Raw genomic sequence first — 53,252 nt, forward strand, 5'->3', positions numbered from 1 at the left:
TAAATTCCATCTATTCCTTTGGCTTCTTTCACACGGTCTTCCCAATATTTGAAAACCTTATCGCTATTGGTTTTGTAATTAAATCTTCCAAAAACTTTTTCATTCCATTCGTCAACATTATTGCGCAACATCGGTTCGGCATGTGAAGTCCCCAACACAATATTATATAAAGTTGCCATTTTTGCATTACCCAGGTAATGGAAAAAAGCTTTGGTACTGGAATGCATGGCTGGCCAAATGGTATTGGCTTTCAATCGCAACAACAATTCAAAAATTTTGGCATAGGTTTTTGGACCAATGTCTTTTGTTTCCGGCTCAAATGTTTTCGCCGCCCAAGGCTGCAATCCCCAATCTTCATCGTTTAAAAAGATTCCTCTATACTTCACGGAAGGTTCTTTGGACTGGAAATCATTTTGATTCAGTACCAATTCTTTTTGCTCTTTAGCAGGCACATCAGCCCACCAATACCACGGAGATACTCCTATTTTTTTGGATAATTCAAAAACCCCATAAGCCGTTCCTCTTGGATTTGTACCGGCAATAACAAAAGCTTTGTTAATCTTTTTGTTGGGATTAAGAATCGTTTTATAGAGATAACTTTCCCATTGATTTGAAAAGTTTCCTTTTATCAACTTTTTATCAATAAATGGATTCATCAGCTTAGAAGAGATACTTCCTATAACAATTACATTCCCTTCAGCATCCTTACTATTGGTAATCACCTTAGGTTTATAATGGGTTACTTTGTAAATATCCTCTGCTAATAAATGAGCAGCAATAGAATCAAGTGGAGAACCTTCTTTATCATATAAAATTACCGCCTGAAATTTAGCTGTATAGATTTCAAACGAAGGATCAATATTCTTAATTTTGATGATACTATTCGTTGCCTGAATGCTATTTACAAACAAAATCAGACAAAAAAACTTTATAAAATTTTTCATACTTACATTTTTCATTAATTAATGTCTTATTTCGATAATAAATCAAAATTTTCCAAATATAAAAGGAAAGATTAGCTACAGCATCATGCTCTATCCTGTAATAAATTTCTAATTTGCTTATAAAAAAAGAGTCCAACAATCGAACTCTTTTATCTTTTGATTTTTTTTTTTTGAATATGTTGAAAATAAATAATCCCCAGAAATTATCTTCTTCTGTCTCTAATTTTGAATGGAATACCTAATTCCTGTTTCAAGTCCTGCCAATTCAGCCAGTCCTTTTAACCTTCCAATTAATGGATAACCAGGATTTCCTGCTCTGTTAAAATCGTCTAACATTTTATGCCCGTGATCCGGACGAATAGGCAAATTATAATCGGTTCTTCCTTCTGATTTTCGTCTGATTTGCTCTTCGACAATAGCTTTCATTACGCCCGGTAAATCGACTGTTGGGTCTAAATGTTCGGTTTCATAAAAATCGCCGTTGTCTAAAATTTTAGTACTTCTTAGATGAAGAAAATGTACACGATCGACATATTTTTGGAAAATTTCGGCCAAATTATTGTCCTTACGGGCTCCTAATGAACCAGTACAAAACGTAATTCCGTTATTCAGAGACGGGCATGCATTAGACAGCCATTCAAAATCATCCCCACTGCTTACTATTCGAGGCAATCCCAGTAATGGAAACGGTGGATCATCAGGATGAACTGCTAATCGTACTCCATATTCTTCGGCAACAGGAATAACTTCATTTAAGAAATAAGCGAAGTTTTCTCTTAATTTATCTTTATCAATTCCGTCATATTCAGCTAATAATTTTAAAAAGATATTAATTGGCTCTTTTTCATCTTCTCCCACAGCTCCGTCAATAAAAGACTGGGTGGCAACAATGATATTATAAGCAAGAGCTCTGGCATCTTCAGCCGTTAAAGTTTTAAAAATAGTCTCGGCTTTTTTGATTTGCTCATCAGTGTAATCTTTGTCCGCGTTGGGTCTTTTTAGGATAAACATGTCGAATGCCGCAAACAAGTCGACTTCAAAATACATCGCCACCGTGCCGTTTTCAAGCGTATAATTCAAATTGGTTCTGGCCCAATCCAATACCGGCATGAAGTTGTAACAGATGGTTGTAACGCCACATTTTCCTAAATTTTTGACGCTTTCCTTATAATTGGCAATAATTCTGTCACGACTGGCTTTCCCTTTCTTAATATCTTCATGAACCGGCAAACTTTCCACAACATCCCAGGTAAGACCGTATGATTCTATAAGATTTTTAGTCTTTAAAATCTCATCTACTGACCAAATTTCGCCATTAGGAATATGATGTAGAGCAGTAACAATTCCGGTTGCACCAGTTTGTCTGATCTGTTCAAGACTAATTGGATCCTTTGCTCCAAACCATCTTAATGTCTTTTTTAATTCCATTTTATATTTTTAAACATATGTAATAAACCATAACTAATTAAAGAGTTTTATCTATAACTTTTTACATTAAATCCAACATCGAACTTACAAAAATTATCCTAAAAACTAATGGTATAGTTTGTTGTTCTTTTTTTAGCAAAAAAATGTCTTAAAAACAGAACATAAAAAAGCCTATCTCCATTATAAAACTTCGATAGGCTTTAATTGACCAAAACCATTTATAAAAATTTATAAACTTCTATTTCTATCCGTTTTTTACAACGAATCCATTATCACAAAGCCTCGTAAAACTCCACCTCTACAATTGGCAATTGCGGCATTTTAGATTTAGTTTGCTTCAAACCTCCTTCATCTACTTTTCCGGTAATCTCAACTAAATTAATAGCATTACTATTTTTAGAAGTTCCAATAAGTTCTATTATAACTTTTTTACCTTTAACAGGAGTTACATCCAAAGTCACATAACCTAAACTGGTTGGCGTAGTTCCTTCAAAAACTTTTTTCCCATCAACCAAAATTCTAATTGGGTATTTTTTACTTCTCCAACCCGCTAATTTCAATACTACCTGATTGATTATAGCTTCACGAGCCAACTCATACTCAATTCTTGCAACACCATCTCCATTAGTCCATTCACTCAATTCATTGTCATCAAAACTTTTTTGAGCGTCAGCCTGATTCGAATTGGTTTTTGCTCCGATAATAGCCACTGTATTTCGGGTTTTAGTGAAAGAAGGCGTAGCAGGAGTTGGTCCTTTTTCTAAATAAGAAGGCAGGTTTTCTCCTGGCAAATTGGTAGATAAAGCGCCTAAATCAGTCGCAATCGTTTTTACCGAAATCGCATCTGCTTTTAGCGATTTAGCGGTTGCTTTAATAGAAATTGTTCCTGCTTTATCAGTAGATCGCACCATAATTCGGTTGACACCACATTCTACCGGTAAATTTTTAGAACCAATATAATTATCAGGTCCCTGGGCAATTCCTCCCACAAAAGTTCCTTCTCCGCCTACCTCAAACTGAATCATATCCATAGCCGTTGGACAACGGTTTCCTTTTTCATCAACCACTTCTACCTGAATTAACGCTAAATCATTTACGTTAGCCAAAGTTCCGCCGGGTCTTTCTATCGAAGTCAATTTAAGTCCAACTGGCTTTCCTGCTGTTTTAATTTCATCTTCACAAACTTTTTTTCCGTTCGTATCAAAACCAATAGCTTTGATGCTTCCTGCTTGAAAAGGAATATCTTTAAAAGTAAATAAGAAGCGTTTGCTTTGGATCCCTTTTCCCAAGCTTTTCCCATTTACAAATAATTCCACTACATCGGCAGTTGAAACAACGGTAATATCTTTCTTAACGTTTTTATCATAATTCCAATGACCGATAATATGAGCTGCAGGTTTTTCGGTATCCACCCAGCCATCCCAAATAACCTGATGGGCATAAAAACCATCTTTCGGGATGCGCATTGGATCTACCTCTCCACTGCGGCGGTAATTTTCCTGACCACGATAATGCGTATTCGAATCACTAAAAATAATATTCACACCTCCGGAACTTACGCGTTCTCCAGTTCCCGGACGCATTTCCCAGTAATCGTACCAACGTGCTACACTTTCGATAGCATGTGCATCCTGATTGTGATTGTAAGCACTAGCATCCGCAACCTTAGTTCCGTTTACATTTTCATGAGTGGTTCCTCCTGTTCCTTCTTTGTGAAAAGGAGGTGTAAATTCGTCCCAATATTTACGTAATCCTTCGTCACGACTGTACTCGGTTGCCCAAAATGGAATATGCTTACTTTTATTAATATACAACATTTCACCACCATATTCAGCAACTTTACTATCCAACATTTCACGACTACCAATAGCGCGACCTCCAAAAGGATCATACTGATTTCGAATTGCTAACATCTCACTCATATGTGGCTCAGAAATACTTTCATTTCCGGATTCGTAAAATAAAATACTCGGATTGTTTCGATTGTAAATAATCGCATCACGCATCAATTCGGTACGTTGCTCCCAGCGTCTTCCTTCTACATCTTTTTCGGAATCTCCGGCTGGCATTGCCTGAATTAATCCAACTCTGTCACAAGATTCTACATCCTGTTTCCAAGGAGTAATGTGCATCCAGCGAACCAAATTCCCATTACTTTTAACCATCAAACTGTTTGAATAATCACTCATCCATGCCGGAACCGACATCCCCACAGTAGGCCACTCGTTACTGGTACGTTGGGCATAACCATGCATCATAATCACGCGGTCGTTTAAATACACCATTCCGTTTTTAAATTCAGCCTTACGAAAACCGGTCTTAACAACCGCTTTATCAACCGCTTCATTATTCACTAATAATTCAGAAGTCACTGTGTATAAATATCCATAACCCCAGCTCCAGAAGTTCAAATCAGCCAAAGCTTTTGAAGCTTTTAACTCTTTAGTTTCATTTGGATTTAAAGTATTGGAATCTCCCAAAAAAGAAGCTACTTCTTTACCATCCATATCCACAACACTCACTTTCAATTGCGTATTTACGGCTTTTGAGGTTTCGTTTTTCACCTGAGACAGCACATTTACGATAGCCTTCTTTTGAGGAATATCAAAATCTGTTGCATACACATAAGTTCCGGTTGTTTTCAAAAAAGAATACAACGGCAGCGTTTGGTACACTTTTGATTTAATATGCAAAAAGACATTCTTTGGCAATCCGCCATAATTGGCATTGAAGTTTTTATCATTCCATTGAAACGTAGAACCGGTTGTTCTTTCATGGTATCGCCAATCGTTATCCGTTTTTACCGCAATGACATTTTCTTGTGGATAAGGTTTTAAATAAGATGTTAAATCCAAACCAAAAGCCATCGCACCATTTTCGTGCAAACCGACCATAGTTCCATTCACATAAACCTCACCCATTTGACGAACTCCTTCAAATTCGATAAACACTTTTTTATCGGCAGCTTCTTTTGGTAATTGAAATGTTTTACGATACCAGGCAATTCCGGTTGATAAATGCGAAATATCAACTTTAAAAGCTTCGTGTTGATTCCAGGCAAAAGGAAGATTTACTCCTTTCCAGGATTGGTCATTAAACGCATTATTTTGAGCCGATGTTACATCGCCAACATTTAATTTCCAGCCATAATTAAAATTGTATTTAGCTACCTCGGATAGCTTTCCTTGTGCCTTAGTTTCAATAGCCAAAAGACTCAATAAACTCAAACCGGCAATCATTCCTTTCCAATTCATTTCTTATTTTTTTAATCTTATGTAAAATTTATTATCTTCAATCATTTATAAAGCATTAACCATTTCTAATGCTTTTGCAAATATAGATTTCCCTCCTTTTTCAAAGCTTATCAGCAATTGCCAAGACTTGTCAAATCCGGACAAATGACCGTATTTGACAAGGATTGACTTAAATTGAATATAAAATAAGTATGATTTTTACAGAAAAAAAAGATAATGCTTTACTTTAAATACTGCGAAGGACTGCAACCAAAATATTTAGAGAAAGTACGCGAAAAATTAGACGGTTCAGAAAAACCAACTTTATAAGCAATTTGGGAAATACTCAAATTAGAATTTTGAAGTAAATCTTCAGCCTGATCCATTTTTACTTTGGTAATAAATTCATGAACAGTACTTCCGCTAATCCCTTTTAATTTTCGATACAATTGACGCTGACTAATCGCTAAAGCCTCTGCTAGTTCTTCACTATTAAAATCGGTATCCTCTATACGGGTTTTGATGATATCCATAACTTTTTCAAGAAATTCATTATCCTGATCCGGAATTTCTTCTTGTAGCTTTTCTATTTTTTTAATGCCAGCCAGTTTGTTTTGTAAAATCACCCTGTTTTCCAAAACACTTTTAATTTGCGCTTGTAAAACATCTACATTAAAAGGTTTCATAACATAAGCTTCGGCTCCTAAATTATAGCCTTCAATTTTATGTTCGTCAGCCCCTTTTGCAGTCAATAAAATAATAGGTATGTGACAGGTTTTTTCGTTTATCTTTAATATTTTACATAATTCGGTTCCTTCCATTTCAGGCATCATAATATCCGAAATAATAATATCCGGAATGTATTTTATCGCAGCTTCTAAGCCTTTTTTTCCATCATATTCCTGAATCAAAATATAATCCTTACCTAATTCTTTGCCCAAATAGGTTTGTACATCCGGATTATCTTCAACCAGTAACAAAGTAGGTTTAGCATTTTCAAAAGAAATTTTTGCAACTTCCTCTGGTATTTCAGTAACTGCTCCAGGAAGCACTTTCTCTTCCTGAATTTCCATGAAATCACCTTCAGAAGATGCTACATACGGCAAACAAATGAATACTTTGGTTCCTTGTTGCAAAACACTTTCAAGTTTAATTGTCCCCTGCATCAATTCTATTAAATTACGTGTAAGCGACAAACCTATTCCCGAAGAATAGCCGTAATACGGAGTTGGCCCAACAGTATTAAAGGGTTCGAAAATTTTTTCCAGTTGGGAAGCTTCAATTCCAATTCCATTGTCTTCAATCCTAATTTCCAGCATTGATTTGATTTCATCAAAATGAACAAACAAAATTACCTCACCACCATCAGGAGTATATTTAAAAGCATTTGACAAAAGATTGGTAATAACCTGTTCTAATTTTTCATAATCCATACAACAAACCAGATTTTGAGGCTCCGGATTAAAATGAAATCTAATATTTCTTTTTTGTGCAATAAAAAGGAACGAATCAGAACAAGCTTCTAAAAAAGCATTAAAATTCCGCACCGTAGGATGCAATTTTAATTTTCCCATCTCTGATTTTCTAAAATCCAGAATCTGATAAATCAATTGGGTCAGATAATTGATGTTTTTCGTGACAATAGAAAAATAAACCGCTCTGTCTTCGGGAGCAACTTTATCTTCCTGTAAACGCTTTAAAGGATCTACAATTAAGGTTAAAGGTGTTTTTAAGTCATGGGAAATATTAGTAAAAAATTCAATTTTTTCTTTACTTAACGCAGTCTGTTGTTCGGCATTCAGGCGTTCTAACTTGATCTCATTTTTCAAACGGTCACGGTACAGAATTTCTTTTACAATCCAATAAGCCCCTGCCAAAACCAAAACCAGGAAAAGTAATTTCACCCACCAGGTTCCGTACCAGGGAGCATTGATATCAATTTGCAATTCGGTAACCGGAGTATTCACCGGATTAGGCGTAATTAATCGAAGTTTTAATTTATAATTCCCGGGTGGAATTTTATGAAAAGCTATTTTTTGAGAGGTAATCGGAATCCAATTATCATCATAGCCCTCTAATAAATATTCGAAAACTTCTTTGCGACTGTCATTATAATTAAAAGAAGCAAAAGCAATCGTGAAACTGCGGTTTTCGTAATCCAATTCAATTGCTTTTGTTTGTGAAAGACTTTGCTTTAAAATAGGCTCTCCCGCACTGCTATCCATCGGAATCACTTCCTGATTAGACACATATAAAGATTTAAAAATCAACGGATGACTATTAGAAAGCACTTTTATCTTACTTGGGAGGAACGAGACATAGCCATTTTTAGAACCGAAATAAAGGGTGTTTTTAGAAACATCTTTATAAAAAGCTCTTTCCAGAAAACGCCAGGATCCCATTTTGTCCCTGTTTTGATAATGCGCAATCTCGCCCGTTATACTATTCACCGAAGCAATACCATCTTTATGAGCAATCCAAATGTTTCCTAAATTATCATCGGTAATCGCCGAAATATAAGTATTAGGTGTTTCTATACGTAACGGTACACTTTTTAACTCAAACGGTTTTGTTTTATAATTAATTTTATACAAACCCTCGCTGGTTCCTATCCATACATCCCCTTTTTTATCTTTATGCAAAGCATAAACAATACTTCCGGAAAGTTTTTGGTTTAAAACCGAACCCGTTCTAAAAACCTGAGAAGGAATTTCATTGGTAATTCCTAATTGATTCGTAATGCGTAACTGCACAACTCCATTTCCTTCAGTCCCTAACCAAAGTCTATTTTTGTCCACACAAAGAATATCCATCACACTTCGATTGTTCATTTCTTTTTCCAAATTGAAATAAGCAATCTTAAAATCAACCGTATTAATTCGGGCAATTCCATTATACAAACCAATCCATAAATCATTTCTCCCGTAAGGCTCTAAAGCATAGACTGACCAGGTTTCTAAGTTTGGCGAAAGCTTTTGATTAATAATCGCCTTTATTTGGTTATTTTTAGGATTATAATATTCTAATCCATTAACACCACCAATCCAAATTCCTCCCTGAGCATCACTAAACAAAGTACGTACCTGTCCAATTTTACTGCCTGAATGATAAAAAGGGTGATTTTGCACCAAGCCTTGTTCGTCATAAATAAGCATTCCCTCATCGGTTCCAAGCCAAACCTGATTCCCTACTTTTAAAATGGCTCTTACAGTCGCTAATTTAGTTCCACCATTTTTGGTAATATAACTATAATGTAATTCAAAAGGATTTCTGTTTGGATTAGCTTTATAAATATCGCCACCCCGGGTTCCTATCCAAATAAGTTGTTCATCATCTATAAAAAAAGTAGTCACATAATCATCCAGTAAGCGTCCCGGCTGATTAATATTCGCAGTATATTGAAACTCTTTTCGAGTTTTTAAATCCAATTCCGAAAACAAATGTGAAGACAAATAATAATGCTTCCCATTGATTACTTTATCACGGTTTATAGCATTCGAATTACGATTTAACCAATCGACAATAAGAGCAGGAACCGCTTTATCATCAACGGTTTTAAAATTATTAAGTTGGTAATTAAAGCGAACGTATTTTTTGTCAAAGGTTAAAAGCCAAAGTCCTAATTTAGAATCAGAAACAATGTTGCGTATTCGATTATTTGGTAAAGAATTCAACTTATTAGGATTATGATAAAAATAATCAAAGCTTTTTCCATCATAACGATAAACACCATTCCAGCTTCCAAACCAAATATAACCTAACGAATCTTTGGTGATGCCATGAATGGAAGTACTCGGATCAATTTCCTGTCCGCTAATCTTTTCAAAAAAAAGATTTTGAGCCACACAATTGACCAGAGGTAAATTGATAAAAAACAAACAAAACCAAAAAAAACAAATTCTAAATCCTCTTTTCATAAAACTGATTTGATTCGCAAATCTACAATTAATAGACACAAGTATTCTCTATTTCTAAAGTCATTCCAACAGAAATATTCAAAAATTTTTGAATAAAGCACAATCAACTTCCTTGTATATCACTAATTCCTGTTTGCAAAAAATCAAAATGTTTTTCCAAATATTTACAAATAAAAAATGGGGAAACCCCCATTTTATTATTTACAACAACTCAGGACCTTCTCCATCACATAATCTTCCATCAGATAACCCAAACCAATTTCAATATCAATTTCCTGAATGATTTGGAAACCCATTTTTTGATAAAAACCAATAGCTTTATTGAATCGATTCACATTTAATAAAAGACTTTTACAACCTTTATCCAGAGTCATTTTTTCAATTGCATCAATCAACAACTTTCCTATCCCTTTTCCCTGAGCTTCGGGAAGCATATAAATTTTATGAATTTTAGTCTTAAATGAATTTTCATATTGATGTTCAAAAGAGGCAAAACCTAAGGCTACAGTATTTTCAATAGCTAAAATAAATTCGTGTCCATTATCCATATTTGCCTGCAAACTTTCCTTTGAATAAAAAACCTTCAGCATATAATCTAATTGCGCCGGAGATAAAATTTCACCATAAGCTACTGGCCAGGTTTTATGCGCTATTTCGGTAATTGTTTTTAAATCGGCTGTGATAGCTTTAACAATATGTATCATTATTAAATTATTCGGTAAAAATTCTGTTTTCCTGTTCGCTAACGCGAATAAAAGTAGTTCGTTTTGTTAATTCCTTTAGTCGGGAAGCCCCCACATAAGTACAACTGCTGCGTAAACCGCCTAAAATATCCAAAACCGTGTCTGCAACATTCCCTTTAAAAGGAATTTTGACTGTTTTACCTTCACTGGCACGGTATTCAGCAACTCCACCTACGTGTTTATTCATAGCCGTGGCAGAACTCATTCCGTAAAACTGTTTAAATTTTTTACCGTTAATTTCCAGTAATTCTCCTCCGCTTTCGGTATGTCCGGCCAACATTCCGCCTAGCATCACAAAATCGGAACCCGCTCCAAAAGCTTTGGCAATATCGCCCGGAGTCGTACAGCCTCCATCACTGATGATGTGTCCACCCAAACCATGCGCAGCATCGGCACATTCAATAATTGCTGAAAGTTGTGGATAACCCACTCCTGTTTTTATTCGGGTAGTACAAACAGAACCGGGACCAATTCCTACTTTGATAATATCGGCTCCGGCCAAAAGTAATTCTTCCACCATTTCGCCCGTAACTACATTACCGGCAATAATTACTTTGTCAGGAAATTGTTTTCGGGTTTGCTTTAAAAAATTCACAAAATGCTCCGAATAACCATTAGCCACATCAATACAAATGAATTTTAATTCCGGATTTACAGTAATAATTTCGATTACTTTTTTGAAATCATTTTTTCCAGTTCCAGTGCTAACGGCTATATAGTTATAAAAATCAACAGTAGCATTCTTCAAAAAAGCATTCCATTCTGAAACCGAATAATGCTTATGAATAGCGGTGAATAATTTGTGCTTAGCCAGTTCAGTTGCCATTTCAAAGGTTCCCACCGTATCCATATTAGCTGCTATTACAGGAATACCACTCCAACTTACAGTACTGTGCAAAAACTTAAATTCTCTTTCTAATGAAACTTGCGACCTGCTTTTTAACGTAGAACGTTTAGGTCTTATCATTACATCTTTAAAGCCTAGTTTGAGATCGGTTTCTATTCGCATAATTATCACTTTTTGGTGGGTTATCGAAAAATATCTTTTACTTTTCTTAAAAGTAATGAATTTTATGCGAGAATTATGCAAAGAAAAAAGAGACTTATCAACTATATATTAACCGTGAATCGTTTCGTTTTTCCCGTAATTGGTAATAATTGATTCTTCAAATGCTAACCATTCTCTCCAACGTTTTTCCACATCGATTCCTTCTCCGTATTTTCGGGCATAAGTGATAAAAGTAGTGTAATGTCCGGCTTCGCTTTCCATCAATTCCCTGTAAAAAACTGCCAGTTCTTCGTCCTGAATATTTTCTGAAAGCACTTTGAAGCGCTCGCAACTTCTGGCTTCAATCATTGCCGAAAAAAGCAATCGTTCTACCAAACCTGAAACACGGCTTCCATCAACACTTCTTTTCATATATTGGTACAATTCATTCACATAATCGTCCTTTCGTTCGCGGCCTAATTTCAATCCTCTTTTGATGATTAAATTATGCACCTGTTCAAAATGATCGATTTCTTCTTTGGCCAAAGCCAATAAATCCTTTACCAAATCCTGATGTTCAGAATTATTTGCAATAATAGTAATGGCATTGGTGGCTGCTTTTTGCTCGCACCAGGCATGATCAGTCAGGATTTCTTCAATATTTTTTTCTACAATATTTACCCATCTTGGGTCAGTTGGCAATTGTAATCGTAATACACTCATTTTTTTAAGTCTTAAAGTTTAAAAGCCAAAAGTTGCAAAGCCTAAAAAATAAAAGTCGAAGATCAAAACTTAAATAGAAATTCACATTCTATTTTAAGACTTTCGACCTTCGACTTTATGACTTTATTATTACTTTTTAGAAAACGAAAATCGCTCTTTCGCTCATCATTTCGTTAACTTCTTCAGCAACTTCTTCAATAATATCCTCGTTAGTATGATTCATCAATACTTTGTCAATCATCGCAACGATAGTTTCCATATCTTCTTCTACTAAACCACGAGTAGTGATAGCAGCAGTTCCTACACGGATACCAGAAGTAACAAACGGAGATTTGTCATCAAATGGAACCATGTTTTTATTTACAGTAATTTCAGCTTTTACTAAAGCATTTTCAGCTTCTTTACCTGAAATTCCTTTGTTTCTTAAGTCAATTAACATCATGTGGTTATCAGTACCTCCAGAGATGATGTTGTATCCTCTTTTTACGAAAGCTTCAGCCATCGCATTAGCATTTTTCTGCAATTGACGCGCATAAGTAAAGAACTCATCTTGTAAAGCTTCACCAAAAGCAACCGCTTTAGCAGCGATAATATGCATCAAAGGACCACCTTGATTTCCTGGGAAAACTGCTAAGTCTAATAAAGAAGACATCATTCTGATTTCCCCTTTTGGAGTAGTTAATCCCCAAGGATTTGGGAAATCTTTACCCATCAAAATCAAACCTCCACGAGGTCCACGTAATGTTTTGTGAGTAGTTGTAGTTACGATATGACAGTGAGGAATTGGATCGCTTAATAAACCTTTAGCAATTAAACCTGCAGGGTGAGAAATATCAGCCATTAAAATTGCACCTACGCTATCCGCAATTTGACGGAAACGAGCAAAATCCATATCACGAGAATAAGCCGAAGCTCCTGCGATGATTAATTTTGGCTGCTCTTTAGTAGCAATTTCCTGAATATTATCATAATCTAAACGACCTGTTTCTTTATCAACTCCATAGAAAACCGGGTTGTAAACACGTCCTGAGAAGTTCACCGGAGAACCGTGAGTCAAGTGCCCACCGTGAGATAAATCAAAACCTAAAATTTTATCACCTGGTTTCAAACAAGCGTGAAAAACCGATGCATTAGCCTGAGAGCCTGAGTGAGGCTGAACGTTAGCATACTCTGCTCCAAACAATTCTTTTGCTCTGTCAATTGCGATTTGCTCAACAATATCCACTACTTCACAACCACCATAATATCTTTTACCCGGATATCCTTCTGCATATTTATTTGTTAAAACTGAACCAGCAGCTTCCATTACTTCATCACTTACAAAGTTCTCAGAAGCAATAAGTTCCAAGCCGTGTATTTGTCTGTCTTGTTCTTCAAGAATAAGTTCAAAAATTTGTTTGTCGCGTTGCATTTTTTTGATTTTAAATAATTTTGGGCAAAAATACAAAAAAACGTTTGTTAAACTGATAGATTATAATATATTTGATTTATAATTTTCAACAAAAAATTAACACAATATGCCAATATCAGCCAACGATACTAAAAGAAAATCATGGATAGAAGTTCCTCAAAACAGTGATTTCCCAATCCAGAACATTCCTTTTGGTGTTTTCCTTACTAAAGAAAATGTAGTAACCGTGGGAACCCGCATTGGAGATTCGGCTATTGATTTAGGTGCTTTACAGCAATTAGGCTACTTTTCCGGTATCGATTTAACAGATGATATGTTCATACAGGACACGCTGAATGACTTTATTTCCGACGGAAAAAAAACCTGGCGACTGGTTCGTAATCGTATCGCCGATATTTTTGATGAAAACAATCCCAAGTTGCGTGAAAACGAAAACCATAAAAACATCATTATTTTTAATATTGATGAAGTAGAAATGCAATTACCGGTTTTAATAGGCGATTATACTGATTTTTATTCCAGCAAAATTCATGCATCGAACGTTGGTAAAATGATTCGCAACGAAGAAAATGCCTTGTTACCTAACTGGCCACAGATGCCTATTGCCTATCACGGAAGAAGTTCAACCATAATTCCTTCAGGAATTCCGGTTCACAGACCTTTGGGACAAACTTTACCTCCTGATGCAACGACTCCGGTTTTTGGTGCTTCGCGTTCGGTTGATTTCGAATTAGAAACAGCCTTCATCACCACTGACGCTAATATTATGGGAGAAATGATTCCTATAAACGAAGCGGAAGATTATATTTTCGGAATGGTTTTATTGAATGACTGGACCGCACGTGATATTCAAAAATGGGAATACATGCCTTTAGGCCCTTTGTTATCTAAAAATTTTGCCACTTCTATTTCACCGTGGATTGTAACCATGGATGCTTTAGAACCTTTTAGAATTGCCAGCCCAAAACAAAATCCAAGTCCGCTGCCTTATTTACAACAAAAAGGGAAGCATTCTTTTGATATCAATCTGGAAGTAGCTATTCAGCCGGAAAAAACAGAAGCAACAATAGTTTCTAAATCCAATTTCAAATACATGTATTGGACCATGAATCAGCAATTAACACATCACACTTCTAACGGATGCCGAATCAATTCGGGAGACATGATGGGTTCGGGAGCTATTTCGGGCCCAACTAAAGACAGTTATGGTTCGATGTTAGAATTGACCTGGGGAGGCGAAAAACCCCTAAAATTGAATGATGGAAGCGAACGCAAATACATCAACGACAACGATACTGTAATTATCAAAGGTTTTTGTGAAAACAGTCAGGTGCGAATTGGTTTTGGAGAAGTTTCCTGTAAATTACTTCCTCCATTTGTGAGAAAATAAAAAACTATATCCTAAACAAAAAGTCCCGCTTGATTTTCAAACGGGACTTTTTTATAAATTTAAAGTAACGAATTACTTGTTTCCTTTTTCGAAATCAGCAATGAATTGAGCTAATCCAATATCTGTTAATGGGTGTTTCAATAAACCGGAAATTGCAGATAAAGGTCCTGTCATTACATCGGCTCCAATTTTAGCACAGTTTACAATATGCATCGTGTGACGTACAGAAGCAGCTAAAATTTGAGTTTCGTAACCATAGTTATCATAGATCTCTCTGATTTCCTGAATCAAATTCAAACCGTCAGTTGAAACATCGTCTAATCTTCCTAAGAACGGAGAAACATAAGTAGCACCTGCTTTAGCAGCTAATAAAGCCTGACCGGCAGAGAATACTAAAGTTACATTCGTTTTAATTCCTTTGTCAGAAAAATATTTAGCAGCCTGAACACCTGCTTTAGTCATAGGCAATTTTACTACGATTTGCTCGTGTAATTCAGCTAATTCCTCACCTTCTCTTACCATTCCTTCAAAATCCAAAGCATTCACTTCAGCACTTACATCACCGTCAACAAGATTACAAATATCAACATAATGTTTCAAGATATTATCTTTTCCGGTAATACCTTCTTTAGCCATCAAAGACGGATTTGTAGTTACACCATCTAAAACACCTAAAGATTGTGCTTCTTTAATTTGCTCTAAATTAGCTGTGTCAATAAAAAATTTCATAATTTATATATTTAATTGTTTTTAGATTCCGTTGCAAATAAAGTGTTTCTTCTACACTTAAACTAATTCAACGTTTGCAAATTTACAACTTATAATGATTCATCAACATTTTTTCATACATTTTATCTGGTAACAAACGTTTTAAAACAATTGAAAATTTCTGCAAAAACGCTCCCACCTTATAATGAATCTTAGGATTTTTGGACTCAATGATATTATAAACTGCTACAGCCATATCTCTCGGATCGCTTCCGCTATCCACATGTTCATCCATCGTTTTTAAGGTATTTCCATAAGGAATTTCATAAGCTGATCCGGAAATCAAAGGCGCATGAAAACGACCTGAAGCAATATTAGTAGCAAAATCTCCCGGTGCCACATTAGTAATTTGAATGCCAAAAGACTTTACTTCCATTCGTAAAGCTTCAGAAATAAGTTCTAATGCCCCTTTAGAAGCCGAATACACACTTCGATAAGGCAAACCCATATACCCCGCAATAGAAGTTACATTAATAATTAAACCTGATTTTTGTTGGCGCATTTGAGGCAAAACCGCTTTCATCACTTCGATAGGACCAAAAAAATTAGTTTCAAAATTGTTTTTGATTTCAGAAGTTGGAATTTCTTCCAAAGGTCCCGTTATACCAACACCAGCATTATTAATTACTACATCCAATTTTCCTGTTGTAGTTATAATTTTGGCAACAGCAGCCTGTATCGTTTCCGGCTTCCTAACATCCAAAGCTACTAAAGGAAAAACTGAGTTCAACACTTTTTCCGGATTTCGGCTGGTTCCATAAACCACAAAACCTTTTTGATGCAAAAACTCACCAATAGATTTTCCAATCCCTGAAGAACCTCCGGTAATCAACACTACTTTACTCATACTTTTTTTAGGTTATGAGTTATGAGTTTTGGGTTATGAGTTTTGGTTTGTGGTGTGCAAACCTAACTTCTAATTTCCAACTCCTAACTTTCGAGAAATCCAAAAATAAAAAAATCCTCCCGAAGGAAGACTACTTTTGAAAAATTATTAAATAAAAAATGGCAAGCGACCTACATCGCACCGCTCAACCGCGTACCCTTGCTATGTTCCCATCCTGGGGGAGTCTGCAGGAGCTGGTCGTGTAGGACTTGCCGGTGCAAATATACAATCTTTTTATATTTTTGCAAGCCCTTTTGCAAGCTTAAAATAACATTGTATATTAGAACCATTAAAATTCAAAAGATGAAAAAACATAACTTATTATCTTTCATTTTATTAGGAACTTTACTTTCTAATTGTGGAGATACAAAAAATAGAGAAAACACCATATTTAATTTTGATTCTTCCAAAATTTCCGCACATTATCAGCCTCAGGAGACGCTTGATTTGAATATTTTAAATCCAAAATCAAAAGCAGTTGATAGCATTGTTTACTATATAAACGATACTAAAATTAAAACAGTGAAAGGTCTTGAAAAACTTTCTTTTCCATTAAAAGATCAAAAACTAGGTTATCAAAATCTAAAGGCACTGGTTTATTTTGAAGGTGAAAATGCCGAAACTACCGCAAGAATTGAAATGGTTTCCAATGTGACACCTAAATTATTAAAATATAAAATTGTAAATACCTATCCTCACGATGTAAATTCTTTTACTGAAGGATTAGAATTTTACAAAGACACCTTGTATGAAAGTACAGGACAAAAAGCCAATTCTTATTTTAGAAAATACGACTATAAAACAGGTAAAATATTTAAACAAATTGATTTAGATTCTAAATATTTTGGTGAAGGAATTACTTTTATCAACGGAAAGTTATTTCAATTAACCTGGCAGGAAAAAACCGGTTTTATCTATAATGCCAACACTTTAAAACTGGAAAAAACCTTTACTTACACTAAAGAAATTGAAGGTTGGGGAATGACGCATGACGATAAATACATTTACCAATCAGACGGAACAGAGAAAATCTGGAAAATGGATCCTGAAACACAAAAAATGATTGACTACATCAATGTATATTCAGGAAGTTCAAAAATCAAATCAGTTAATGAATTGGAATTAATCGATGGCAAATTTTATGCAAATGTTTGGCAAAAAGATGCTATTGCTGTAATTAATCCTTCTACTGGTGCGGTTGAAGCAATTATAGATTTATCAGGATTACGTAAATTAATCAATGCAACTCCGGATGATGTATTAAACGGAATTGCTTACAATCCTAAGACTAAAACCATTTTTGTAACCGGTAAAAACTGGGACAAAATGTTTGAAATCACCGTTTCGGAATAACCGGTTTCTTTCGAAAAATTAATTTACAAACTAAAAAAGGAGCGCAAAATCATTCGATTTTTGCGCTCCTTTTTAATTTTATCAAAAATGAATTACTATTTAGAATAAGCAACAGCTAATTGTTTGCTGGAACCTAATCCTTCGATACCTAATTCAATTACATCACCTGCTTTTACATAAACAGGATCCGGTTTAATTCCTAAACCTACTCCCGGAGGTGTTCCTGTACTGATAATATCACCAGGAAGTAATGTCATAAACTGACTTAAATAATGTACTAAAAATGGAATTTTAAATACTAAATTAGAGGTGTTACTGTTTTGGAAAGTTTTACCGTTCACTGTCAGCCACATTCCTAAATTATTTACATCAGCAATTTCATCCTGAGTAGCTAAAACCGGTCCTAGAGGTGCAAATGTATCACATCCTTTCCCTTTAGCCCATTGACCACCCATTTCAATCTGGAACGCTCTTTCGCTGTAATCGTTTAACAAGGCATATCCGGCAACATAATCTAAAGCTTCTGCTTCTTCCACATAACTCGCTTTTTTACCTACTACAAAAGCCAATTCCACTTCCCAGTCGGTTTTTTCACTTCCCTTTGGAATCACCAAATTATCATTTGGTCCGCATAAAGAAGTCGTTGATTTAAAGAAAATGATAGGTTCTGTTGGGATTGGCGCATTAGTTTCATGACAATGATCGACATAGTTCAAACCAATACAAATAATTTTTGAAGGTCGGGCAACCGGAGAACCTAAACGAACATCATCAGCTACTTCCGGAAAAGAAGTTCCACTCTCAATGGCAGCTTTTAATTTTGCTAATCCGTCATTTTCAAAAAAAGACTCATTATAATCAGCTACAACCGAAGAAACATCGTATCTCTTTTCTCCAATTAAAATCCCCGGTTTTTCACTGCCTTCGGCTCCAAAACGTATTAATTTCATTTTTTTTATTTTTTAAAGTTACTATGTAGCTAAGGTTGGGAGTTGTTAAGTCTAAAAAAAAACTTAGCAACTAAGAACCTTAGTATCTTTTTTTTAATTATTCAATTTTATAAATCCTCCGTCAATCGGATAATCAGAACCGGTTATAAATCCGGCTTCATCACTGGCTAAAAACAAAGCCAAAGTAGCAATTTCTTCCGGTTTACCCATTCTGCCTATTGGCTGTGATTTAGATAATTTATCAAAAATTTCAGCCTCATTGCCCGGATAATTTTTAGCTATAAATCCATCTACAAAAGGCGTATGAACACGAGCCGGCGAAATAGAATTACAACGAATATTCTCGTTGATATAATCTTTTGCAACAGATAAAGTCATTGACATCACCGCTCCTTTTGCCGTTGAATAAGCAAAACGATCCGGAATTCCAACCCATGAAGCAATCGAAGCCAGGTTTACGATAGCACCTCCACCCGACTTACGAAATTGCGGAATAGAAGCAAACAAACAGTTGTAAACTCCTTTTACATTCACCGCCATAATTCGGTCAAAATCAGTTTCCGAAGTAGTATCTACCTTGCCTACATGTGCTATTCCGGCATTATTAACCAAAACATGAATATTTCCTATTTTCTCAAAAGTTGCCACCACCTCATCATGCTGCGCCACATTACAGGCATGAGCAAACACTTTTCCGCCCTGAGCCGTAATTTCGTCAACAGTACTTTGAGCACTTTCAGCAGTTAATTCTAAAATATGAACCTCAGCTCCCTGCTTTGCAAATAAAACTGAAATTGCCTTTCCTATACCGCTTCCGCCTCCGGTGATAATTGCTTTTTTATCTTTTAATGAGAACATTTTAATGTAGTATTAAATTATTAAAAATGATTATAATCTTTAAGAACAACAAATTTATGAATAAACAACTCGTATTCAAGAGATAATATTGTTTTAATTTTTTTCAAACCAAAACAAACTAAAACACTAAAAACCAACTAATTGATTTTTAACAAATTGTCGTAAATCAAGAAAATAAAAATACTACTCAAGCCAAATACAAAGTAATTCAATTTTATCCTTATCTAATTATTATTTATCTTTGACCGCCTATGAAACTTGAAAAAACGAAAATATCGCCTTATCTCAATAGTCCCATTTCTGTACTCTTCCGGGAAGAACCTTTCTTTCAGGCTCCTTTTCATTCCCACCCCGAACTGGAACTGGTGTATGTAAAAGAAAGTTTTGGAAAACGAATTATTGGTAATTCTGTTACTAATTTCGAATCAGGAGACATGGTTTTTCTGGGTTCAGACATTCCGCATGTTTGGCTGAATGATGAAATTTACTATCAAAATATCAACAAATTAAAAGCAAAAGCGATTGTTGTTTATTTCAACAAAGATATTTTTGGCACTGCATTTTACGAATTAAAAGAGGCAAAAAAAATTAACAGTCTTTTTGAAAATGCTAAAAAAGGATTAGCCATTACGGGAAAAACCAACAAACTAATCGCTAAAAAACTAGAACAATTAGTTGAAAAACAAAACTTTGAAGTTATTTTGGGGCTTTTTGAAATATTGTCAATTTTATCCGAAACCAGCGATGTCAATTTTATCAATACCGAAAGCTACACAACAAACCTTGATTCATATAAAAAAGACCGTCTGACCGATGTTTACCAATACATCAAAGAAAACTATAAAAAAGAAATTTCATTAGACGAGGTGGCACAAATTGCCAACCTCACCCCTACTTCTTTTTGCCGAATGTTTAAATCAAAAACCAAAAAGAATTTTATTGAATACCTCAACGAAATACGCATTTCAAACGCCTGCAAACAACTTATCGAAACCGATATGAGCATCTCGGAAATAGCATATAATTGTGGCTATAAAACGGTTTCCAACTTTAATAAATTATTCAAAAAAAACACAGGAAACACTCCTAAAGGATACAAAAACAAAATTGCCGAATAATCAAAAACCGGTTAAAATCCTCAATAAATTGCATAAAAAAAACTCCGAATCACTTCGGAGTTTTTATTTATAATCTGAAATTGAAATTTTATTTAATCAATTCAATTTTCTGAACGTCTTCTTCATTAATACTATCAAAGAATCCCTGCTCATTCATCCAGTCATCACTAAAAACTTTACTCATATAGCGGGAACCGTGATCCGGAAAAATAGCAATTACATTACTGTTAGCATCAAACTCCCCATCTTCTGCATATTGCTTAATAGCCTGTAAAACTGCTCCTGAAGTATAACCCACAAACAAACCTTCTTTTCGGGTAATTTCTCTGGCAGAATGCGCACTTTCCTCGTCAGTAACTTTCATAAATTTGTCAATTACATCAAAGTCAGTTGCAGATGGGATTAAGTTTTTCCCTAAACCTTCAATTCTGTAAGGATAAATTTCTTCGGTATCAAACTCTCTGGTTTCGTGGTATTTTTTCAATACAGAACCAAAAGCATCAACTCCTAAAATTTTAATATTTGGATTTTGTTCTTTCAAATATTTAGCTGTTCCGGAAATGGTACCTCCTGTTCCGCTACAGGCTACAAGATGCGTGATTTTACCATTAGTTTGTTTCCAAATTTCCGGTCCTGTTGTATTGTAATGTGCATCGATATTCAACTCATTAAAATACTGGTTAATATAAACCGATCCTTTTGTTTCTTCATGCAATCTTTTTGCTACACTGTAATAAGAACGCTCATCATCAGCAGAAACATGCGCAGGACACACATACACTTTTGCTCCCATACTGCGAAGCATATCAATTTTATCTTTTGATGATTTAGAACTTACTGCCAAAATGCAATTATAGCCTTTTATAATGCTTACCATAGCCAAACTAAAGCCGGTATTTCCAGAAGTAGTTTCAATTATAGTATCGCCAGGAGATAATATACCTTTTTTTTCTGCTTCTTCAATAATGTACAAAGCAATCCTGTCTTTTGAGGAATGTCCCGGATTAAACGCCTCTACCTTAGCATAGAAATTACCTTCTATATTTTCAGTGACTTTGTTTATCTTGATAAGAGGGGTATTTCCTATCAGTTCTAAAACATTATTATAAGCATTTATTTCTTCTTTCATAAAAAAATAGTTAATCAAGATTAAGTTTTATTTAACCTGGATACGCCGCAAATTTAACAAAAAAAAACTAATTACTTTTTAATTTTTTCTAAATCTAGTAAAAAACTAAATTCTTTTGCTAATTCCTTCAGTGCTTCAAACCTTCCCGAAGCCCCGCCATGTCCGGCATCCATGTTCGTATCTAAATACAAAACAGTAGCATCATTTTTATACATTCTTAACTTCGCAACCCATTTGGCCGGCTCCCAATACTGTACCTGAGAATCATGCAAACCTGTTGAAACATACATATTGGGATACTGTTGCTTTTTGATATTATCGTAAGGCGAATACGATCGCATGTATTGATAATATTTTTTCACATTTGGATTTCCCCATTCATCGTATTCTCCTGTTGTCAAAGGAATACTTTCATCCAGCATTGTCGTCATTACATCCACAAAAGGCACCTGAGCAATCACCCCATTATACAATTCAGGGGCTTCATTAATAATTACTCCCATCAACAATCCACCTGCCGAACCACCCTCAGCATACAAATGTTCCGGCGAGGTATAGTTGCACTCAATTAAAAATTTGGAACAATCAATAAAATCAGTGAAGGTATTTTTCTTGTGCAATAATTTTCCATCCTCATACCAATGCCTTCCTAAATCTTCGCCTCCGCGAATATGAGCGATGGCATAAATAAAACCTCGGTCTAATAACGAAAGACGTGTTGAAGAAAAATAAGCATCCATCGAATGTCCGTACGAACCATAAGCATACAACAACAATGGATTTTGACCATTTTTCTCCACTTCTTTACGATAGACCATCGAAATCGGAACTTTGGTTCCGTCTTTGGCTGTCGCCCAAAGTCGTTCTTCTTTGTAATTATTTTTATCAAATGCACCTCCTAAAACTTCCTGTTCCTTCTTGATTTCCTTTTCTTTCGTACGCATATTGAAATCAATTATCGAAGAAGGCGTTGCTAACGACTGATAACTGTAACGCAAAATTTCAGTTTCAAAATCCACATTAGTCGAAGTAAAAGCCGTATAAGTTTCGCTGCCAAAAGGCAAATAATACTCTTCTTTTCCGTCCCAGGACCTAATTCTAATTTTATTCAATCCTCCGGTACGTTCTTCCAACACTAAATAATTAGCAAATATTTCAATATCTTCCAATAAAACATCTTCACGATGCCCGATAATTTCCACCCAATTTTCAGCCGAAGTAGCATTTTCAGGTGTTTTCATCAACTTAAAATTATCCGCCTCATCTTTATTGGTTAAAATATAAAAACTATCCTCATAATGATTAAGACTGTACTCTACTCCTCTTTTTCGCTTCTGAAAAATTTTAAATTTCCCATCCGGATTATCCGCATTTAAAATACGAAACTCCGATGTCAAAGTACTTCCCGATTCAATAGCCAGATATTTTCGGGATTTTGACTTGGAAATATCCACATTAAAAGTGTCATCTTTTTCAAAATAAACCAATTCATCGGCTTCCTGAGGAGTTCCTAATTTATGTTTGAAAACAGAATCCGAACGCAAGGTTTGTTCATCCTGTTTCGAATAAAAAATCGTCTTATTGTCATTAGCCCAAACTGCCGAACCGGTTACTTTCTCAATTTTGTCTTCCAAAATCTCATTGGTTTCCAAATTCTTTACCTGAATAGTATAAATCCGTCTTCCGATAATATCCGTGCTAAAAATAGCCAGCTTATTGTCCGGACTGATACTCATACTTCCCAGTTTAAAATAGGCCTGACCTTCGGCTAATACATTACAATCAAACAGGATTTCTTCAGGAGCTGAAAGACTTTCTTTTTTTCGGGAATAAATTGGGTAATTTTTCCCCGTTTCATAGCGGGTGATATAATAATAGCCATTATACAAATACGGAACCGACTCATCGTCTTCCTTAATCCTCGCTTTCATTTCCTCGTACAATTCCTTTTGAAATTCCTGCGTATGAGCCGTCATTTTTTGATAATATTCATTTTCCTGATTCAGATAATCAATCACTTCAGGATTTTCACGGTCGTTTAACCAATAATAATTATCAATTCGAAGATCTCCAAACTTTTCTAATTCGGCAGGGATTATTTTAGCAACAGGCGGTTGTAATTTTTCTATCATCTAGTAATTCTTCAGATTTTTCTAAAAGCTGGCACAAAAATAGGCGAAACCATTTCGAATACTAGCAGCTTTTTCATCAATTTTAACATTGTTATCCCCGTAAAAATAGTAATTTCGTCAACTAATTTTAAAAAAAATAAAAATGGATTTAATGGGAATGATGGGTAAACTGAAAGAAACCCAAAACAAAATTGAAGCTACTAAAAAACGTATGGATACCGTTCTTGTTGACGAACAAAGCACTGATGGCTTATTGAAAGTAACCATTACTGCCAACAGAACCATAAAATCCATCTCCATTGCTGACGAATTATTGGAAGATAAAGAACAACTGGAAGATTATATGATTTTAGTACTGAACAAAGCCATTGAAAAAGCTACTAAAATAAACGAAGCCGAACTGGATGCCGTGGCAAAAATGGATATGCCGATGATTCCGGGAATGGATAATCTTTTTAAGTAAAAAAAGTTATGAGTTGTGAGTTATGGGTTATGAGTTTTTTGCAACTTAATAACCCATAACTCACAACTCATAACTCAAATTACATCTTCGACAAGATCTCAATCACATAAGTATGCATTACTTCACGGTAATCCAAGTGCGTTACGATGCGTAATTTTCGATTGCCGATTGCACTGATAGAAATATTTTTCTGTTTTAATTTTTCAACAAATGCTTCTTCGGAATATTCAGGTGCAAGTGTAAAAATCAAAATATTCGTTTCAACGGGTTCGATGGATTCCACCCATGATTTTTTCTTCAAAACATTGGCTAATTCTTTAGCACGCCTGTGATCTTCCGTCAATAATTTGATATTGTTTTCCAAAGCATACAATGCTCCGGCTGCCAAATAACCCGATTGACGCATAGCTCCGCCTAAAACTTTCCGAATACGCAAAGCACGCTTCATAGTTTGTTTATCACCTAATAAAACAGAACCTACCGGCGCTCCCAAACCTTTGGAAAAACAAACCGAAATAGTATCAAAAATGCGTCCGAAGTCTTTAGGGTTCTGTCTTTTGGCTACCAAAGCATTCCAAATTCTGGCTCCGTCCAAATGCAATTTCAAATTATTCGCTTCGCAAACTTTCTTAATTTTTTCCAACTCTTCCATTTCATAACAGGCACCTCCACCCATATTGGTTGTATTTTCCAAACAAACCAAAGAAGTCAGCGGACTATGAAAAAAATCGGGATTATTAATAGCTGAAGCAATCTGATTAGCCGAAATCATGCCTCGGTTTCCATCCAATAAACAACAACTAACACCACTATTGAAAGAAACACCACCGGCTTCAAAATGATAAACATGAGCATATTTATCGGCAATTAACTGTTCACCGGGTTGGGTATGTAATTTAATCGCGGTTTGATTAGCCATTGTTCCCGAAGGAAAAAACAAACCGGCTTCCATTCCGAAAACAGCCGCCACCCGGTCTTCGAGTTCATTCACTGTGGGGTCTTCCTTATATACATCATCGCCCACCTCAGCACTGAACATATATTGTAACATTTCGTAGGACGGTTTGGTAACCGTATCACTGACTAAATTTATTTGCATTCTTATATTTTTTTAAACAGACTCTCTTGTAGTCCCTACGTGATTTTTTTTCTATTTTTGTGCGACAAAATTACATAATTTATGACAACTACCGAACAAATTAAAGGTATTGTAGAACGCCTTGGTGCGTTGAGGAGGTATCTTTGACGTCGATGCCAAACTTATCGAAATAGCCAACGAAGAAGAGAAAACCTTTGCTCCGGATTTTTGGAACAACGCCAAAGAAGCCGAACTTATTGTAAAAAATCTCCGAAACAAAAAAAAGTGGATTGAAGATTATGACAAAGCGGTGGCTTTGACTGAAGAATTACAACTAGCTTACGACTTTTACAAAGAAGGTGAACTTTCTGCCGAAGAACTGGACGAACAATATGCAATTACCGAAAAACATATTGAGGCTATTGAATTCAAAAACATGCTTTCGGATGAAGGAGACAGTTTAAGTGCTGTTTTGCAAATTACAGCCGGAGCCGGCGGAACCGAAAGTTGCGACTGGGCCTCGATGCTGATGCGTATGTACATGATGTGGGGCGAAAAATACGGTTTCAAAATCAAAGAACTGAATTATCAGGAAGGCGATGTTGCCGGAATTAAAACCGTAACATTGGAGTTTGAAGGCGATTATTCATTTGGTTACCTCAAAGGCGAAAACGGTGTGCATCGTTTGGTGCGTATTTCTCCTTTTGACAGTAATGCCAAGCGTCATACATCGTTTGCTTCTGTTTATGTTTATCCATTGGTTGATGATAGTATCGAAATTGATATTAACCCTGCCGATATCGAAATTACTACTTCCCGTTCCAGTGGTGCCGGAGGACAAAACGTGAACAAGGTAGAGACTAAAGTACAGCTGTATCACAAACCTACCGGAATCCAGATTCAGTGTTCCGAGACTCGTTCGCAGCAGGACAACAGACAGCGTGCCATGCAAATGCTTCGCTCGCAGTTGTACGAAATCGAACTGAAGAAGAAACAGGCACAACGCGCCGATATTGAAGCCGGAAAAATGAAAATCGAATGGGGTTCACAAATTCGCAATTACGTGATGCAACCTTATAAATTAGTCAAAGACGTGCGCACCGGTTACGAAACCAGTAACGTAGACAGCGTAATGAACGGTGAAATTGACGAATTCCTGAAAGCCTATCTGATGATGATGGGACAGAAGGAAGAGGAATAGTTTTCAGTGGTCAGTGATCAGATTACAGAAGGCAGTAGCAGAATGCAGATTTTAAAAACATGTATTCTGCTACTAAATTCTCCTCTCGCAACCCATAAATCTTAACCCACAACTCACAAAAATGCCCGAGTATTTCTTTGACCAACATTACCACAATATCCGCTACGGTCAGGAAGCTCTCAATCTCAAAGAATTTGAATCCTGCACTTTTAGCAATTGTAATTTTTCCGATTGCAATATGATAGGTGTTACTTTTATGGATTGCCAATTCAACAACTGCATTTTAAATCAGACCAAAACCAACCATACGGCTTTTCGAACGGTCTATTTCAATAATTGCCAAATCCAGGAAGTCAATTTTGCTATGAGTGACAAACTCATTTTCGAAATGCACTTTGACCAATGTACCTTGGATTTTTCCAAATTTTACGCCTTAAAATTGAAAGGCATCACTTTCAATAATTCCAGTCTGATAGCTGTCGATTTCATGGCTGTCGATTTAACCGCTGCAAAATTCCACAACTGCGATTTGTACCGCGCTGAATTTGAAAAAGCCAATGCTTCCAAAGTTGATTTCTCAACCAGCCGCAACTACACCATCGACCCTGAAAAAACCAAACTCAAAAAGGCAAAATTCGCTCTCGAAGACGTAAAAGGTTTACTAGACAAACATGGTATTGTTGTGGAATAAAATTTCAAGAACAATTTATTTGTAAGAATTTTTATTTTCACCAAGTATTAAGTAAGAATAATTTTAATATATTTGAAATAAAATCAAATATTTTGAAATGAAAAAAGCAACCTTATTCTTCCTACTTAATTTAATACCTGCTCATAATTATTCACAGGACATAAAAAACAATACAGATATCATTAAAAAAAACATACAAATTGATCAACCAACCACTTCGTTAACTGTAGTTCTGGATAAAGCTGTACAAGGAGTTGGGCCTAGCGGAATTATTGGTCATGGTATTGCTTCCAAAGATATGATTAGCACAGAAGAACTTAAAGGCTATCCAAAAATGAAAAATATTCCGGATTCTTTGAGTAACATCAAAGAGTATCTTTTCATTTTGAATGATTTTCAATTTTATTATCAAAATTACAAACAAGGCATTTACAGTAAAGATTTTTTCATGCAAAAAGCAATCAATAATAAGAAAAATCTAAAGGACACGATTTTTCTAACAGGTCAAAAAGTTAAAACCACTATATCTGTTCTGGCAGGCTATACCCCTAACAATTCTATTGTATATATAATTGACTCTAATAATAACGATGACTTTTCAGATGAAGCCGCCAACACATTAGTATCTAAATTATACAAACAAGATGATATCATTGAACATGCTCTAGCGGTGGACATAGAATATTTTGATGGAACTACAATAAAAAAAGACAAACAACTCATTACTGTTGAAAAAAGTCTTTCTGATAAAGATTTAGCTTTAATGTTTAAATTTCCTCAATTTAAATATGGAAAAGTACAATTAGGAAATGATTCCTACTTAATCATTTCTGAATCTTTCAATAGAAATCAATCAATTTTCCTTGTAAAAGACCAACCTTATTTTGACAGAATTGATAGAAAACACGAAATCAAACCTAATCAATACTTAAAAATAGATGATAATTATATCCAATATACTCCATTAACACAAAATTTAAGTAAAATAAAATTAACTATAAGTCCAAATGAACAGGACAATAAAACAATGCCAACAGCCAACCAAGTTGATATGATTGCTCCTAATATTAGCGGTGTAAATGCCCTTAACAACACCGAAATATCTTTAAAAAAATACAGAGGAAAATATGTTTTTCTTGATTTTTGGAGTACTTCGTGTCCCCCTTGTATAAAAGAGTTCCCAAAAATAAAAGAGGTTTATGATAAATTCAGTCATAAAGATCTTGAAATTATAGGAATTGCCGATGTAAGAGGAAAAATTGACATTAATAAATTCATTATTGATCAAAATGTAACTTGGCCAACTATTGATGAAAAACATCCAAAAACAATCAGTAAAGGTTATCAAATCATTTCTTACCCAACCTCTTATTTAATTGATCCAAACGGAAAAATTATCGCAACTGATTTGAGAGGTGATGATTTAAACAACAAATTAGAGTTTTTGAAATTAGAGAAAAAATAGTTTAATAACCAACAAACCAAACTTCTAACCATGAAAAAACTACTTCTTCCACTTGTATTTATTGTATTTGCTTGTACTACTAAGAAAAATTTAAATGGCAACGAAGATAAAGGTACCGGTGATACCCGAACCAAAGCAGTAGAACTTCTGGATAACAACACTTACTTACTAACCGAACAAAGCGATGATAAAACCTATGGCTTCGACAAATCCAATCCTATAAAAGTAGGTGGTGTAAAAACCAATGAAGGACCTGTCAACGAAAGAAGGTTTCTAAATGCCTTATTTGGGCCTGGAAATAAAAAAATGACTTATTTCAGAGCCGGAAGTTGTTGTGCTTTTAAAACCCCTAATGGTTATATCAACAACGTGGGATTGCTTGACAGATACCGAGTAACTGAAATTGGCAGCAAAGATACATTAGACATTTATATCAATATGTATGATACCGGTGATTTGAAAATCCCTGTTGGTTTGAAAGCAAAAGTGAAAAAATAATCCCTTAAATAACTTAAAACTTGTATTCTATCATTATTAACTTCAAATCACACCAATGAAAAAAATTACACTTTTAATATTCATATTCCAATTCGCCATTAGTTATCCTCAATATAGCAACAAAACTGAATTACAAGAAAGAATTACTCAATATTCAGACGAAACAATAAAACGAGAACGAGATAATAGATACTATACAGAAGAAGAATATAAATTAGTCAATGATTTAGAAACAACAACATTTAAAAACTTGGCTAATCCAAATGAGACCAGTGAACTTTCTCTATTTTTAAAACAAAACTTGACCTCGGACGATTTAAAAAAAATCAACTTCAATCAAATCACTTCTTCATTCAGCTACAAATTAAATCCTTATAAATTAGACAACTATGATTACACAATTAGACTAACTTTTGAGATAGGTAAAGACAATAAAGCTCAAAACATAAAAATTCAAACAGGTAATGCTGATTTTAATAAACAAATAAAAAATGTATTCAAAACATTTCCTTTAGAAAAACTAAATATTGATACCGAAAACAAATCTGCAATAATTAGTGTTCAATTATTTTGTAGGGAAAACAAAAAAACAATAATAAAAGCAAGTACAAATGCAGTTTATGATATCACTCCATCTCTTAATGAATGTCAAAATTTAGATTACAACAAACGTAATAGCTGTTTCTATAACGAATTGAATAAATACATTTTGAAACATATATCTTTAGAAGCAATTTCCAAACAAAAATTAAAAGGAGAAATTTCGATTTATCCAAGATTTTCAATAGATACTAATGGAAAAATATTTAAGGTAAATTCAATTGCTCCAAATACTATCATTAAGAATGAAATTGACAGAATTATTCAATCTTTTGACAAAAAAATAATACCAGCCAAAAGAAATGATACTACAAAAGAATATTTTTACGAAACCAGCTACATCCTTTTTATTGAAAAAACCTAAATAAACAAAAAAATGAAAACTATATTAACCATACTTTTTGCAACACTATTAAGTTTTTCAGTAAAAGCACAGGAAATTACCGGACAATGGAATGGGGTTCTTAATGTTCAGGGAATGCAGTTAAGACTCGTTTTTCATATTACAAAAACAACTGACAGCTTTACGGCCACAATGGACAGTCCGGATCAAAAAGCCAACGGAATTCCTGTAACAAAAACTACTTTTGAAAAGCCGAAGATAAAATTTGAAATTGCAGCTATTAATATGGAATACAATGGCGAACTAAAAGAGCAGGAAATCATTGGTGTTTTTACACAAAACGGTCAGCAATTTCCTTTAAACTTATCCCGAAATACAATAGAAAAAACAGCTTTAAAAAGACCTCAGGAACCCGCAAAGCTCTTTCCTTATTACGAAGAAGAAGTAACTTTTTTAAATCCGAAAGCCAACATTTCTTTGGCTGGAACTTTAACATTACCTAAAAAAGAAGGCGTTTATCCCGCAGTGATTTTGATTTCAGGAAGCGGTCCTCAAAACCGGGACGAAGAATTAATGGGACACAAACCTTTTTTAGTGATTTCTGATTTTCTAAGCCGCAACGGAATTGCCGTTTTAAGATATGACGACAGAGGTTTTGGAAACTCAAAAGGTGATTTTAAATCGGCTACCACAGCTGATTTTGCAACTGATGTTGAAAGCGCTTTAGCCTATTTGAAAACCCGAAAAGAAATCAACACAAACCAAATTGGCTTAATTGGTCACAGTGAAGGCGGTGTTATTGCCCCAATTGTGGCTTCAAAATCCAAAGACGTCAATTTTATTATTCTGCTTGCAGGAACCGGAATTCCCGGAAATGAATTATTGCTGTTACAACAGGAAAAAATCGCCCATGTTTCCGGTATTTCAGATGCTGAAATACAAAAAGCAACAGCCAACAACAAAACCCTTTTTGATTTAATAGTACATTCGACTGACAATGAAAAATTGAAATCGGATTTGAGAGCTGAATTGAACCAAATAATCGACAATGATACTGCTGCGAAAATTCCAAACGGTATAACCAAAGAAAAATATATCGATGAAAAACTCAATCAGCTTATTTCACCCTGGATGCTTTATTTTATCAAATCCAACCCCGCAACTGTATTGGAAAAAGTAAAATGTCCGGTGTTAGCGCTTAATGGTGAAAAAGATACGCAAGTTCCTTATAAAGAAAACCTAACCGCTATAAAAAATGCTTTAGCTAAAGGAGGAAACAAAAAACTGACAGTTAAATCATTTCCTAATCTGAATCATTTATTTCAGGAATGCAAAACAGGTTCTCCTGAAGAATACGCAACCATAGAACAAACATTTGCTCCTGTTGTTTTAGAAGAAATGCTACAATGGATCAAAACACAAACGAAATAGCCCATAAACACTTCGAACACAAAAGCACTTTCCTCCCTTAATTTTGGATTAAATTAACAAAAGTACGTCTTTAGTACTCAACATTTTTGAGTACTTTTGTCGCACTTTTATATCAATCTAATCCCATAGAAATGGATAAAAAAATCTACGCTTTTTTGTTTTCTACCCGCTTAATGGCTTTTCTTTTTCTGGCTTTTGCAGTAGCAATGGCAACAGGAACTTTCATCGAAAGTAAATACAATACCGATACCGCCCGAATTTGGATCTACAACACCTGGTGGTTTGAGGGGATTATGGTCATTTTTATGATTAATTTTTTAGGAAACATCAAGCGTTACCAATTGTGGAAAAAAGAAAAATGGGCGAGTTTACTGCTGCATTTGGCGTTTATTTTAATTCTGTTGGGAGCCTTTATTACCCGTTACATTAGTTTTGAAGGCGTGATGCCTATTCGCGAAGGCGCAACAGAAAGTCAGTTTTATTCCGACAAAACTTTCCTGACTATTTTTGTAGATGGTGAATACAAAGGCGAAATGAAACGTCGCACATTTGAAAAAGCGGTGCTGCTTTCTCCGGTAACCAACAACAATTTCTCGGTTTCGGGACAATTTGCCGATACTCCTTTTGAAGTTAAATACAAAAATTACATTTTAGGAGCTAAAGAATACATCAAACCCGATGCGAACGGAACTTTATATATGAAATTGGTCGAAGCCGGTTCAGGCGGTCGTGAGGAACATTTCCTGAAAGAAGGTGAAGTACAAAATATTCACAACGTACTTTTTGCCCTGAACAAGCACACCGATGGAGCCATCAACATCACTTTTGACGGAAAAGATTACACGATTGAAACCCCTTTTGAAGGAAACTTTATGCGAATGGCTGATAAGTTACAAGGCTCCGTAAGTAAAGACAAAGTGGAACCATTGATGATGCGTTCGCTATACAGCATTGGCGATATTCGCATCGTTTTCCCTGATCCTGCCGTTCGAGGAACTATTGATTATGAATCTAACAACGATTTTAAAGCCAAAAGCCACGAAGATGCTTTGGTAGTAACTATCAATGCCGAAGGTCAACAAAAAGAGGTAACATTATTGGGTTCAAAAGGAAAAACAGGCGAACCTAAAACGGTTAAAATTGGCAACATCGAATACTCTTTATTCTACGGAAGTAAGGCTTATATTTTGCCATTCAAAATAAAATTGAACGATTTTATTGCTCAAAAATATCCCGGAACCGACAAAAGTTATTCGGCTTTCGAAAGTAAAGTAACGGTTTTGGATTCTGCCGAAAAACCATTCGATGCGAGAATTTATATGAATCACGTTTTGGATCACCAAGGCTATCGTTTTTTCCAATCTTCCTTTGATCCGGACGAAAAAGGAACAGTGCTTTCGGTAAACCACGACTTCTGGGGAACCTACATCACTTATGCCGGATATTTTATTTTATTCTTTTCATTAATGGCGATTATGTTTACGAAACATTCCCGTTTTGCCGATTTAAAACGCAAACTGGAAGTGGTTAAAGAGAAAAAAGAAAAACTAATTACGATTTTAGTGCTATTCCTGAGTTTCAATGGTTTTGCACAAATGCAGGATCACGACCATGACCATGAAGGACATGACCACAATCATGAGCATACTGAACAAGAACACAATCACGATCACACTCATACCGAAAATGCTAAAACAGGAAAAATGCATGTAAGAGTGGCTCCAACGGAAAAACAACTGGATTCGTTGATTACTAAATACAAAGTTTCCGAAAAACACGCCGCTCGTTTTGGCCGATTGATTATTCAGGATGCCGGAGGAAGAATGAAACCGATCAATACGTTTTCTTCTGAATTATTGCGAAAAGTAAGTCACGCTAACGAATACAAAGGCATGAATTCCGATCAGGTATTTTTATCGATGTCGCAATACGGACAACTTTGGGTTGAAGTGCCTTTAATCTATATCAAAAGCGGAAATGACAGCATCCGAAAAATTATTGGTATTGATGCCAAAGCTAAATATGCGCCTTTCATTGCTTTTTTTGACGAAGAAGGAAATTACAAATTATCACCTTATTTAGAAGCGGCTTATCAGGCGGCCAACCCGAATCAGTTTGAAAAAGATTTCGTAGAAACGGACAAAAAAGTCAATTTGATGGAATCAGCTTTGAGCGGAAATATCCTAAAGATTTTCCCGATTCCGAATGATCCAAACAACAAATGGATTTCATTCAACGAAGTGGAAAAATCAGGACTAAAAGGCATGGATTCAACTTATACCAAAAGTGTTTTGCCATTGTATTTTGGTTCTTTAACCAATGCTTCCGTTTCCGGTGAATATAAAAATGCGGATGAATTATTAGAAAGCATTCACGGTTTCCAAAAGAAATTTGGCGCTGAAGTAATTCCATCGGAAAGAAAAGTCGATTTAGAGATTTTATACAACAAATATGATGTGTTCCAAAAATTGCCGTATTGGTATTTAACCGCAGCGATTTTGATGCTTTTGTTTACTATTATCAAAATTTTCAAAGAAAACAAAGCTTTGAATTATCTGGTAAACGGTATGCACATCGTCATCGGCTTATTGTTTGCGCTGCATACCGCTGGACTAATTGCGCGTTGGTACATTTCAGGTCACGCGCCTTGGAGTAACGCTTACGAATCCATCGTTTATGTTTCCTGGGCAACGATGTTCTTTGGATTGGCTTTTGATATCAAATCGAAACTAACGGTTGCTTCTTCCGCTTTCGTAACAGCGATGATTTTAATGGCAGCTTACATGAACTGGATTGACCCGGAAATTGCCAATCTGCAACCGGTTTTAAATTCCTATTGGTTAATGATTCACGTGGCGGTTATTGTGGCAAGTTACGGCCCATTTGCATTAGGATTTATACTTGGTTTTGTTGCCTTGTTGTTAATTTTCTTTACCAATGAAAAAAACAAAGCCAAAATGAGTTTAAACATCAAAGAAATCACTTATATCAACGAAATGTCCTTAACTATCGGATTGATCATGTTGACTATTGGAAACTTTTTAGGCGGACAATGGGCTAATGAAAGCTGGGGACGCTATTGGGGTTGGGACCCAAAAGAAACCTGGGCTTTGATTAGTATTATGGTGTATGCTTTTGTAATTCACGCCCGTTTTGTTCCTGCTTTAAGAGGTAAATGGATTTTTAATCTGATGAGTATGTTTGCTTTTATTTCCATTTTGTTTACCTATTACGGAGTAAACTTTCACTTAGTAGGATTGCATTCCTACGCCAGCGGAGAAGCGCATTCCTTAAACTGGATTTATTATTCTATGGGAACTATTGCCCTTATTGGTGCTCTTACCTACCCAAAATATAAAAAGCATTACAAGAAAAATAAAAAATAATTTAGATTTCTAAATCATTAGAACCACAGATTAAACTGATTTCGACAAAATAAATTCTTGTCATTCATTATAAGCTGTGGTTCTTTTATTTTCAACAAAATATAATCGCTATACTTTAGTTATTTAATTAGGTTTTCTAACAAATATTAGAATTCTGTACTTAAGTTTTTTTGTTAATTTTACCCTTATGATTAAAGTAAGCATTATTGGTTCGGGAAATGTGGCACAGCATCTTATCAGCACATTTCAAAATTTAGAAAATTCGGGCAATGAAATCGAATTGTTTCAGGCTTTTGCCAGAAAAAAAGAAAGCTTAATTCATCTGCTTCCCGAAAATAAAATCGTCACCAATTACAACGCTTTAGGAGAAGCTGATTTGTACATCATCGCCGTTTCTGACGATGCTATCGCTGCGGTTTCTGACGCACTTCCGTTCAAAAACCGATTGGTAGTTCACACCTCCGGAAGTATGCCTTTTAACATTTTGAACAACAATAACCGAAAAGGCGTTTTCTATCCTTTGCAAACTTTCACCAAAGGAAAAGCAGTCGATTTCACAGGCATTCCAATTTGCTTAGAAAGCGAAAACGGCACCGATTACAAAGTGTTGGAAAAAGTAGCCCGGGCTATTTCAAATAAAGTCTTTGCCATCAATTCCGAGCAACGAAAGGCCTTGCATGTAGCAGCGGTTTTTGTGAATAATTTTACCAATCACCTCTTCGCAGTCGGAAATGAAATTTGCAGAGAAAATAAAATTCCTTTTGAGATTTTAAAACCCTTAATGGAAGAAACGTTCCGCAAACTGGAAACACTTTCCCCGAAAGAAGCTCAAACCGGTCCGGCCATTCGTAATGACCAAAAAACCATTGCGGCTCACGAAGCTTTTTTAAAAGATAAAAATCAATTAATCGTATATAAAACCCTAACACAATCCATACAAGACAATGGCAAAAAGTTATAAAGAAATCATGAACGACATCACTACTTTTATTTTTGACGTAGATGGCGTTCTAACCGATGGTTCCGTATTTGTAAACAACGAAGGCGAAATGTTACGAACCATGAATATTCATGATGGTTATGCCATGAAAGCAGCCGTAGAAAGCGGCTACAATGTATGCATTATTTCAGGCGGAAGCAACGAAGGCGTTCGTGTTCGCTTACGTAATTTAGGAATTAAAGACATTCATTTGGGTACTCCGGATAAGGTGGAAACTTTTGACGAATATATAGATTTACACCAAATTAAACAGGAAAACATTTTATACATGGGCGACGATATTCCGGATTATCAGGTAATGCAAATCGTTGGTTTGCCAACCTGCCCGCAGGATGCCTGTCCGGAAATCAAAGGGATTTCCAAATACATTTCGCATAAAAATGGCGGAAAAGGGGCCGTTCGTGACGTAATCGAACAAGTTATGAAAGTTCAGGGCAAATGGATGGTAAACTTTGACGGGAAACACGATTAGATTGCAGATTTTAGATTTTTGACTTTAGATTTCAGATTTTTTTAAAACTAAAGTAAAAATAGATTTCTCAACCATCAACCATCAACAAACAACGGACAACTCATAACCCAAAACTCATAACTCAAGGATGAACCTCCTCAATCTCATTCGATATAAAAACGTATTAATGCTGGCTTTTATGCAGCTGGTTTTCAGATATGGTTTTTTAAAATTACAAAAAATCGATTTGGCGCTGGCTGACTGGCAATACGTACTGTTGGTTTTGAGCAGCATATTAATTATGGCGGGCGGTTATGTAATCAATGATATTTTTGACCAATCTACTGATTCCATCAACAAACCCAATAAAGGTATTGTTGGCAAATTTATTTCGGAGGCCAAAGCTTATAATATTTATGCCTTCTTAACAATTTCGGGAGTTGCAATTGGATTTTATTTAGCCAATGTAATTATGCGTCCAAATTTTGCCGCCATTTTCGTTTTCATTGCAGCAACACTTTATATTTATGCTACGAGTTTGAAACAAATGCTGCTCATTGGCAATATTGTTGTGGCTTTGTTATTGTCGGTAAGTGTATTGATTATTGGAATTTTTGATATTTTTCCGGCAACCGATAGGGCTAATCAAAAAATCATGGGAAGCTTATTTTCAATACTTTTAGATTATGCTATCTTTGCTTTTCTGATTAATTTTCTTCGCGAAATTGTCAAAGATTTAGAAGATTCAGAAGGTGATTCTAAACAGGGAATGCGCACCCTGGCTGTTGTTTTAGGCTCAAAAAAAACAGGCAAACTACTTTTTCTAATCAGCTTCGCTCCTATTCTTGCGTTACTTTATTATACCAATAGTTATCTGATTCCAAATCATTTAATTCCGGCTACGATCTACAGTTTACTTTTTGTTTTGGGACCTTTGCTGTATTTTAGTATCAAAATTTGGAATGCACAATCAAAAACCGATTTTACGCATTTAAGTAAACTCCTGAAATGGATTTTATTTTTCGGAATTCTGTCTATTTTAGTTATCACATTAAACATACAAAACCATGCTTCGTAATAAACTCAAAAACTATCAAATCATTCTCGCTTCGGGTTCGCCGCGAAGGCAGCAATTTTTCAAAGATTTGGATTTGGATTTTGAAATTCGCTTAAAAGAAATTGAAGAAATTTTTCCTCCGGAATTAAAACGCGAGCAAATTACCAATTATCTCGCCGAGCTTAAAGCTGCAGCATTTGATGGCGAATTAAAAGAAAACGAAATATTAGTAACCAGTGACACTCTGGTTTGGCATAACGAAAAATCTTTGGGAAAACCAAAAGACCGCAACGAGGCTTTTGAAATTTTAAAATCCTTATCCAATGTCACTCACGAGGTAATTACTTCGGTTTGCTTTAAAACCAATTCAAAAACGGAAGTTATTTACGAAATAACGAAAGTTACTTTCAACGAATTAAGTGACGAAGCCATTGATTATTATATCGAAAATTACCAACCTTTTGATAAGGCCGGAGCTTATGGCATTCAGGAATGGATTGGTTTTATTGGGGTTTCTAAAATCGAAGGTTCTTATGCCAATGTAATCGGGCTACCGGTTGACAAAGTGTACCAATATTTGAGTAACTTAATCTAAAAATTGACAAGATGCATTTTTTCGAAGATCACTCCAATGAATTAATCATTAGCGGAGTATTAGTTCTGATTATCATTGTTTTACGAATTATTTCTACAAAATTAGTACGCCGATTTGCTAAATCTTCTGATCGTATTGAACACCGAACCAATCTGGTTATAAAATATATTCATCTCCTGATAAATATCTTAGCCTGCATTGGGTTCATAATTATTTGGGGAGTACGCCCTAAAGATATTGTGCTTGCGGTTTCATCCATTGCAACCGTTGTAGGGGTGGCTATGGTTGCCCAATGGTCAATTTTAAGCAATATCACTTCGGGAGTGATTTTGTTTTTTTCCTTTCCTTTTAAAATTGGCGATACCATAAAAATTTTGGATAAAGATTATCCGATTGTAGGCGAAATCGAAGACATCTCGGCGTTTTACGTGATTTTAAAAAGTACCGATGGCGAACAGGTGATTTATCCCAATAATCTTTTGTTTCAAAAAGGAATCTCAATTGTACATAATTTTGAAGAAGAAAAAGAATTTACCGATTAACCTCACTTTTCAGCAATAAAAAAAGTGGCTGCTTACTGATTAATAACTAATTAATCAGTATATTTATAAAAAAGAACCGGATTTTTTAATTTAATTTTTTTAAGTATGAAAAAACTAAACTTTTATTTGACAGCCTTATTCCTAACATTAAGCGTGCTAACAACTCAGGCGTATGCCACGGAGAAAAACCCGGCAACAACACCAAAAGAAGTTCCTGCCAAAGTACAAACCATGTTAAATCGATTAAATGAAATTAAGGAAATGGACAAATCAAACTTGTCCTCTTCTGAAAAAAAAGAATTACGAACCGAAGTTAAAACCATCAAAAAGAATTTAAAAAAATCAGGACAGGGTGTTTATTTATCCGTTGGAACCATAATTATCATCCTTCTTTTATTGATATTATTACTTTAAAAATCAACAAAATAAACCCAATAAATTAAGCCCGTCAGTAACAGACGGGCTCTTTTTTTAGTTGTTAATTACTCTTAAACCACATTTTTGGCACAATAATTGGCTTCTGATAACTAAAGTTGAATGTTTAACCTAAAAAACAGAAATCATGAAAACTTTAAAATTAAGCATCGCAGCCATTGTATTATTCATAGCCACCTCAACCACACAGGCACAGGTTTCCGTAAATGTAAATATTGGTACACCTCCAGCCTGGGGACCGGTAGGATATGCTAATATTGATTATTATTACTTACCTGACATTCAAACTTATTATGATATCCGACTTTCCCAATTTATTTATTTCAACAACGGAAGATGGATTTATTCCAGATATTTACCAGGACCTTACAGACATTATGATTTGTATCGCGGTTATAAAGTAGTACTAAACGATTATCACGGCAGAACGCCTTATAAATATTTTAAAGCCCACAAAGCAAAATATTACAAAGGTTATAAAGGAAAACCTCAAAAAACAATTGGGTACAGAAACTATAACCACCATGATTATCACAAAGGGAACAAACACCACAATGACCACTGGAATAATCACGGACACAAAAAACATTAAATATTTTAATCTCTAAATACTAAAGAAACGCTAATAGCGTTTCTTTTTTTTAGGCTTATTCAAAAAGTTAAAAAAAAGTTAAAAAAAACAATACTGGCACGTTAATTGGAATAAACATAAAAAAAATAAACCTCAAATTTTAAAACTAATAAATTATGAAAACTCTAAAATTAATCATTGCCGGATTCTTACTTTTCATAAGTAGTAATTCTCAGGCTCAGGTAGCTGTAAATGTAAATATAGGCACTCCTCCTGCTTGGGGTCCTGTAGGATATTCTAATGTTGAATTTTATTATTTGCCTGATATCGAATGTTACTTTGATATTCATTTATCACAGTTTATTTATTTTAACAACGGAAGATGGGTTCGTACCAAATACCTTCCAAGACCTTACAGAAACTATGATTTATACAATGGATACAAAGTTGTCTTAACCGATTATCACGGAAAAACACCTTACAAATATTTTAAAACACATAAAGCAAAATATTACAAAGGTTACAAGGGGAAACCTCAAAAAACAATTGGAAACAGACAGGATTATTACCACAGTAATAAAAATCACAAATCAGACAAAAAACAACATCATGGAAATAACGGCCATGGTAACGGAAATAAAAAACACTAATTATTTCCCTTTAAAAATAAAAAGAAGCGCATTAGGCGTTTCTTTTTTTAAACCTTAAAAAAGTTAAAATAAAGTTAATAAAATATTTTTGGCATAGTACTTGTTCTTTAACCTAATACAAGCAAGAATAAAAAAATAAAAAGCCCCCAAAATAACTTTAAAAAAACAGAAATCATGAAAACTTTAAAATTAATTGCCACCGGAATCATTTTATTTGCAGCTGCTACTACTTCTCAAGCTCAGGTTTCCATAAATCTAAACATAGGAACTCCTGCCGTGGTAGTAAGACCAGCCTGGGTACCTCAAAATCATGTAAACGTAGATTTCTACTATATTCCTGAAATCGAATCTTATTACGACATGAGAGCCGGATTATATGTTTATTTAGACAACGGAAACTGGTGTCGCACAAGATACGTTCCGGTGCGTTACAGAAATTACGATTTGAGTCATACCCGTCGAATTGAATTAAGAGGGTACCACGGAAGTCGTCCTTACACTTACTTTAACAACCACAATGTGAGATACGACAACCATTATTACAATAAAAGATATGTAGAAAGTCGTCGTTACGATAATCGTTATGACAACCGTCGTTACAACAACCGTTATGCCGACAATTACAGAGATAAACACGACAGAGGAAACCATTACGGACACAGAAATCGTTAATAATTTTCAAGCATAAACTACAAACCATCTCCATACCATCGGGATGGTTTTTTTATGCACTTATTCTTGCATACTCATACCCTAAAACTTCAACAGATTTTGTATTTTAGCCCGGCTCATTATTTGCATAAAAAATTACAACATGGATTTGAACTTCAACAAAAACGAAGACCACAACAAACTTTTACTTTCAGACTTAAGACAAAAATTTACCAAAATAAAATTAGGTGGCGGAGAAAAACGCATTCAAAAATTACATGCCGAAGGCAAAATGACCGCTCGTGAGCGAATCGATTATTTATTGGATGCTAAAGCTGAAAGTATTGAAATTGGGGCTTTTGTTGGAGACGGTATGTACAAAGAGCACGGGGGCTGTCCTTCTGGCGGTGTGGTTGTAAAAATTGGGTACATCAAAGGCAAACAATGTATTGTAGTTGCCAATGATGCCACTGTAAAAGCCGGAGCCTGGTTCCCCATTACCGCCAAGAAAAACCTGCGTGCTCAGGAAATTGCGATGGAAAACAAAATTCCGATTATCTATTTGGTTGATAGCGCCGGAGTTTATTTGCCTATGCAGGATGAAATTTTTCCAGACAAAGAACATTTTGGACGCATTTTTAGAAACAATGCCATTATGAGCAGCATGGGAATTACACAAATTTCGGCCATCATGGGCAGCTGTGTTGCCGGAGGTGCCTACCTACCTATTATGAGTGACGAGGCTATTATTGTTGATAAAACTGCGAGTATCTTTCTGGCGGGAAGTTATTTGGTTAAAGCCGCCATTGGCGAAACCATCGACAATGAAACCTTAGGTGGTGCCACAACTCATTGTGAAATTTCAGGTGTAACCGATTATAAAGCTAAGGATGACAAAGACGCCTTAGATAAAATAAAAAATATCGTTGATAAAATTGGCGACTACGAAAAAGCCGGTTTCAGTCGAATTAAAGCCGAAAAACCAGCTTTGGACACTAACGAAATCTACGGTATTTTACCAAAAGCCCGAAGTGAACAATACGATATGAAGGAAATTATCCTTCGATTGGTGGATAATTCAGAATTTGAAGCTTATAAAGAAGGCTACGGACAAACTATCATTACGGGTTATGCCCGAATTGATGGTTGGGCAGTAGGAATTGTGGCCAATCAACGTAAAGTAATCAAAACAAAAAAAGGCGAAATGCAGTTTGGAGGTGTGATTTATTCCGATAGTGCCGACAAAGCCACTCGTTTTATTGCCAATTGCAACCAGAAAAAAATTCCTTTGGTTTTCCTTCAGGATGTAACCGGATTCATGGTTGGTTCCAAATCGGAACAAGGCGGAATCATTAAAGACGGTGCCAAAATGGTAAATGCAGTGAGTAATTCGGTTGTTCCAAAATTCACAGTTGTGGTTGGAAACTCTTATGGAGCCGGAAATTATGCGATGTGTGGAAAAGCCTATGACCCAAGACTAATTGTTGCCTGGCCAAGTGCTGAACTAGCCGTTATGGGTGGAACGCAGGCCGCAAAAGTTTTGGCACAAATTGAAGCTTCTGCTTTAAAATCCAAAGGAGAAACCGTGGATGAAGCCAAAGAATCCGAATTATTCAATAAAATAAAAGCAAGATACGACGAGCAGGTTTCGCCCTATTATGCAGCTTCCCGTTTGTGGACTGATGCAATTATCGATCCACTGGAAACCCGTAACTGGATTTCGATGGGTATCGAAGCTGCCAACCACGCTCCTATTGAAAGGCCTTTTAACTTAGGCGTAATTCAAGTATAAAACTATGAGCTATCAATTTAGAAAAGCTAATCTTGCTGAAATCCCTCAAATTTGGAATATTTTACAAAAAGCGATTCACCGTCGAAAATTGGATGGCAGCAACCAATGGCAGGATGGTTACCCTAATCCCGAAGTCATTCAAAACGATATTGAAAAAGTGGCAGGATTTGTTTTGACCAATGCGAACACAATTCTGGGTTATGCAGCTCTTTTTGTCAATGACGAACCCGCCTATGAAGTTATTCAAGGAAAATGGCTGACAAATGAAGGTTTTGTTGTCTTTCATCGGGTAGCAATTGCTGAAGATTATTTAGGCAAAGGTTTGTCCAAAATTATCCTGAACTATATTGAGGAATTCGCCTTGAGCAATCAAATTTACAGTATCAAAGCCGACACCAATTTTGATAATTTAGCCATGTTAAGCATTTTTGAAAAACTCGGTTACCAGTACTGCGGAGAAGTCTTTTTCAGAGGTAGCGCCCGAAAGGCTTTTGAAAAAGTTTTGGATAAATCATCCCTGTAAAGTATCATTTAACAATAGAAAAAACACTCTTTCTTCTCAATTCTGATTTATTTTTTCTACATTTAGAAACCTGCTTCTACATAGAAGCAGAAACAATCTGTTTCTAAAATCTCAAAAATAAATTGGCATGGAAATCACTAATTTGGAAACCATTTCCATCAAAAATAAATACATCCAAAAAGTAAACGGATGCCAAATTTCAAACGTGGAAGACGTCCTTTCCATCGAAGAACCACTCGAAATTCGCTTGAAATATTACCAAGATCAGGAAATTATTCATCAAAATATTTCGGTAACGATGCGCACTCCGGGCAATGATTTTGATTTGGCTGTCGGTTTTTTGTTTACCGAAGGAATTATTAATTCTTTCGATGCTATAAAAAAGGTGTATCATTTGGAAAAAAATTGTGAGCTGCTAAAAAAGAATTCCGTTATCGTGGAACTTCATGAAGGTTTTGCTCCCAAATTAATACAGGCCGAGCGGAATTTCTATACCACCTCAAGTTGTGGTGTTTGCGGCAAAAGTTCCATTGATGCCATTAAAACCGTAAGTCCATTCAAAACTTTAGAACTACCAAAAATTAGTATTTCTGCCGCAATTTTATATCAACTTTCTCAAAAATTAAGATTAGCGCAAAGCGATTTTAGCAATACTGGTGGCATTCACGCCTCGGCATTATTTAGTCTTGCCGGGGAATTATTGATTTTGCAGGAAGATGTAGGTCGCCATAATGCCTTAGACAAATTGATTGGTAACGCTTTCGCAAAAGACCTATTGCCTTTGAACGATCACATTTTACTCCTAAGCGGAAGAATTAGTTTTGAATTGGTTCAAAAAGCAGCTATGGCAGGAATTGCAATTATTGTAGCCATTGGTGCGCCGTCAAGTTTAGCGGTCGAACTGGCAACAGAATGCAACATGACTCTCATCGGTTTTTTAAACGAAAACCGTTTTAATATTTATTGCCAAAGCAGCACTTTCTGTTTAGACACTGAAGAAAATTAGAACCCAAACCTTCCTTCTATCACCGAAAAACTGGTTATCATGAAAAAAGACAATAAAACACCAAACGAAACCAATCCTGAGAATCCATACAAAACTATAGATTTAAAACTTACGAAAGTGAAAGATTATGCGGCAGGAATACCCGCTCTTAAAGCTTCTCTCAGTGATTTAATAGAAGAAAAAACATTGCTTCGTGGTGGAAAAGCTTTGTTCAAAATGAATCAAAGCGGCGGTTTTGACTGTCCGAGTTGTGCCTGGCCGGATCCGGATGACGAGCGCTCGCCTTTAGGTGAATATTGTGAAAATGGTGTCAAAGCTTTGGCTGAAGAAGCAACCAGTAAAAAAATTACAGCAGAATTTTTCAAAAACCATTCGGTTTATGAACTTTCGCAACTCACCGATTATGAAATTGGCAAAAAAGGCCGATTGACTGAACCGATGTACTTACCCAAAAGCAGCACGCATTACCAACCGATTTCCTGGGAGAATGCTTTTCAAAAAATTGCACAAAAGCTGAACGAATTGGATTCGCCAAATGAAGCTATTTTTTACACTTCCGGAAGAACCAGTAATGAGGCTTCTTTTTTATACCAACTTTTTGCCAAGGAATTTGGAACGAATAATATGCCGGATTGTTCCAATATGTGCCATGAAACTTCGGGAACAGCACTGCGCCCCACCATTGGAATCGGGAAAGGAACCGTGAAACTGGAAGATTTTTACGACACAGATGTCATTGTGATTATCGGGCAAAATCCGGGAACAAATGCCCCGAGAATGCTTAGTGCTTTAGAAAAAGGAAAGAAAAACGGCGCCAAAATTATTGCCATTAATCCGTTACCGGAAGCAGGATTGATGGGTTTTAAAAATCCGCAGGAGGTAAAAGGAATTATTGGCAGTCCGGTAAAACTGGCCGATTTGTACCTTCCGGTAAAAATAAACGGCGATATGGCTTTGCTCAAAGCAATTGAAATGCTTTTGCTAGATTATGAAAAGAAAAATCCAGAAAAGGTGCTTGATCAAGAATTTATCCACGAAAAAACAACGGGATTCGATACCTATTTCAAACAATTTGAAGCTTATGATTTTGAACAATTCATTACAGAATCGGGAGTTTCCAAGGAGGCTATTCAACAGGCAGCCGAAATGTTGGCATTTAAAAAACGAATTATTTTTTGCTGGGGAATGGGCATTACCCAACAACACAACGGCGTGGATTTAGTGAAAGAAATTCTCAATATCTTACTGCTAAAAGGCAGCATTGGCAAACCAGGAGCAGGCGTTTGTCCGGTACGCGGACATAGTAATGTTCAGGGCAACCGCACCATGTTGATTGACGAAAAACCTACTCAAGAGCAATTAGATCGTTTGCAAAATTATTTTGGATTTAATCCGCCAAGAGAAAAAGGCTATGACGTGGTAAATGCCATAAAAGCGATGCAGGACGAAAAAGCCAAAGTACTTTTTTGTATGGGCGGCAACTTTTTGTCGGCAACACCAGACACCACTTTCACTGCAAAAGCTCTTCGAAAACTGAAATTAACTGTAAATGTTTCCACCAAACTGAACCGCAGCCATTTAATTCACGGAAAAGAATCTCTTATTTTGCCTACGCTTTCCCGTAGTGATATGGATATTGTAAATGGCGAGCTGCAAATTATCACCACCGAAAACTCTATGGGTGTGGTACAGGATTCCAAAGGAATTTTAACTCCTGTTTCGAAACATTTAATCAACGAAACCCAAATTGTTTGTCGAATGGCGATGGCAACTTTAGGAACAAAATCAGTAGTCAATTGGGCAAAATACCACAATGATTATGATGCGGTGCGAGATGCCATAGAACAATGTATTCCGGGATTTGAAAATTACAATAAGAGAGTGCGACAAAAAGGAGGTTTTTATTTGCCGAATGCCGCCAGAGAAGGAAAATTTATCACCAAACAATTTGGTGACCGGGTTCCTTTTACCCTAACCAGCACTCCTATTAATCAATTGGCAGAAGATGAATACCTGATGGCTACTACCCGCACCCACGACCAGTTTAACACCACCATTTACGGATTGGACGATCGCTACCGTGGTATTAAAAACGAACGTCGGGTAATTTTCATGAACGAAAAAGACATAGCCAAAGCAGGATTTAAAAACGGTGACAAAGTAGATTTATTCAATTATGATGATGGTATTGAACGCATTGCACCCTTATTCATCATTGTTTCCTACCCTATTCCGGAAAAAAATACGGTTACCTATTTCCCGGAAACCAATGTATTAGTTTCGGTAAATAATGTAGTCAAAGAAAGTAATATGCCGGCTTCCAAATACGTGAAAATCAAAATCAAAAAACACGAGGAATCCATTTATGAGAGGATAAAAAGTTAATTCATTTGAATAAATTTGACAACTTTTGGAAAGTTGTCAAATTTTGAATTTCCCAGCAAACACAAGAATCTTACTCATTCCTATCGCAAAAAAACATAAAAAAATGTCCCAAAATAGGACGTTTTCAATATTAAACCGTTTTTAAAGCTTCAATCAGGCCATCAATATCTTCATTGGTATTATAATGACTCAGAGAAATACGCAAACTGGGTTTTCTAACCAAATCTTCCGAAAGAATTTCCGCCAATACATGCGAAGGTCGGATACTTCCACTCTGGCAGGCACTTCCACGCGATACGGCAATGCCACGCATATCCAAATGAAATAAAATCATCGCAGTTTTATCTTCTGAAAAAGGCAACAATACATTTAGAATATTATAAAAAGAATCCTTTGTCCCGTTGAAAACAACGCCCGGAAAAGTAGTTTCTAATTGTTCCATCAAATACTTTTTTACAGTAGCGATTTGTTCTTTTTCTGAATCTAAATGAGCATAAGAAAGTTCCAAAGCCTTTGCCATTCCGGCAATTTGATGCACAGCTTCCGTTCCGGCACGCAGGCCTTTTTCCTGTTCGCCTCCAAAAAACAAAGGTTGCAGGGTGGAATTTTTTCTAACAAAAGCAAAACCAACACCTTTTGGCCCGTGAAATTTATGCGCACTTGCTAACACAAAATCGACCGGAATTACTTGCAAATCCAAAGACATTTTTCCCATAGACTGCACGGTGTCCGAATGAAATAAGGCGTTGTATTGTTTGCAAATTAAACTCACACGTTCCAAATCCAAAACGGTTCCGATTTCATTATTTACGTGCATCAAACTCACCAGTGTTTTCACTTCCTGATTTAATAATTCAGACAAATGAGTCAAATCGATGTTTCCATCTGCTAACACATTTACATAATCAACCTGGATTCCAAATTCCTTTTGCAAAGCCGTTATAGCCAATAAAACCGCATGATGTTCTATTTTACTGCTAATGATTCGTTTGATTTTTAAATCTTTAACAGCAGAACGCAAAATCCAGTTATTGGCTTCGGTTCCTCCTGAAGTAAAAACAATCTCCTGCGCGTTAACATTCAGTTGTTTAGCAATTGATTTTCGGGAAAGTTCGAGGATATTTTTGGCATTACGACCAAAACTATGTGTTGAAGATGGATTTCCATAATCTTCCGCCAGTACTTTAGTCATTTCCTGAATAACTTCAGGACGGATAGCAGTTGTAGATGCGTTATCGAGGTATATTTTTTTCATCGCTGCAAAGTTATAAAATATCAATTATCAAAAGCAGATTCGCATTTGTCATTTTTTGCCTATTTTTGTGAAAATTTTTAAGATGAAAAAAGCCCTAAGCCTATTGGTTTTATTAGCATTTATCAATGCCTGCGACGATGGAAACTTAACTCAGGAAGACATTACTTTTGAGAATGTAAATACACAAAGTTGCAGCAACAGCAGTTCCAATACCTTGATTTACAAGCTAAAAGACCAGGAAGCCCTGATAATGGAAATCCCAACGACTACTTTTAAAAGTGATCCAACTCCCGATAGTCAACCTATTGAACTAAATATTGGTACTAACTCTAACAGAGTCGTATATCGTTTTTACAACGGAACTGTTGCAACGGCTAATATTTGTGAAACTATTACTCCGGCAACTCCGGTTATTACGGATCAATGGACGGCTACTGACGGGATTATTCAAATTGTAACTACTGCCGTTAAATCGACTAACGAGACAACTAATGCGACTAAAATTACCGGTTACAATCACAATATTGTTTTAAAAAATGTCACTTTTGCGAAAGCGAATGGAACACAGGTCTATGAAACTTTTCCTTTTGGAGATTACACGACATCGGCTACGACTTTACCATTTAATTTTGATCAAAGCTTAGAAAAATGTAGTGCATCTAATGATGTTTACAACTACAATACTAGTGAGGCATTGATTTTAACCATTGATCCTAATTTAATTCTGAACGAAGCAACTGCTGCCAATACTCCAAGAACCGGACTCATTGGGACAACAACTAACAAACTGACGTATCGTTTGTTCTCTAATTTATTGACATCAGACTATTTTTGTCAAAGTACCACGCCAAGTACTCCGGCAATTAGTGAAGAATGGACTGGTGTTACAGGTGTTAGTGGCACAAGCGGAATTATCGAAGTAACTACGACCACTAATGGACCTAATAGTTTTAAACACACTATTGTGTTGAAAAAAGTATCATTAGCCAAAGGAAATAACAATTTCATGCTCGGTGACAGCTATACTTTAGGGGAATTGTTTACCACCAATTAAATCTAAAAATGTTTAAGAATATAAAAGCCTGATCAAATGAATAATCGGGCTTTTTTTCATATCTGAGTAAATTACTTTTTACTTTGTCGGATAAAAACTTCAGTGGCGCCTTGTCCATATTTTTGATAATTGGCCTCCTGAAAATCAATATTATCATAACGCCCTAACAGAAAATCCAATTCGGCTTTCAGGATTCCTTCTCCTACTCCATGAATCAACACAATTTTAGGAATACGGTTTTTGATGGCGAATTCGATATGACGCTGCGCCGTTTCCGCCTGTAAAGTCAGAATATCATAATTAGACATGCCGTGCTTATTTTTAACCAATTTTTCAATGTGCAAATCAAATTCGGGAACCGGAACATTACCTTTATCCCTTTTTTCTTTCACAAAACTTCTGGATTTCGGGATTGCTTTTTCTTTATTAATTGCTTCGGTATTGATTCCTTTTACAGAATCCATCAGATTATCTGTCCCTCCGGTCTTCACGAGTTCATTTTCATTAAATTGCATTACAAAACCTTCGTCGGTTTCAATGGTAACTTCCTGACCCTTAACCGTCAAAACCACACCGTTAACAGCCTCATCCAGCACTGCTACTTTATCGCCTTTAGTCAACATTTTCTTTTTCTTTTTCGGGATTTTTACTAGGGGTTTTTGCACTTAAACGCATCATTCCAAACATAAAAACAGCCATCGCAATAACGCTTAGATAAACATTTTTATCTGTCGCCGTTTGCTCATAAAAAGCAACTGCTATAGCAAGCAACACGATGGGAACATAAAACTTTTTCATCTTTATTAAATAAGTATCAAAAATAATAAATTTAAAATTCTTCCCAATTGTAAAGCTGTAAATTCAAATCGGGCGTTCCGGAATCCTATTAATTCAAAATAGTTCAATATATTTGTTTTAAATTAAATCTATTAAAATTTGGCAGAAAAATTCTGCTCCCTATACCATCCAGCAGTCATGACAAAGGATCTTATCATAAAAAACATTGGCGAACTAAAAAGCCATACTTCTATCAATTACGGCATCAAAACAAAAGTAGAAGCTTTTACCGAAAAAATATTTTACACCTTGTTTGATGCTAATGCTCCTTTGAGCGAAAGTATTGATGCATTAGAACAACAATTCAAAGAAATTGCAGCTTTGGCCTGCAAAAAACCAAATGCTTTATGCGATGCCGGTTGGGAACAATTTGTAGCCAAATTGCCCTCGGTGTTGAAAAAACTCAATCAGGATGCCGAATATATTTTAGAAAATGATCCCGCGTCCAACAATGTCGAAGAGGTTTACCTGGCTTATCCTGGCTTTTATGCCATTGCCATTTACCGAATCAGTCACGAATTATACGTTCAGGATTTATTGCTTTTCTCAAGGTTAATGAGCGAATATGCCCATCGAATTACCGGTACTGATATTCATGCCGGTGCGCAAATTGATTCGCCATTTTTCATTGACCACGCTACCGGAATTGTAATTGGTGAAACAGCAGTGATTGAAAAACATGTTAAAATTTATCAGGGAGTTACTCTCGGTGCTTTGAGCGTAAGCAAAGAAATGAAAAACGCCAAAAGACATCCTACTGTTGAAAAAAATGTATGTATTTATGCCAATGCTACCATCCTGGGAGGCGAAACCGTTATTGGCAAAAACAGTATTATTGGTGGTAATGCCTGGATTACTAAATCGACACCGGAACGTTCCATTGTAACCAACACTACCACTACAGAAGTAAAAATAAAAGAACTCAAATAAATGGATCCACAAAAAATATTAGACCTGATTGGTAATACGCCTTTGGTTGAAACTACTAATTTGGTTAAAAACAAAAGCGTAAAATTATTATTAAAACTCGAAGGCAATAATCCGGGCGGAAGTGTCAAAGACAGAGCCGCCTATTACATGATTAAAGGCGCAATGGATCGCGGCGAAATCAAAAAAGGCGATAAACTAATTGAAGCCACCAGCGGAAATACCGGAATTGCCCTGGCGATGATTGCGCAATTATTAGGTATCGAAATTGAATTAATTCTACCGGAAGACTCCACAAAAGAACGTACCCAAACTATGCGTGCTTATGGTGCAACCGTAATCCTGACTCCTGCTGCCGAAGGAATCATCGGTTCCAGAGATTATGCCGATAAAAAGGTTGTCGAAGGCGGTTATTTGATGCTGAATCAATTTGCCAACAACGACAACTGGAAAGCGCATTACAACACTACAGGTCCTGAAATTTGGAGAGATACTCAGGGAACAGTTACCCATTTTGTTTCGGCTATGGGAACTACGGGTACAATCATTGGGACTTCCACTTTTTTAAAAGAACAAAATCCGAATATTCAAATCATTGGTGCCCAACCATCAGAAGGTTCACAAATCCCGGGAATCAGAAAATGGCCTGTGGAATATTTACCTAAAATATTTGATCCTTCAAAGGTAGACCGAACGGTAGATGTAAGTGAAAAAGAAGCCCGTGAAATGACTAAAAGACTGGCTCTGGAAGAAGGTGTTTTTGCCGGAATGAGCAGCGGTGGTGCTGTTGCGGTAGCCGTAAAAATTGCCGAAGAATTAGAATCAGGAGTTATTGTTGCGGTTATTTGTGATCGCGGTGACCGTTATTTGTCTTCTGATTTGTTTGATTAATTTATCATTTATTGATAAAAACAAAAGGCAGGTTTTGATGAAAACCTGCCTTTGTTAATTTACACAAAAATTAAAGATATTCAGTCCAAAATGAACTGAGTATCTTTAAACTTATTTTTTTATTACATTAACTGATTTTTGTTTATCACCCTGACGAACTAAAACTAAATATTCTCCGGCAGGCAAATTTTCTCCAAATGTAATAGTTGACGCATTAGCTTTTTCAAATCTTTTTATTAATCTGGCAGACATATCATAAATCAAGACTTCTACTTTATCCTGACTTTCTCCCAATATTTTTAAATTAAATATATCACTCGAAGGATTTGGATAAGCTATAATATTGAAGCTTTCCACTTCCACTTCGAAAACTTCTTCCTTAGCCATCGACGAAGATTTTGTTAAAGTTTTTGGCGCTACACAATCTACCGTACAACTTCCTAAGAAATCACCATGAGCTAAATGAGCCGCAACCGCCGATTCATCTACACATAATTCCTGACATGGATTTTTGGCATTTCCGGTTTTATGACAAAGTTTGATTTTTGCATTTCCACTTTTCCCTGCAAAACAACGTACATCTTCCCCGTGAATAAATATTTTTTCAGTAGCAATGGTACATCCTTTTGAATCGGTAATTGTAGCCGTGAATCCTGCATCCGCTAAAAGGCCAACTGTTATTGAATATGAACTACTCACATTTGTAGCAGTTGTACTTGGATACATAGTAGTTCCTAAGGTTCCTGAATTAGGTAAAACTGTATTAACATTGCTAACAATTCCCAAACTTGTATCTGGAATCCACGATTCATCCCCATCATTAGTCATATAGTTACTAATCAAAGTGCGATCCATACTTATCGAAATGGTATAAGGAGCAGTTCCACCCGAAGGAGTAACAGTTATAACCGAGGTTTGATTACCCGACATACCAAAATAATGATTTGGATTGGTTCTGGTAAAGGATGCTGTTATTTGAGAATTTATTGTAAAATAAGCACTTACATAAGTCTCCTCATAATTTGGACCATAAGTATAACTTCCTTTATTAATAGTGTAATTGCCTCCATCTTCTCCTGCCTCTCTCTCTAAACTACCTGATGCTGAATCATTTCCTTGAATATCCCCCAATGTTATATGAGCTGTTAACACTGGATCATCAAATCCATAACACTTAAATTGATTAGCATCAGCCGTGATAGTAATTGCCCGTTTGCCAATAGTCAAATCAGCTCCAACATAAGTCAAGGTATAATTGCTGTTTAAAGCGACACTTCCCTGTGTGATGGCATAATCACCAACACTCTCTCCTGCATCTCTGCTCAAAGAGCCGCTGAAAACATCACTAAAAGCTAAACTTCCTGAAGTAATTTGATAAGTCAACGCAGGGTCAGCATCTCCGTAAGTTTTGGACTTAGCATCTGCTGTGATTTCTACGGAACGTTTGCCAATAGTCAAATCAGCTCCAACATAAGTCAAGGTATAATTGCTGTTTAAAGCGAC

General features: G+C 35.7%; 46 protein-coding genes and 1 other RNA gene. 27 read left to right on the top strand and 20 right to left on the bottom strand.

From position 1 onward, the window contains the following. The 8 genes from H599_RS0116235 to glyA form a co-directional block, all read right to left on the bottom strand. A partial coding sequence (locus tag H599_RS0116235) for a glycosyl hydrolase 115 family protein (protein ID WP_211253761.1) occupies positions 1–944 on the bottom strand: 944 nt, incomplete at its 3' end. Positions 945–1,163: 219 nt separating this feature from the next. Beyond that, positions 1,164–2,372 (bottom strand): mannonate dehydratase, encoded by a 1,209-nt coding sequence (gene uxuA, locus H599_RS0116240; protein ID WP_026715093.1) that lies wholly within the window; start codon positions 2,370–2,372, stop codon positions 1,164–1,166. A gap of 272 nt (positions 2,373–2,644) precedes the next feature. Further along, positions 2,645–5,626, bottom strand: a complete 2,982-nt coding sequence (locus tag H599_RS0116245) for a glycoside hydrolase family 2 protein (RefSeq protein ID WP_081810589.1) — start codon at positions 5,624–5,626, stop codon at positions 2,645–2,647. A 221-nt stretch (positions 5,627–5,847) separates the two neighbouring features. Next, a complete protein-coding gene (locus H599_RS0116250) occupies positions 5,848–9,522 on the bottom strand; it encodes a hybrid sensor histidine kinase/response regulator transcription factor (protein ID WP_026715095.1) in 3,675 nt (1,224 codons plus the stop codon). 197 nt (positions 9,523–9,719) lie between these two features. Then, the gene (locus H599_RS0116255) at positions 9,720–10,226 is read right to left on the bottom strand and encodes a GNAT family N-acetyltransferase (protein ID WP_026715096.1); all 507 of its coding nucleotides are present in this window, start codon (positions 10,224–10,226) and stop codon (positions 9,720–9,722) included. Positions 10,227–10,233: 7 nt separating this feature from the next. Continuing rightward, positions 10,234–11,274: a GMP reductase gene (gene guaC, locus H599_RS0116260; RefSeq protein WP_026715097.1), complete on the bottom strand. Its 1,041-nt coding sequence runs from the start codon at positions 11,272–11,274 to the stop codon at positions 10,234–10,236. Positions 11,275–11,382: 108 nt separating this feature from the next. Then, entirely contained in the window at positions 11,383–11,976 is a 594-nt protein-coding gene (miaE, locus tag H599_RS0116265) for a tRNA-(ms[2]io[6]A)-hydroxylase (RefSeq protein WP_026715098.1), read from the bottom strand. 136 nt (positions 11,977–12,112) lie between these two features. After that, on the bottom strand, positions 12,113–13,387 hold the full coding sequence (gene glyA, locus H599_RS0116270) for a serine hydroxymethyltransferase (protein ID WP_026715099.1): 1,275 nt from the start codon (positions 13,385–13,387) through the stop codon (positions 12,113–12,115). A gap of 106 nt (positions 13,388–13,493) precedes the next feature. On the opposite strand from glyA, the gene fahA reads away from it, so the two are divergent. Continuing rightward, entirely contained in the window at positions 13,494–14,777 is a 1,284-nt protein-coding gene (fahA, locus tag H599_RS0116275) for a fumarylacetoacetase (protein ID WP_026715100.1), read from the top strand. 72 nt (positions 14,778–14,849) lie between these two features. On the opposite strand, the gene fsa is transcribed toward fahA, so the two are convergent. The 3 genes from fsa to ffs all read right to left on the bottom strand — a co-directional run bounded on the left by fsa (position 14,850) and on the right by ffs (position 16,646). Continuing rightward, positions 14,850–15,506: a fructose-6-phosphate aldolase gene (gene fsa / locus H599_RS0116280; protein ID WP_026715101.1), complete on the bottom strand. Its 657-nt coding sequence runs from the start codon at positions 15,504–15,506 to the stop codon at positions 14,850–14,852. A gap of 82 nt (positions 15,507–15,588) precedes the next feature. Continuing rightward, positions 15,589–16,392, bottom strand: a complete 804-nt coding sequence (locus H599_RS0116285; protein ID WP_026715102.1) for an SDR family oxidoreductase — start codon at positions 16,390–16,392, stop codon at positions 15,589–15,591. A gap of 156 nt (positions 16,393–16,548) precedes the next feature. Beyond that, an RNA gene (gene ffs, locus H599_RS20635) (signal recognition particle sRNA small type) lies at positions 16,549–16,646 on the bottom strand. Between the two features lie 88 nt (positions 16,647–16,734). Here ffs and H599_RS0116295 point away from each other — a divergent pair. Then, a complete protein-coding gene (locus H599_RS0116295; protein WP_026715103.1) occupies positions 16,735–17,784 on the top strand; it encodes a glutaminyl-peptide cyclotransferase in 1,050 nt (349 codons plus the stop codon). Between the two features lie 95 nt (positions 17,785–17,879). On the opposite strand, the gene H599_RS0116300 is transcribed toward H599_RS0116295, so the two are convergent. Together H599_RS0116300 and H599_RS0116305 are read right to left on the bottom strand one after the other, a co-directional pair. After that, a complete protein-coding gene (locus H599_RS0116300; RefSeq protein WP_026715104.1) occupies positions 17,880–18,734 on the bottom strand; it encodes a fumarylacetoacetate hydrolase family protein in 855 nt (284 codons plus the stop codon). Positions 18,735–18,827: 93 nt separating this feature from the next. After that, positions 18,828–19,592, bottom strand: a complete 765-nt coding sequence (locus H599_RS0116305; RefSeq protein WP_026715105.1) for an SDR family NAD(P)-dependent oxidoreductase — start codon at positions 19,590–19,592, stop codon at positions 18,828–18,830. A gap of 251 nt (positions 19,593–19,843) precedes the next feature. On the opposite strand from H599_RS0116305, the gene H599_RS0116310 reads away from it, so the two are divergent. Further along, positions 19,844–20,710: an AraC family transcriptional regulator gene (locus tag H599_RS0116310; protein WP_026715106.1), complete on the top strand. Its 867-nt coding sequence runs from the start codon at positions 19,844–19,846 to the stop codon at positions 20,708–20,710. Positions 20,711–20,798: 88 nt separating this feature from the next. On the opposite strand, the gene H599_RS0116315 is transcribed toward H599_RS0116310, so the two are convergent. Together H599_RS0116315 and H599_RS0116320 are read right to left on the bottom strand one after the other, a co-directional pair. Then, positions 20,799–21,839 (bottom strand): PLP-dependent cysteine synthase family protein, encoded by a 1,041-nt coding sequence (locus tag H599_RS0116315; protein ID WP_026715107.1) that lies wholly within the window; start codon positions 21,837–21,839, stop codon positions 20,799–20,801. A 71-nt stretch (positions 21,840–21,910) separates the two neighbouring features. Then, positions 21,911–23,971 (bottom strand): S9 family peptidase, encoded by a 2,061-nt coding sequence (locus H599_RS0116320; RefSeq protein ID WP_026715108.1) that lies wholly within the window; start codon positions 23,969–23,971, stop codon positions 21,911–21,913. A 142-nt stretch (positions 23,972–24,113) separates the two neighbouring features. On the opposite strand from H599_RS0116320, the gene H599_RS0116325 reads away from it, so the two are divergent. Further along, on the top strand, positions 24,114–24,434 hold the full coding sequence (locus H599_RS0116325) for a YbaB/EbfC family nucleoid-associated protein (protein ID WP_026715109.1): 321 nt from the start codon (positions 24,114–24,116) through the stop codon (positions 24,432–24,434). A gap of 79 nt (positions 24,435–24,513) precedes the next feature. Here H599_RS0116325 and H599_RS0116330 read toward each other — a convergent pair whose 3' ends face one another. Continuing rightward, positions 24,514–25,533, bottom strand: coding sequence for a threonine aldolase family protein (locus H599_RS0116330; protein WP_026715110.1), 1,020 nt, complete (start codon positions 25,531–25,533; stop codon positions 24,514–24,516). A gap of 81 nt (positions 25,534–25,614) precedes the next feature. Here H599_RS0116330 and prfB point away from each other — a divergent pair. The 20 genes from prfB to H599_RS0116430 all read left to right on the top strand — a co-directional run bounded on the left by prfB (position 25,615) and on the right by H599_RS0116430 (position 46,785). After that, positions 25,615–26,713, top strand: a protein-coding gene (gene prfB / locus H599_RS0116335) for a peptide chain release factor 2 (RefSeq protein ID WP_155960807.1) whose coding sequence is annotated in 2 segments (ribosomal slippage) — positions 25,615–25,677 and positions 25,679–26,713 — 1,098 coding nt in all. Because the reading frame shifts where the segments join, the coding sequence is not laid out codon by codon here. Between the two features lie 121 nt (positions 26,714–26,834). Continuing rightward, positions 26,835–27,404 (top strand): pentapeptide repeat-containing protein, encoded by a 570-nt coding sequence (locus tag H599_RS0116340; protein WP_026715112.1) that lies wholly within the window; start codon positions 26,835–26,837, stop codon positions 27,402–27,404. A 97-nt stretch (positions 27,405–27,501) separates the two neighbouring features. Continuing rightward, the gene (locus H599_RS20430; RefSeq protein WP_051590781.1) at positions 27,502–28,869 is read left to right on the top strand and encodes a TlpA family protein disulfide reductase; all 1,368 of its coding nucleotides are present in this window, start codon (positions 27,502–27,504) and stop codon (positions 28,867–28,869) included. Positions 28,870–28,899: 30 nt separating this feature from the next. Beyond that, positions 28,900–29,367, top strand: a complete 468-nt coding sequence (locus tag H599_RS0116350) for a hypothetical protein (RefSeq protein WP_026715113.1) — start codon at positions 28,900–28,902, stop codon at positions 29,365–29,367. A gap of 55 nt (positions 29,368–29,422) precedes the next feature. Then, positions 29,423–30,331: a hypothetical protein gene (locus H599_RS0116355; protein WP_026715114.1), complete on the top strand. Its 909-nt coding sequence runs from the start codon at positions 29,423–29,425 to the stop codon at positions 30,329–30,331. A 12-nt stretch (positions 30,332–30,343) separates the two neighbouring features. Then, positions 30,344–31,741 (top strand): alpha/beta hydrolase family protein, encoded by a 1,398-nt coding sequence (locus tag H599_RS0116360; protein WP_026715115.1) that lies wholly within the window; start codon positions 30,344–30,346, stop codon positions 31,739–31,741. Between the two features lie 131 nt (positions 31,742–31,872). Next, on the top strand, positions 31,873–35,127 hold the full coding sequence (gene ccsA, locus H599_RS0116365; RefSeq protein WP_026715116.1) for a cytochrome c biogenesis protein CcsA: 3,255 nt from the start codon (positions 31,873–31,875) through the stop codon (positions 35,125–35,127). A gap of 187 nt (positions 35,128–35,314) precedes the next feature. Further along, on the top strand, positions 35,315–36,088 hold the full coding sequence (locus H599_RS0116370) for a Rossmann-like and DUF2520 domain-containing protein (protein ID WP_026715117.1): 774 nt from the start codon (positions 35,315–35,317) through the stop codon (positions 36,086–36,088). Continuing rightward, complete coding sequence (locus H599_RS0116375; RefSeq protein ID WP_026715118.1) at positions 36,072–36,599, top strand: KdsC family phosphatase; 528 nt, start codon at positions 36,072–36,074, stop codon at positions 36,597–36,599. The genes H599_RS0116370 and H599_RS0116375 overlap by 17 nt, the downstream gene beginning before the upstream one ends. A 127-nt stretch (positions 36,600–36,726) precedes the next feature. Continuing rightward, positions 36,727–37,656: a geranylgeranylglycerol-phosphate geranylgeranyltransferase gene (locus H599_RS0116380; RefSeq protein WP_081810591.1), complete on the top strand. Its 930-nt coding sequence runs from the start codon at positions 36,727–36,729 to the stop codon at positions 37,654–37,656. Further along, on the top strand, positions 37,646–38,230 hold the full coding sequence (locus H599_RS0116385; protein WP_026715120.1) for a Maf-like protein: 585 nt from the start codon (positions 37,646–37,648) through the stop codon (positions 38,228–38,230). Before H599_RS0116380 ends, H599_RS0116385 begins: the two co-directional genes overlap by 11 nt. Positions 38,231–38,241: 11 nt before the next feature. Next, positions 38,242–38,772: a mechanosensitive ion channel domain-containing protein gene (locus H599_RS0116390; protein WP_026715121.1), complete on the top strand. Its 531-nt coding sequence runs from the start codon at positions 38,242–38,244 to the stop codon at positions 38,770–38,772. Positions 38,773–38,877: 105 nt separating this feature from the next. Beyond that, positions 38,878–39,186, top strand: a complete 309-nt coding sequence (locus tag H599_RS0116395) for a hypothetical protein (RefSeq protein WP_026715122.1) — start codon at positions 38,878–38,880, stop codon at positions 39,184–39,186. Positions 39,187–39,334: 148 nt separating this feature from the next. Further along, complete coding sequence (locus tag H599_RS0116400) at positions 39,335–39,799, top strand: hypothetical protein (RefSeq protein WP_026715123.1); 465 nt, start codon at positions 39,335–39,337, stop codon at positions 39,797–39,799. Positions 39,800–39,954: 155 nt separating this feature from the next. Further along, positions 39,955–40,428, top strand: a complete 474-nt coding sequence (locus tag H599_RS0116405) for a hypothetical protein (RefSeq protein WP_026715124.1) — start codon at positions 39,955–39,957, stop codon at positions 40,426–40,428. 174 nt (positions 40,429–40,602) lie between these two features. Continuing rightward, positions 40,603–41,100, top strand: a complete 498-nt coding sequence (locus H599_RS19965) for a hypothetical protein (protein ID WP_035141800.1) — start codon at positions 40,603–40,605, stop codon at positions 41,098–41,100. A 142-nt stretch (positions 41,101–41,242) separates the two neighbouring features. Beyond that, positions 41,243–42,871 carry an acyl-CoA carboxylase subunit beta gene (locus H599_RS0116415; RefSeq protein WP_026715125.1) on the top strand — a complete coding sequence of 543 codons (1,629 nt, stop codon included), beginning with the start codon at positions 41,243–41,245 and terminating at the stop codon, positions 42,869–42,871. A 4-nt stretch (positions 42,872–42,875) separates the two neighbouring features. Then, positions 42,876–43,394, top strand: a complete 519-nt coding sequence (locus tag H599_RS0116420; protein ID WP_026715126.1) for a GNAT family N-acetyltransferase — start codon at positions 42,876–42,878, stop codon at positions 43,392–43,394. Between the two features lie 127 nt (positions 43,395–43,521). After that, complete coding sequence (fdhD, locus tag H599_RS19970) at positions 43,522–44,400, top strand: formate dehydrogenase accessory sulfurtransferase FdhD (RefSeq protein ID WP_051590782.1); 879 nt, start codon at positions 43,522–43,524, stop codon at positions 44,398–44,400. A 39-nt stretch (positions 44,401–44,439) separates the two neighbouring features. After that, complete coding sequence (locus H599_RS0116430; protein ID WP_026715127.1) at positions 44,440–46,785, top strand: FdhF/YdeP family oxidoreductase; 2,346 nt, start codon at positions 44,440–44,442, stop codon at positions 46,783–46,785. Between the two features lie 130 nt (positions 46,786–46,915). Here H599_RS0116430 and H599_RS0116435 read toward each other — a convergent pair whose 3' ends face one another. Then, a complete protein-coding gene (locus H599_RS0116435; protein WP_026715128.1) occupies positions 46,916–48,040 on the bottom strand; it encodes a cysteine desulfurase family protein in 1,125 nt (374 codons plus the stop codon). 82 nt (positions 48,041–48,122) lie between these two features. On the opposite strand from H599_RS0116435, the gene H599_RS0116440 reads away from it, so the two are divergent. Continuing rightward, positions 48,123–49,094 (top strand): hypothetical protein, encoded by a 972-nt coding sequence (locus tag H599_RS0116440; RefSeq protein ID WP_026715129.1) that lies wholly within the window; start codon positions 48,123–48,125, stop codon positions 49,092–49,094. 71 nt (positions 49,095–49,165) lie between these two features. Here the strand turns inward: H599_RS0116440 and H599_RS0116445 are convergent, their stop codons facing one another. Beyond that, on the bottom strand, positions 49,166–49,717 hold the full coding sequence (locus tag H599_RS0116445) for a Smr/MutS family protein (protein WP_026715130.1): 552 nt from the start codon (positions 49,715–49,717) through the stop codon (positions 49,166–49,168). Then, the gene (locus H599_RS0116450) at positions 49,707–49,892 is read right to left on the bottom strand and encodes a hypothetical protein (RefSeq protein WP_026715131.1); all 186 of its coding nucleotides are present in this window, start codon (positions 49,890–49,892) and stop codon (positions 49,707–49,709) included. The genes H599_RS0116445 and H599_RS0116450 overlap by 11 nt, the downstream gene beginning before the upstream one ends. Before the next feature lie 177 nt (positions 49,893–50,069). On the opposite strand from H599_RS0116450, the gene epsC reads away from it, so the two are divergent. Continuing rightward, positions 50,070–50,861 carry a serine O-acetyltransferase EpsC gene (gene epsC / locus H599_RS0116455; RefSeq protein ID WP_026715132.1) on the top strand — a complete coding sequence of 264 codons (792 nt, stop codon included), beginning with the start codon at positions 50,070–50,072 and terminating at the stop codon, positions 50,859–50,861. Beyond that, the gene (cysM, locus tag H599_RS0116460) at positions 50,862–51,749 is read left to right on the top strand and encodes a cysteine synthase CysM (RefSeq protein ID WP_026715133.1); all 888 of its coding nucleotides are present in this window, start codon (positions 50,862–50,864) and stop codon (positions 51,747–51,749) included. It begins immediately after the preceding gene. Positions 51,750–51,860: 111 nt separating this feature from the next. Here the strand turns inward: cysM and H599_RS0116465 are convergent. Then, positions 51,861–53,252: MBG domain-containing protein (locus H599_RS0116465; protein WP_026715134.1), on the bottom strand; the 1,392-nt coding region annotated here is incomplete at its 5' end.

The sequence above is a fragment of the Flavobacterium daejeonense DSM 17708 genome (genome assembly GCF_000425425.1).
GTDB lineage: Bacteria > Bacteroidota > Bacteroidia > Flavobacteriales > Flavobacteriaceae > Flavobacterium > Flavobacterium daejeonense.

Coding starts and splice junctions, on each gene's coding strand:
- uxuA (WP_026715093.1), bottom strand. CDS start 2,372: ATGGAATTAAAAAAGACATTAAGATGGTTTGGAGCAAAGGATCCAATT.
- H599_RS0116245 (WP_081810589.1), bottom strand. CDS start 5,626: ATGAATTGGAAAGGAATGATTGCCGGTTTGAGTTTATTGAGTCTTTTG.
- H599_RS0116250 (WP_026715095.1), bottom strand. CDS start 9,522: ATGAAAAGAGGATTTAGAATTTGTTTTTTTTGGTTTTGTTTGTTTTTT.
- H599_RS0116255 (WP_026715096.1), bottom strand. CDS start 10,226: ATGATACATATTGTTAAAGCTATCACAGCCGATTTAAAAACAATTACC.
- guaC (WP_026715097.1), bottom strand. CDS start 11,274: ATGCGAATAGAAACCGATCTCAAACTAGGCTTTAAAGATGTAATGATA.
- miaE (WP_026715098.1), bottom strand. CDS start 11,976: ATGAGTGTATTACGATTACAATTGCCAACTGACCCAAGATGGGTAAAT.
- glyA (WP_026715099.1), bottom strand. CDS start 13,387: ATGCAACGCGACAAACAAATTTTTGAACTTATTCTTGAAGAACAAGAC.
- fahA (WP_026715100.1), top strand. CDS start 13,494: ATGCCAATATCAGCCAACGATACTAAAAGAAAATCATGGATAGAAGTT.
- fsa (WP_026715101.1), bottom strand. CDS start 15,506: ATGAAATTTTTTATTGACACAGCTAATTTAGAGCAAATTAAAGAAGCA.
- H599_RS0116285 (WP_026715102.1), bottom strand. CDS start 16,392: ATGAGTAAAGTAGTGTTGATTACCGGAGGTTCTTCAGGGATTGGAAAA.
- H599_RS0116295 (WP_026715103.1), top strand. CDS start 16,735: ATGAAAAAACATAACTTATTATCTTTCATTTTATTAGGAACTTTACTT.
- H599_RS0116300 (WP_026715104.1), bottom strand. CDS start 18,734: ATGAAATTAATACGTTTTGGAGCCGAAGGCAGTGAAAAACCGGGGATT.
- H599_RS0116305 (WP_026715105.1), bottom strand. CDS start 19,592: ATGTTCTCATTAAAAGATAAAAAAGCAATTATCACCGGAGGCGGAAGC.
- H599_RS0116310 (WP_026715106.1), top strand. CDS start 19,844: ATGAAACTTGAAAAAACGAAAATATCGCCTTATCTCAATAGTCCCATT.
- H599_RS0116315 (WP_026715107.1), bottom strand. CDS start 21,839: ATGAAAGAAGAAATAAATGCTTATAATAATGTTTTAGAACTGATAGGA.
- H599_RS0116320 (WP_026715108.1), bottom strand. CDS start 23,971: ATGATAGAAAAATTACAACCGCCTGTTGCTAAAATAATCCCTGCCGAA.
- H599_RS0116325 (WP_026715109.1), top strand. CDS start 24,114: ATGGATTTAATGGGAATGATGGGTAAACTGAAAGAAACCCAAAACAAA.
- H599_RS0116330 (WP_026715110.1), bottom strand. CDS start 25,533: ATGCAAATAAATTTAGTCAGTGATACGGTTACCAAACCGTCCTACGAA.
- H599_RS0116340 (WP_026715112.1), top strand. CDS start 26,835: ATGCCCGAGTATTTCTTTGACCAACATTACCACAATATCCGCTACGGT.
- H599_RS20430 (WP_051590781.1), top strand. CDS start 27,502: ATGAAAAAAGCAACCTTATTCTTCCTACTTAATTTAATACCTGCTCAT.
- H599_RS0116350 (WP_026715113.1), top strand. CDS start 28,900: ATGAAAAAACTACTTCTTCCACTTGTATTTATTGTATTTGCTTGTACT.
- H599_RS0116355 (WP_026715114.1), top strand. CDS start 29,423: ATGAAAAAAATTACACTTTTAATATTCATATTCCAATTCGCCATTAGT.
- H599_RS0116360 (WP_026715115.1), top strand. CDS start 30,344: ATGAAAACTATATTAACCATACTTTTTGCAACACTATTAAGTTTTTCA.
- ccsA (WP_026715116.1), top strand. CDS start 31,873: ATGGATAAAAAAATCTACGCTTTTTTGTTTTCTACCCGCTTAATGGCT.
- H599_RS0116370 (WP_026715117.1), top strand. CDS start 35,315: ATGATTAAAGTAAGCATTATTGGTTCGGGAAATGTGGCACAGCATCTT.
- H599_RS0116375 (WP_026715118.1), top strand. CDS start 36,072: ATGGCAAAAAGTTATAAAGAAATCATGAACGACATCACTACTTTTATT.
- H599_RS0116380 (WP_081810591.1), top strand. CDS start 36,727: ATGAACCTCCTCAATCTCATTCGATATAAAAACGTATTAATGCTGGCT.
- H599_RS0116385 (WP_026715120.1), top strand. CDS start 37,646: ATGCTTCGTAATAAACTCAAAAACTATCAAATCATTCTCGCTTCGGGT.
- H599_RS0116390 (WP_026715121.1), top strand. CDS start 38,242: ATGCATTTTTTCGAAGATCACTCCAATGAATTAATCATTAGCGGAGTA.
- H599_RS0116395 (WP_026715122.1), top strand. CDS start 38,878: ATGAAAAAACTAAACTTTTATTTGACAGCCTTATTCCTAACATTAAGC.
- H599_RS0116400 (WP_026715123.1), top strand. CDS start 39,335: ATGAAAACTTTAAAATTAAGCATCGCAGCCATTGTATTATTCATAGCC.
- H599_RS0116405 (WP_026715124.1), top strand. CDS start 39,955: ATGAAAACTCTAAAATTAATCATTGCCGGATTCTTACTTTTCATAAGT.
- H599_RS19965 (WP_035141800.1), top strand. CDS start 40,603: ATGAAAACTTTAAAATTAATTGCCACCGGAATCATTTTATTTGCAGCT.
- H599_RS0116415 (WP_026715125.1), top strand. CDS start 41,243: ATGGATTTGAACTTCAACAAAAACGAAGACCACAACAAACTTTTACTT.
- H599_RS0116420 (WP_026715126.1), top strand. CDS start 42,876: ATGAGCTATCAATTTAGAAAAGCTAATCTTGCTGAAATCCCTCAAATT.
- fdhD (WP_051590782.1), top strand. CDS start 43,522: ATGGAAATCACTAATTTGGAAACCATTTCCATCAAAAATAAATACATC.
- H599_RS0116430 (WP_026715127.1), top strand. CDS start 44,440: ATGAAAAAAGACAATAAAACACCAAACGAAACCAATCCTGAGAATCCA.
- H599_RS0116435 (WP_026715128.1), bottom strand. CDS start 48,040: ATGAAAAAAATATACCTCGATAACGCATCTACAACTGCTATCCGTCCT.
- H599_RS0116440 (WP_026715129.1), top strand. CDS start 48,123: ATGAAAAAAGCCCTAAGCCTATTGGTTTTATTAGCATTTATCAATGCC.
- H599_RS0116445 (WP_026715130.1), bottom strand. CDS start 49,717: ATGTTGACTAAAGGCGATAAAGTAGCAGTGCTGGATGAGGCTGTTAAC.
- H599_RS0116450 (WP_026715131.1), bottom strand. CDS start 49,892: ATGAAAAAGTTTTATGTTCCCATCGTGTTGCTTGCTATAGCAGTTGCT.
- epsC (WP_026715132.1), top strand. CDS start 50,070: ATGACAAAGGATCTTATCATAAAAAACATTGGCGAACTAAAAAGCCAT.
- cysM (WP_026715133.1), top strand. CDS start 50,862: ATGGATCCACAAAAAATATTAGACCTGATTGGTAATACGCCTTTGGTT.